Source organism: uncultured Sphingomonas sp. (assembly GCF_913777625.1).
Lineage (GTDB): Bacteria > Pseudomonadota > Alphaproteobacteria > Sphingomonadales > Sphingomonadaceae > Sphingomonas.
Genome location: NZ_CAJYTI010000008.1, coordinates 1 through 57671, shown reverse-complemented (window position 1 = coordinate 57671; position 57671 = coordinate 1). Strand labels below are relative to the sequence as shown.

Genomic DNA, 57671 nt, shown 5'->3' with positions numbered 1-57671 from the left:
GAAATTGAGGTTGCCGCTGGCGCCGATCGTGCCCTGGCTCACCCCGTTATAGCCGGTGAAGGTGCCGACCGTGCCGTTGCTGCCGCCGATGATCGTCCCGATCGAACCGCCGAACCCATTGATGTTGCCGAGAATCAAGCCGCTGTTGGCGACCGTGCCGAAGGTGCCCGCCACGGCGTTGCTCGCGCCGGACATCGTGCCGCTATTGTCCAGCAGGTTGATGACCGCGTTGTTCTGGATCGCGTTGCCCGCACCCGCGATGACGCCACTGTTGGTAATGGTCCCGATCGTGCCGGTGTTCAGGATCGCCCAGCTGCTGTTGGTGATCGTGCCGGTGTTGACGAGCTGGCCGATACTGCCCTGGTTCCACAGCGCCGTGAAATTGGTGTTGGTGATCCGGCCCGAATTGCTCAGCAGCCCGATCGTGCCGCGGTTGTTTACGCCGAACTGCGAGCCGCTCAGCGTGCCGGTGTTGCTGAAGGTTCCGATGCTGCCCGTCGTCGCGACATACAGGCCCGTGTTGGCGCTGGTCAGCGTCCCGGCATTGCTGGCGGAAGCCAGCGTGCCGCCGACATAGTCGTTGTTGACCAATAGCTGCAGCGCCGTGCCGCTCGTGATGGACGACCGGCTCAGGCCGGTGAGATTACCGATCGTGACGTTTGCGCCGGTCAGGTTCAGGCTCGACCCGCCGAGCAGCGTATAGGTGCCTGCCAGATAGTTGCCGGTGCTGACGAAGGTGGACCGGATCGTCCCCCCGCTGGCGGTGACCGCGCCGGTGGCGATTACGCCGCCCAGCGGGTCCACGGTGAGCGTACCGGCGGTCTGCGTATAGGCGCCGACAACGTTGATGATGCTGTTGAGCACCAGGTTCGCACCGCTGTTGCTGACCGTGCGGCCCGTAGCGTTGATATTGTCGTTCAGCACCAGATTGCCCGACGCGAACTCCAGGTTCGCCAGCGTGCTGATGATGCTACCCTTGTTGGTCAGCGTGCTGCCGGTCAGGGTGCCGAACGTAGCGCCGGTACCGCCGCTGATCGTCAGCGCGTTGGCGCTGCGGTTGTTGATCGTGCCGGCGATCACGCCGCTGTTAGTAATGTTGGGCACGGTCACACCCGATGCCAGATACAGCGCGATGGCGCCGCTTACCGTACCGCTGTTGATAAGCGAATTGAACGCGCCAGCACCGATCGAAATGCCATAGCTGCCGCCGCTGATCGTGCCGCTGTTGTCGATCGTGCCGATCGTGCCGCTGGCATGGAAGACTCCGGCCTGGGCGCCGATAATCCGCCCGGTATTGGTGACTTGGGACATCGTCCCCGAATTCCAGAGGCCGCCGGTTGCGCCGCTGATCAGGCCGCTATTGGTGATCTGGCCGATCGAGGACGAGGTCTGGTTGTTGCCGATGCCGCTGCTGGAGCTGCTGATGATCGTACCGGTGTTGATCAGCGTCAGGATCGATCCGCCATTGTTGGCGATGCCGCCCGCGGCACCCGCGGCCCCCGCGGCCACGGTAATCGTGCCGGAATTGTTGAGCGTGCCGATTCTGCCCGTGACGGCATTCTGAATACCGCGGGTCGTGCCTGCAATCACGCCGGTGTTGCTGAGCGATCCGATCGATCCGGAATTGGTGATGGCCGTACGGCCGCTGATCCGCCCGGCGTTAGTCAGTACGCCGATGGTTCCGGCGCTGCCAAGCATAATGCCGGTCCTTGCCGCGGAAATCGTGCCGGTGAGGTTGTTGACGATCTCGGCCACACTGACCGTGCCGATACTGATTGCCGTGCCCGTTGCGAACGTGTCGACCACGCTGCCGCTGTTGGCCAGCGTGCCCAGCGTCGATCCGACGGTGCCGGTGATGGTGATCGCATTGGGATCGGCGGTGTTGATCGTTCCGGCAGACGTGATCGTGAAGTTGCTGCCGGGCGCGGTGACACCGCTCCAAGTGGTCCCGGTAGTAACCGAGTTCGCGATGGTCGTGTCTTGTGCGAGCACCGGCGGTGCAACGAGCGCCACACCCAGCACCAGCATGGAGGAACTTGCCAGGATGGCCCGATCGCGATTCGTACGCATGCCGTCTGCCCCAAAATGCCGCGCGCCGAGATCTTCAGCCATTTGGAATGCTATGGCCAGCCAAGGATTTGCTTTACAAATCGTTAACTTTTTCAGCCCTCCCAAACCAAGCCAGAAGAAAGCCCCGCCGCACAAGTCCCTTCCCAAAAGATATTTTTTATCATAGGCGACCCTGTATTTAGCCTGAGCTTTTCTTCTTTTTGAGTCAACTACCCCTGTATTCTACCGTAGGCCGGTGGATCGGGACGCAGCGGCGGTCTTCAGCGCAGCAAGCGCGGCGGCGACGCGGGCGATCACCTGGTCCCACCGCCCCCATTCGGTCTGGCGGAACAGCCGCACCGATGGATACCAAGGCGAGTCATCGCGGCCCTGCAGCCACCGCCAGTCGGGCAGCAGCGGCAACATCACCCAGGCAGGGCAACCCAGCGCGCCGGCGAGATGAACCGGCGAACTGTCGATAGAGATCAGCAAATCGACTTCGGAGAGGATCGCCGCCGTGTCCTCGAAGTCGTGGATTTCGGGGCTCAGGCTGACCAGGTTCATGCCCGGCGGCGGCTGCAGCGCGTCGCCCTCGGTTGGTCCCTTCTGGATCGAAAAAAAGGTGATCCCCGCCTGCCCCAGCGGCGCCAGCGCCGCCAGCGACATCGATCGGTTCGCGTCGTTCATGTGCGTCGGCCGCCCCGCCCACAGGCATGCGACCTTCAGCCCCGCATATTGCGCCAGCCGCGCCCGCCACGCCGCCCGCCGGTCCAGCAAGGCGCTGATATAGGGCATCGGATCGCCCGGAAGATCGCTGAGCCTGAGCCCCATCACCATCGGCAGGCTCATCATCTCGCAATGAGCGTCGAACGGCGGCGGTAGTTCGCCGCGTAGCGTGACGGCGTCGAAGCCCGGCATCCGCCGCGCGATGCTCGCCATTTCGTGGTTGATCTCCAGCACCACCTTCGCCTGGCTGCGCTGCTTCGCCCAGGCGACCATCCGCAGGAACTGGAACGTGTCGCCATAGCCCTGCTCGTCGTGGATCAGCAGCGTCTGGCCGGGCATCGGGCGTCCGTCCCAGCGCGGGCGCTGCACTTTGCGCTCGATGCGGGTGGTGTGCGCGAGGCTGTAGCGATAGCCATATTCGCGCCAGCCGCGCTCGAAATCGCCGAGCAGCAACAGCGTCTCCGAAAGGTCGAACCGGGTGGGGAGATGCCCCGGCAGCGCATCGACCAGCATCTCCTGAATCGGCCGCGCCTCCGCTACGCGCCCCTGCACCCGATAGGACTGGGCCAGCAGCGCCCACAGCCCCACGGGACCACTGCCGCCGGCCAGGAGCGGCCGCAGCATCGCCTCCACCTCGGCACCGCGTCCGGCGGCCAACAGCGCCTGTGCCTGCGCCTCCAGCGGCTTGGTGTCCGTCATGGCGCAGCTCAATGCGCCGCTACCGGCTTTTGCGCGCGCTTGGCCGAGGCCTTGGCTGCGGATTTCGCCTTTGCGGGGGCGGGTGCGCGTGCGGGGGCGTCCTGCGCGTCTGCCGGATCAATGCCCAGCGCCTCAAGCAGCGGCCCGAGATGCCCGGCATAGTCGCGCCAGCGGCCAATGCTGCTGCTGTACAACGGGCGCCGCACCTGGTTGACGCTGGCCGTGCGGATGGTGCGCGCGGTCGCATGGAAATCGACGCAGGCGGGGTTCCAGTCGAGCCCGCAGAACTCGATCAGCCGCCGCGCCTCCGGCTCGATGTCCGCCACCACATCCTCGTAACGCACCTCGAGGAACCGGTCTGCCGGCAGCACCGCGCGCCAATGCGCCATCAGCCGCTCATAGCTGCGGTAGAAGCGTGCCAGCTCAACCTGATCATAGCTGAACAGCTGCTCGCGGCTGAACAGCTTGGTGTAGCAGGACAGGCAAGTATCCACCGGGTCCCGGCGCACATGCACGATCCGCGCCTCGGGCAGGATGCGGTGGATCAGCCCGGCGAACAGGAAGTTCGACGGCATCTTGTCGACCAGCCGGCGGCGGTTGCCCGCCATCGGCCGAATCGCGTCCAGATAGTGCTGCCCCAGCGCGCTTTCGGTTTCCGCCGTGAGCTGCCGGGCGATCGCCGGATAGCCGCCGCTCTGCTGGACCAGCCCCTGCAACGTCGGGAGCTCACCGGCGCCGGCAATCGCAGGATGCGAGGCCAGGATCTGCTCGATCAGCGTGGTGCCCGATCGTGGCATGCCGAGCACGAACAGGGCAAGGTCGCTGCCTGCGGTCGCCGCGCGTGGCCGGGCGAGCAGCTCGGCCGGAAAGGCGGCGATGATATCCGACACCCATTGGTCGATCGCGTCGGCATCATAGGCGAAGGTCGCCCGCTTCTCCCGATTGCCCGCATCCAGATAGGTGAAGGCGCGCTCGGCATCGCCGACGTCCATCCACGCCTTGCCGATCGCGAACTGCAGCGCGGTACGATCCGACTGCACCTGCACGCCGTCGGGGGCGAGGAGCGCCTCCATCGCCGGGATCGCGGGATCACCGGGTTCGAAGCGTCGCAGGTCGGCGACGTTGAACCAGGCGGCGGCGGAGCGGGGGAATTGGGCCAGCACCTGCTCGAACACCGCCTTCGCCCCGGCGCGGTCGCCCTGCTCCATCAGCAGCACCCCGCGGTTGATGAGCGCCTTTTCGCGACCGAAGCCAGGCAGCTGGGCCGCGCGGTCGAAGGCCGCCAGCGCCTCGTCGATCCGGTCCTGCGCCTGGAGCACCTCGCCCAGGATGTTCTGCGCCTCGCCGTTCTCCGGCGCTGCGGCGACCGCCCGGCGCGCCTCGGCCGCCGCCTCGTCCAAGCGCCCCAGCCGGCGCAGGATCGTCGCCCGCACGCCCAGGCCGCCAACATGCATCGGCACCGAAATCAGCAGCGAATCGATCCAGCGCAGCGCATCCTCGTAACGGTCGCGCGCCACTTCCACCGCAGCGGCGTTGATATAGGCGTCGGACAGGCGGGGATTGGCGTCGATCGCGCGGCGCGCATGCGCCAGCGCCTCGTCCGGCAGCCCCAGGTCGTTGAGCAGATGGCTGAGGTTGCTCAGCGCCTCGGCATAGCCGGGCGCCAGCGCCAAAGCCCGTTCATACTGCGCGCGCGCCTGATCCAGCCGCCCCAGCCGCTTCAGCGTGTTGCCCAGATTGTTATGCGCCTCAGCATAGTCCGGCTGCAGCGCCACCACCCGCTCCAGGCAGGTCAGGCTCTCCTCCAGCTTGCCCGCTTCCTGGAGAACGATGCCCAAATTATTCCAGCCGGCAACCAGGGCGCTGTCCATCGCCACCGCCCGCCGGCCGGCCTGTTCGGCCTCGGCCAGCTGGCCGGCCTGGCGGCACATCTCGGCCAGGTTGCTCAGATAGATGGCCGGCGCGCGCGGCGCCTGGCAGGCGCCGCGGATGTGGTCGATCGCCAGGTCCAGATTGCCATAGGCATGCGCCATCAGCCCCATCAGGTGCAGGGCGTCGGATTGCCCGGGCCACATCGCCAGCACCTGCTGGCACAGCCGTTCGGCCTGATCGGCCTGTCCGGCATTCCAATGGGCGTTGGCCTGGGCCAGCGCCTGCTCGACGGTCAGGTTCTGCGTTGGCGTGTTCATAGGTGCGGCTTCTTCATCCGATGGAGGCGTTGCAGATCAGGTGGGCGGGGCATGGCGCGGTCAGGAGCCGATGGCTGAAAGCATCGCGGTGGTCGATCGTCCCGCCAGCAGTGGGGCGATGACCACCTCCCCGCCGGTATCCCGGACGAAATCGGCGCCGACGATGGTCTCAGCACTATAGTCGCCTCCCTTGACCAGAATGTCCGGCCGGATCGCCCGTATCAGGTCGAGCGGCGTATCTTCCTCGAACGCCACGACATGATCGACCGAGGTCAGTGCGCTCAGTACCTCGGCCCGGTCGGAAAGTCCGTTGACGGGACGCGCCCCGCCTTTCAGCCGCCGCACCGACGCATCGGCATTGAGACCGACAACCAGCAGGTCGCCCCTGCGCCGGGCCAGCTCCAGCAGGCGGACATGGCCAGCATGCAGCATGTCGAAACAGCCATTGGTGAACACGATCCGCGCGCCGCCGGCGCGCGCCTGATCCAGCCGGGAAAGGAGCAGCGGCAGCGACACCAGCTTGCTCGCGCCGTGGCTGCGCCGGTCCAGCCGCTCTTCCAGATCGGCGCGGGTGACGACATAGGTGCCCGGCCGAGAAACGGCGATGCTGGCGGCAAGGTTCGCCTGGTCGATCGCGGCGGCCATCGGCAACCCTTCGGCGATGCCTGCGACGAGTGCGGCGATGATCGTGTCGCCCGCACCGGTTACGTCGAACACCTCCAGCGCCTCGGTCGGGTGCTCGACCACGTCGCCGCTGCGGGACACCATCAGGATGCCCTTCGCGCCGCGGGTGACGACGAGATAATCGAGATCCAGTTCGGCCAGCGCCTGCTGCGCGCGCGCTGCAATTCGTTCCTCGGGGCATGCCCCGAACAGCGTATGAAACTCGCGGGCGTTGGGCTTCAGCAACGAGGCCCCGGCATAGCGGCCGGGATCGGGCGCCTTCGGGTCGACGAAGCTCGGCACGCCGCGGCGCCGGGCAAGGGCGATCAGGGTCGGAAGATCGGCAAGCGTCCCCTTGTCGTAATCCGAGAAGATGACCGCGCAGACGCCGTCCAGGCTCTGTTCGAAGCGGCTTGCGAGTTCGGCCCGCGCCGCCGCGCCCGCGGTGCCGTCCTGGTCGATCCGGGCGATTTGCTGCACGCCGGAGATCAGCCGGGTCTTCTGGGTGGTGCGCTGGCCGGCCTCCACCACCGCATCGAGCGCAACGCCGTGATCGGCCATCAGCCGGACGAGGTCCGCGCCCGCGGCATCGTCGCCGCAGATCGTCAGCAGGCTGCATCGCGGGCCGAGACCGGCAACATTCGCGGCCACATTGGCGGCACCGCCGGCGCGCACCTCCTCGCGGCCGGCCCGCACCACCGGCACCGGCGCCTCGGGCGAGATGCGGTGCGTCTCGCCGATGATGTAGCGGTCGATCATCGCATCACCGACCACCAGCACATGCGGGCGATCGGCCGGGGAAAGGTTAAACGTCATGGTTTCATGGTCCCCCAGCCCGGAATCTGCGCGAGATCGTCGTGCATTGCCAGCAGGGGCCATTGCCCGGCCCAACAGCAGCCATGGTCCTGGCCAGCAACCGTGACGATCGAAACCGGCGCATCCGCTGCCATCTTGCCCGCGAAGGCGCGCGCGATGGCCGGGCCGACATTGCGATCCTCCGCCCCCACGAAATGCACCTGCCGCAGCCGGGACAGGCGCGCCGCGTCGGTGGCGGGATCGACCGAGCGCGACAGCGGCGTCAGGCGATGGGCGGCGGTCCAAGCGCCAAGGTCGAGATTGGCGGCGACCGTCACCAGCCCGACAACGTCGCCGCGCCGCTCGGCCAGCAGCGCCACAAGGGCGCCGCCGCCCGAATAGCCGACCAGGATCAGCCACGAAGCGCCGGCATCGGCCTTGAGCCGGTCGAGCGCGGCACCGGTGCCGTTGATCACTTCCGGGGCGTACCGGGCGACGCTCCAGTAATCGCTGTGGCAGTTGCGAGCGCGCGGGCCGTATTGGCACGGGCGCGCGAGCCAGGCGACGGCGCCGCTGCCCGGATGCCGCAAGGCCAGCCGCAGCGCGACCGGGTCGGTCGGCGTCGGATCCATCGCACGGCGACCGCGCGCGGCATAGGAGAAGCCGTCGCCTTCGACATACACGGTCAGCACGTCCGAGCGCGCGACGCCGGGACGCCGCGCCACGGCGAGATCGAAAGCGCCGGCCGGGATCACCGACCATTGCCAGCCCGCATCGCGCGCCAGGGCAACGGCGGAGACCCGCGCGGCAGCAGCATGGCCGGAACAAGCGGCAAGAAGGAAGACCAATGCCCTCAGGATACGCATTAATACGTAGCCCGCGATCTTTGGATCATCGACATCGTCTCCCCACCGCTTCATTTGCGAAAGCGACATCCTTGTCTAACAGTGACCGGGTGGGTTATTCAACCAAGCAGCTCGCCATGAATTCAAAATGACACCTACCGCACCGCAAGACACACCATCGAAAGACCACGCGCTCGAGCGTGCAGCATTTTTCGATCGGGACGGGGTGTTGATCGTCGACACCGGATATCTTTCGGAACCGGAGGATATCGTCTGGGTCGACGGCGCACAGCGCGCACTGGCCAGGCTTGCCGCATGCGGGTACCGGTTGTTCGTCGTGACCAACCAATCGGGCGTGGCACGGGGCTATTTCGAGGAAGCCGCGGTAGGGCGCGTCCATGCCGCAATGCAAGCCGCCCTCCCCACCGACGCACGGATCGACGATTTCGCCTATTGCCCGCATCATCCAGATGGCCGCGTGGCGGCATATGCGACCGCGTGCGACTGCCGCAAGCCGGCGCCCGGCATGTTGAACCGGCTGATCGCCCGCCATCGCATCGATCGCGCCGGCAGCTTCCTGATCGGCGACCGGGCCAGCGATCTGGCGGCGGCGACCGGGGCGGGGATTGCAGGGTTTCTGTTCCCTGGCGGCGATCTCGACGGGTTCGTGGCCCGGCTTCTGGCCGGCACGTGACCCCCGCAGATCCCGCCTTCTGGACCGACTGGCTGCGCCGACAGGCGCTGCCGCTGTGGAACGATGCGGGCCAGGATGAGAACGGCTTCGTCGAACGCCTTGCGCTGGACGGCAGACCGCAGCCCGACGTGCCGCGCCGGCTGATGGTGCAGGCGCGGCAGATCTATGTGTTCGCGACCGCCGCGCGCCGTGGCTGGTTCCCGAGCGGCGGCGATCTTGCCCGGCGTGCCGGCGAAATCATGATCGCCCGCTACTGGCAGGCCGGTGGGCGGCCGGGCTGGGCATTTTCCTGCACCCGACGCGGCGACGTCGCAGACGATCGTCGCGATCTCTACGCCCATGCCTTCGTCCTGCTGGCATTGGCGGCGCTGATCCAGCTCGACCCTGCACCGCGCCTCATTGCCTTGGTGCATCGGACGCTTGGCTTCATGGATCAGGCGCTGGCGCACCCTATGGGAGGCTATGCCGAGGCCTGGCCGGAAACGATCCTGCCGCGACGACAGAATCCGCATATGCATCTGCTCGAATCGCTGCTGGCGCTGCAAGAAACCGGGGCGTGCGGCGACTTCACCTCCCGCATCGCCGCCATGATCGCCTTGTTCGATGCATGTTTTCTGTCTGCCGACGACGACGTGCTGACCGAAGAATTCGCGGCGGACTGGACCCCTGTGAACCCCGCACGCGCCTTCGAACCGGGACACCACTTCGAATGGATCTGGCTGCTCGAACGCACCGCTGCCATTACCGGCCTCGATACGAACGACAGGAAGACGCGGCTCCTGCGGCAAGCCCTGCGCGGCACTGCCGCCGATGGGCGCATCGTCGACCGGATCGGGCCGGACGGCGTGATCGCGGCAAGTTGCCGGCTATGGCCTGCGATGGAAGCCGCACGGGTATTGCAGAATGCGGCGCGCAACCTGGTTCTGGACGCGACATGGTGCCGCTTCTTTGCCTCAGCGCATCCGGGCGGGTGGATAGATCATGTTGATCCAACGGGCGATCCCTTGGTCACCTACATACCCGCCAGTTCGCTCTACCATATCTGCACGGCGATGGACCACATCGGCTGATCGCCGCCAAATTTCTCGACGTCGGACGCCTCGTTCATGTTGGCGGGCGCGGTGTGTCCGGCGCCGTTCACATGCTGGCGAATAACGCTGCCACCCGCGGTCGATAAAGCCAAAGCTGCCCGGCCAGCGCCGAAGCTGAGGCACTTCCTACCGTGCCTCCGTGGAACAGAGAAAGAGCGCGCGAAGGCCCACATCGACCTTCCCGCCGTGTCCACTGGCCTACAGCAATCGCGCTTCGCATAATCAAACTCTTCGGACGTCAGGATGGGTATCCACTATCAAGTGGTCCTGTTGACGAAAATTTCCCAATGATCTGAGTGCCCAACGCTTTCACCTCGGGTGCGCCAACGGTTTTCCGACATTTTTTCCATGCGGTTGCCGTTAATGATGGGGGCGGATTCTTGTATCGGCAATCACGGAGCAAGCACGACGCGCTAGCTGGCGCTAACTCCGACGATTTCGCCGCGGTCCGATCGAGAGCAGCGAGTCGGGGGCTGAATGGAAACGATTGATGAGATTTGGGGCGGCGACCTTTTCAACAGGCGGGAAGAAGCCGAAGATCTGATTGGCTATCTCGAGAGCGTCACGACGCGCCCTTCCATCCGTGACGAAGGCCATGCGCACGTGCTGGCCGTCGATGCTTCCTACGGTCTTGGGAAATCATACTTCCTCCGTCGCCTCGCTAGGCATATGGCCCTTGAGCATGCCGTCGCTTTCGTAGACGCGTGGGTCGACGATCTCGAAGATCAACCGATGGTTGCCCTGGTCGCAACGCTAGACAAGGCTCTCGAACCTTAGGTGGATCGCAGTCGAGACCTCGCGGAGCGGATGAGCGAATTTCGTGCTCGCGCGGGCCGCGTTGCCAAAATTGTGGGGGGTAGGCCTCGCGAAAAGAGCAGCTAGCTTTGTCATCATGGGCAGTGGCGCGGAAGCTCTTGGCGAAGCTCTTTCGGCCGGCGGCGATGTGGTGCGAGATCTTGCAAAGGACAGCATAAAGGACGGCAGCAACGATGCCGTTGACGCAGTAGCATCTGGCTTCGGAGCGCCCATGGCCACCTCGATGGAGGGGCGGATCGCCCGTTTCCGGGAGGGACAAGCAGCGATTTCCGAGATGAAACAAGGATTATCGCAGATCGTCGAAACCTTGAGTGAAGCTGGGATGAAGCTTCCGATCACAATAGTGATCGATGAGCTAGACCGGTGCAGGCCGACCTACGCCATCAAGGTGCTCGAGGAATTGAAGCACCTATTCGACGTTCCTGGAGTTGCGTTCGTGCTGGGCTTGCACGGGCAACAGCTGGCTCATTCTGTGAGCGCTGCTTACGGCGCCGGCTTCGATTCTCACTCATATCTGCGGAGATTTTTTAACCGTCGCTATGTTCTTAAAGAGACCGCTCTAAAGCCACTCGTTGAAAAACTTTGCGCCGACCTTGGCATCCCAACCGCTCGCCTCACGGCGCCGCCGGTCCTCTACAACGACAACCCGGGTTTTCACCACAATGAAGAGCCGGCAAAACTGATAGCTGATTACATCAAAGCCTACGACTTGAGCGCGAGAGATGCTTTCACCGTCACCGAAATGCTGCAGACGTTTATGGCACTTACAGGTGACGGGCCCATTTTGCTTCCGCTAAGCATGCCCCTGATAATTAGCCAGATCAAGGACGTGAACCCTAATCTCATCGCGCCATCAATCTCGATGAACTGGAATTTTGTGATGGCCGACATCAGGGGAACTACAGAAGAAAAATCCATAGCCAATGTGTTCAATGAAATGCGGCATGCCAGCACCATACCAAAAAACAGCTCATGAACATGACAAACAACAACGGTGCGACCAGGGCGACCGAGCTAGTCGCAGAGATCAGGCTTGGAGGAAACTCTGCGAACAAGCCTAAGATCCATCGACATACTCAGACATTCTTCGAAAGGTGACGAGATTTGTGTCTGATTGACAGGAAAATCACATCCTGACGATCGTCGACGTGCTCCAAACCTTAAGGCAAATACATAGCCTCGATGATCGCCTGCATCACCACATGCTGCGGCACAGGCACGCTAACAGAAGTGTATCCCGGGTTACGGGCTCTAGAACGACCGTAAAGCTCTACCCACTTACGTCCATTCTGCCGCCACGCGCGTTGCAGCGGCGCCGCGGGCAGCAGGAAGCAGACACCGGATGGCGCGTAGGCGTAGGCGATGAAGTCACATGCCAACGGCTTCTGGACCCATCCGGGCGACCGCCGCGCTTCGTCGCTCCACTGCTCGAGCAGAATGTCGGGCCAGTCCTCGGTGCGGATCTTCTCGTCCACCGTGTAGGTGCGGCCGCACTTGAGCGTCAGCACGCGATCGACGCCGCCCCGCTGCGCCCAACCGTCTTCGCGCACGGATACGGCGGACTGCAGCTGTAGCCCGAACGTCGACTTGTTCGTGCCCCCTGCGCCGGTAAACAGCGTCACCTCGCGTTCGGGCAGGAAGGCGACCGGGTGAGCTTCAACAAGGAGGCTCGCCAGCGCTATCTCGCCTTCGCAACCAGCCCGGCGGCGCGCTGGCCGGGCAATTTCCGCGACCTCGCCGCAAGCGTCACCCGCATGGCCACGCTCAGCCCCAAGGAGCGGATCGACACCGATGCCGTCGGGGCGGAAGTCGACCGGCTCGCACGCCTGTGGTCCGGGCAGACGCAGGAGGAAGACGACATTCTGGCAGAAGTGCTGACGGCGGCGGCGCTGGCAGAAATCGACCCCTTCGATCGCGTGCAGCTTGCCGCCGTCGTCCATACCTGCCGCCGGAGCCGTTCGCTTTCAGAAGCCGGGCGAACCTTGTTCGCCGCGTCCCGCACGCGCAGAACATCAGCCAACGATGCCGATCGGCTGCGGAAATATCTGGCCCGGTTCGCACTGGATTGGTCCGCCGTTACCGGAGGCTGAGACCGGCGTGAGATTGGGGCAATTGGCAGGGTGGGTGCGGGTGAAGATCGCTGCCAATTTTCCAATGAGCTGGGTGCCCAGCGCGTTCGCGGGCGCGTCCTAGCGCGCCGCAGCCGAGCGCCGGGTGCGCGGGCACGGAGGCCGCGTGGTGCTCGCGGACCGACCACACCACGCGCCCTCCCTTGCCTTAGAAACGCAGGCGAACGCCGCCGGACAGCGTTTCCTGATGATCGTCGGTGCCGGTCTGCGACGAGCCCGTGGCGAACAGCTCGACGCCGTGCGGCAGGCGATAGCTGACGCCACCCGCCGCGGTCCCGACCACCCGCGCCCGCGCTGCGCTGTAGCCCTGCAGCGCCAGCGCACCGCCCGCATACCCGCCCAGCGCGTCCGAGCGCAGCCCCTCGATCTGATAGCGCAGGCCGAACGACACGAACGGCCGGAACGCTGCGGTCGATTCGTCCGCACGGCCGAAGGACAGCGCGCCGTCCGCGAAACCCGCCACGTTGCGGTCGCGGCGGACGGTCAGCGCGAACGGGCTGCCCCCCCGCTCCGCAAGCCGATCGCGGACGGTGTGGACATAGGTGATGCCGATCTGCGGCCGCACGGCCCAGCCGCCCTGCACCGCGAACGCGCGTGCCAGCGATCCGTCGAACACCCAGCTGTGGAGATCGTAGCGGCCGCTGGTGGTACCGACCGGCAGCGCTCGGCTCGTCGTCGCAACGGTGGCGATGTAGGAGACCGAACCAGCGAGGCTGAGGCCGCCGGCGGTCCGTGCCCGCGCCTGCACCCCGCCCACCACACCATTGGCGCGCGTGTGAGCGCCGAGCGCATCGAGATACTGGTGGTCGTTAAGATAGCCGCCGAACGCCCCCATGCTCCACGCCGCATCGCCGACTCCGATCCCGCCGAGCAGGCCGTAGGTGCGCGAACGCGCCGCCACGCTACCGGTCTTCGCATCGTCGCTCAGCCGGTGCCATTGGCCCAGCGTCGCGCCGAAGGTGAAGGCATGGGGGGTGTCGCCGGTCGCCGCGAAGCCCGAGCCGCGGGTGGCCGTCGCCAGTGCCACCGCGTCATCCACCTGCGTCTGCACCGCCGCCGCATAGGGCTGCGGGGTCAGCCGCGCGAAGGCGTGGGCGTTCGCCGCATCGTCGGCGGTGACGAGCGCGGAGAGCCCGTTGAACAGGACGCTGTCCGCAGGCTGCGCCGCCAGCGTCGCATTGAGATAGGCGATGCTGGCGCTCGTCTGCAGCCCCGCGGTACCCGGGTCGCGGAAGGCGCCGATCAGTTGGATCGCGCCGCCGCGCACCACCACGATGCCGAGCGGATCGCTCGGCTGCTGCACGGTGGTGAAGCTGCCGGTGATGCCGCCGGTCGCGGTGAACAGCGGGGTGAAGCTACCCTGGCGCAGATTGCCGATGCGGACGAGTTGCAGCGTGGCGCCCGGCGCGATCGACAGCGTGCCGTTCACCACCAACCGATCCGACGTGGCCGCGGAGAGTTCGAACAGCGACGTGGAGGTGCCGGCCAGCGCGACATTGCCGTTGACCGTCATCGTGCCCGGCGAAGCACCCGGGCTGAGCGTGCCGGCAACCGCGATATTGCCGTTGACGATGCCTGCCGAACCGAAGGTCGCCCCCTGCCCGACGTTGATCTGCGGCGAGGTGATCACCGAGCCTGCCTGGCCGACCAGGCGGCCGCCGGTCATGTCGATCGCACCGAACACGGCGGTGCCGCCGATGCGGGCAAAACCGCCGGTCTGGGTGAAGCGCTGGAAGTTGCGGATATCGCCGAACAGCGCTGGTGCCGCTTCGGTGCCGCCCGAGACGGTGAAGCTGTTCGTACCCGCGCCGCCGTCGATCAGGCCGCTCACGCTGCCACCGCCATTCTGCACGAAGCTGTCATTGCCGTCGCCCAGCGAAACCGCGCCGACGATCGTACCGGCGTTGACGACCGTGTCGGCGCCGCTGCCGAGGACGATGTCGCCGGTGATCGTGCCGGTGTTGGTCACGCGGTCGTCGGCGGTGTCGCCCCACACGGCGTAGGACAGCGTCTTGCCCTTGGCGCTGATCGTGCCGGCATTGGTGAGGTTCAGCGCGCCGCCGCTGCTGATCGCTACGGCGAAGGCGCGGTCCGCCTCCGCCGTGATCTTGCCGGCCGCCGCGTTGGTGACGGTGCCGGCCATGCCGGTAGCGATGGAAATCGCCGTGGCGCTGCTCGGCGTCGAGGGCGCGCTGCTCGTCGCAGCGGCCGAGATGGTGCCGCTGTTGGCGACCGTCGTCGTCGCATAGTTACCATAGACGGAAAGGGCCGTGGCGCTGCCGAAGCTGGCATCCGATCCTTGCGCGCGGATCGTGCCGCTGTTGGTAACCTGCGCGGCTCCCGACAGTGCCCCGCCCGTCCCGATCGAGAGCGCCGGGTTCCAGCTGCTGCTCGAGATCGTGCCGCTGTTGGTCGCGGTCGTCGATCCGGAAGTCGTGCTGGTGCCGGCATAACCCGCAGTTGCGAGCACGCCTCCGAGGATCGTGCCGCTGTTGGCGAACGCAAGGTCGCTGCCGGCACTCAGGGTGACGGCCGTGGTCGGGTAGTAGGGGTACCACCCGTACCAGTAGTAATAAGGCGGGTAGGCGGAACTCGATTGCGGTAGCGTCACCGTGCCACTGTTGGCGAAGGAGAGTGTCGTATCGCCGTATAGAGACACCGTCGCACCATAGCTGCCCGACGAACTGACGCTGCCGCTGTTGGTGAAGCTGGCCAGCGTTGCGAACACACCGCCATTGATGGCGCCGCTGTTGCCGAAGCTGCCGACCGTCGCCGAGACGCTGCCGCCGATCGTGCCGCCATTGGTGAGCGATGCCAGCACCTGACCCGTGGGCAGCAGCGCGTTGACGGGCGAATAATAACCAAAGGCGTTGGAGATACCGACGATCAGCCCGCCGCTGACATTGGCCTGGTTGGCGATGCTGCCATTGCCCAGCACGTAGAGAGTACCGCTTGCCGCGCCGGTGGTGGTGACCACGGTGTCGGCACCGCTCGCCTGAACGAGCAGATCCTGGAAATTGACGAGCCCCGCCGTGCCGAGTGCGACCGTCTTGCTGCTGCTGAACGCGCGGCCGTAGATGTTCGTCCCTGCACCGCCGTCGATCGTGCCGGACACGCCGGTCGTGTCGCCGGTCTGCAGCAGCAGGTCGTTACCATCGCCGAAGCGCAGGTCGCCGGCGATCGTGCCGCCCGCCGCGACGAACGCGCTGCTGGCATAGGATCGCGTGGCGCTGCCCGCATAATAGGGGTAGCCATAGCCCATATCGACCGTGCCGGTGACCGCGCCGGCATTGACGAATGTGCCCGAATAGAGCCGTACCGCGGTGCCGCCGGTCCCGATGATCGCGCCGCCGGCGAGGTTGCTGATCGCGGCGCTGGTCGAGGAGTCGCTGCCGGAGATTGCGATGCCGCCGCTGCTGGCGATGGTGCCGCTGTTGACGATCCCGTTCTGGTTATAGGCGACGACCGCCGTGCCGCCCACCTGGATGGTGCCGCTGTTGGTCAGGTTGAACGACCCGGAAACGCCGACGGATTGGGCGCCGTTCGCGACCTGGCGGATCGTGCCGCTGTTGACGATCTGCGTCTTGCTGTAGCTGCCGGAGATACCGACGCCGCCGTCGAGCAGGATCGTGCCCGCATTGGTAATGCTGGCACCGCCGCTGATCGCGGTGGCAAAGGCGTTGGTGTTGCGATCGGTAACGGCGATCGTGCCGAGATTGGTGAAGCTGTCACCGGACAAAAGGCTCGCGCCGACCGCACTATTGTAGTTGGTCGTGCCGGTCGCACGCGTCACGGTGATCGTGCCGCGGCTGGTGATCGACAGCGATGGCGTACTGCTGCTGCCGCTACCGGGCATTCCTGGGTAGGTCAGCGCGCCGGACGACTGGATCGCCGAGGTGTCGGTTACCGCGATGTTCGCATTCAGGTCGACGGTGCCCGTGCCGGCGAGTTGCAGGCTGGTAGCCGAGGTCTGCGTAGACGACGCGGTGAGCGTCAGCTTGGCGCCGTTGACCAGCTGATAGCCGACATTGCTGAACGGCCCGACATTGCCCGACGCGAGCGCTACATTGGCGTCGGCGTTGACCGCATAGCGCAGCGCCGAGTATCGATCGGCGGTGACGGTGCCGGTGATGCCGGCAAAGGCGCCGGGGCCCTTGTTGACGATGTCGGTGACCAGCGTTGCGCCGCTGAGGCTCAAATTGCCGTTCAGCGTGCCGCCGCTCAGCGCGAAATAGGTCAGGTTGTTGCCTGAGCCATATCCGTTGAACCGCACGTCGCCGTTGATCGTGCCGGCGTTCGCTACGCCGGCATTGAACGAGTTGACCGTCACCGCACCGCCAGTGCCGCCGTTCACCACGCCGCCCGCGCCGTTGATCAGATAGCCATAGGGCTGCACCTGCACACCCACGCCCGGCGAACTGATCGTGCCCGTGTTCGTGAGGTAGATGTAGGTGCTCACGCCGGCGGTGACACCACGGATCGTGCCGCTGTTCGACGCGGTGTAGCCGACATTGCCGTTGAACATCGCGCCGATGCCGCCGGCGATGATCGTGCCGCTGTTGGTCAGCACGGCGTTGTCCATGTTCACGCCATTGCCGGTGGCGGTGATCGTGCCGGTGTTGACGAGATCATTGTACGACATCGAGACGCCGTTGCCGCCCGTCACCGTCACCGCGCCATTGTTGACGAAGCGCTGGTTCGACAGCGCGATGCCATAGCCAAAGTTGGAGATCGTTGCGGTAATCGCGCCGTCATTGCGGAAGGTGTTGCGATTGAAGGAATAGGTAAGGTCCGTGACGGCCGGGCCGTTGGTCGTGATCCGGCCCTGGTTCACCACGCCGCCGTTGCCGCTCAGGACCAGGCCCAGGTTGCTCGCATAGCCCGACCCCAGGGTCACCGTCGTGCCCGAGACTGGATCGAGCATCAGCCGCTGGAACCCGGCGAGCGGTGCGAAGCTCGCGTTTATCGTCGTGTCTGCGGAGAACTCCACCTGCTCGGTGTTCGTGCCGCCGCCCGCATTGATGCTGCCGGTGATGCCGGTGACAATCGCGCCGCTGGTCGCGTCATAGCGCACGACCAGCGTATCGTCGCCCGATCCGAAGAGCACCGAGCCGTTGATCGTCCCTCCCGAGGAATCGACAATGCTGCCGCTGTTGCCGGTCACGACATTGCCGGTCACCGTGCCGGCGTTCACCAGCCGCAGGTAATTGCTGCTGACAATGGCGGCGCTACCGGCGCTGCTGATCCCCCCGCCGGCCTGGTTCTGGATATCCAGATAGGTGGAATTCAGCGCTGCCCCGGAGCCGCTATTGGCGATCGTCCCGTTGTTTGTCAGGCTGCTGATCGTCGACGAGATGATGGTAGCGGCTGCGCTGTTCGACTGGATGGTGCCGGTGTTCGTCCAGGTGCCGCTCGATATCTGATAGGAGTAGCTGGCCCCCGCCGCGCCGGGCGTGAACGCGCTGTTCGAGCCGCCATCGATCAGGCCTGCATTGGTGACCGTGCCGACGGGCCCGATGACGCTGCCCGAAATAACGCCGCTTGCCCTGTTGGTGAGCGCGCTGAGCCCCGAATAACTGGTGGCATAGCCATAGGGTGCCGCGACGACGTCGCCGCGCACGGCGACCCCAGAGGTGCCGCTCAGCGTGCCGGCATTGTCGATACTCGCGATCAGATAGGCGGAGGTGTTGCCCGCCGTCTGTTGCATCGCGAGCGCGGTCGTCCCGGATACCGAAGCGCCCTGATCGAGCTTGAGCGAAAGCTGCGTCGTGGTGCCGCTATACTGGGAGGCAGCCCCGCTCGTCAGCAGGATGCCGCTTTGCGTATCGCTGGATACGCGGCCGCTTACCGCGATGGTCGCGTAGTTCGAATAATAGGCGCTGTTCGAAACGTCCACGATAACGGCAGGTGCGCCGGTATTGGAGACCACCGCGCCGCCGGCGATGTTCAGCGTCGTGTTGGCCGTGGTAATCCGGATGCCGTTCGTATCGGTGCCGGCGCAGGTCGTCGTGCCGTTGGCAACAGTCGGCTCCGGAGTACATTGTGCCTGCGCCAGTGCCGGAACCATCATACCACACGCAAACGTGCTCGTGCTCAACGCGAGCGACAGACGACGCCGGCGCAACGACGACGCAAACCCTACCATTTTGTAATCCCCCTGACGGCGCAACTGCCGCGCGCGATAGAAGGAATTCGTCGCGCGAAGTCCAGCGGTTTTCTTCTTCGGCGAAACCAAATCGACACGTTGTTTTTGGGCGATCGGCCCGAGATGAGAACGGCATAGGTCTACCCGTGCGGCTTGCCGAAAGAAGCATTGTGCCGATGGGGCAGCGGGCACGAAGCGAGACCCGGCAGCCGATAAAGCGCGTTGAGCTTTCGCGCCCACGCACTATCCTCCCTCCTCGGGAAGCGTTTCGGGGGCGGCGTGGCGATCGATTTGAAGGCGGTGGAACAGCTTGCCACCGACCAGGCCTCGCTCAAGGCCGCAGCGGGCCTGGCGAAGCCCGGAAAATGGTCCGGCCTGGGCGCCAGCCGGGACGCGACGCTGATCTGGGGCGAATGCGCCGGGTCCGGCGCCAACCCGTATAGGGTGATGGCCGATCTGCGCGACCTCGGGAACAAGTGCACCTGCCCCTCGCGCAAATTCCCGTGCAAACATGTCCTGGCGCTGCTCTGGCTGAACGCCGAGGCGATCCTGTCCTTCCCGGCGGCCGAGACGCCGGAATGGGTGGTCGAATGGCTAAGACGTCGCCGGCCGGCTGGCGGCACGCCGAAACCGGCGGTGCCGATGGGCGACAAGGACGTGCACGCTGCCCGCGTCACGGCACCCGAACGGCTCCACGATGCCAAGGCGGACGCGCGACGCGAGGCGGCCAATGCCAGACGCGCGGAAGAAACCGAGCGTGCGATCCTCGACGGGCTCGACGCGCTCGAACAATGGATCGGCGATCAACTCCGCCTCGGGCTCGCCGGGTTCGTCGACGACGTGGTGGCGCGTTGCCGACGCATCGGCGCGCGGCTGGTCGACGGCAAGGCCGCTGCACTGGCGGGCCATGTCGATGAGCTTCCGGCGCGACTGCTTGCACTCCCGGCCGGGGACCGCATGCGCGGCGCGACGGTCGAACTGGCGCGGCTGGTGCTCCTCGCCCGCGCCTTCCGCGCCACCCCACGCGATCCCGAACTGCGCCGCGCCATTGCCTCCGCCGAGAGCCGCGAAAGGCTGCTTGCCGATCCGGCTGCGCTGCGGGTGAACGCTTCCTGGGAAGTGCTGGCGGAACAGGTCCGCACCCGTCGCGACGGGCTGGTTTCCCAGACGACCTGGCTGCTCAACCTTACCGAGGGTCCCCGCTTCGCGATGCTGCTGGACTTCTTCCCCGCCAGCGCGGGGCGGCGGGCCTCGGCGTTCACCCCCGGCGAGCAATTCGTCGCCGAGATGCTGTTCTACCCGGCGCGCGCGCCGCTGCGCGCCTTGCTGCTCGAGCGCGAGGCAGCGCTGGGCGACGGTCCACCGCTGGACTGGCCCCCGGCGAGCACAGCGCTGGAGGACGCGCTGACCGCGCCCTTGCTCGCCGAGCCCTGGGCCGCCGAACGACCGGTCCTGCTGCCGCCGGGCCGGATCGGCTTCGATCGCACGGGGGCGCCGTGGTGGCAGCCGCGCGACGGTACTCCACTACTGCCGGTGGCGAGCGACGCCGAAGGGCTGCTTGCAGGCACCGAACTGACGCGCAGCGTCGCCTTGTGGTCCGGCAGCCGGCTGGAGCTGCTTGCCATGCAGACGCCGTGGGGCCGCCTCCACCATGGCTGACGCCATCCTCGACGCGCTCGGCCCCGTCCTGACGCGCTGGACCATGGGCGGCAGCGCCACTGCCGTCGCCCCCGCTGCGTGGCGCGACGTGCTCGGAGCCGAGGCAGGGGAAGCAGAACTCCGGCTCCTGGCGCTATCCGGTCACGTGCTGGGCGGGCTGACGATCCCCGAGCCGATCGGCGAGGTTCGCCCGCTTGCCGATATCCCGGTGCTGGCGCGTCCGCCATTACCCGATCCGCTTCGCCCCCGGGCGCGGCGCCTGCTCCGGCAACTGCGCGACGCTTCGGCGCGCCGCCCGCTCCTCGACTTTCTCGATTCACGCGGCTGGACGCTGCATCCTGGCGATTGGATGCCCCGCCCCAGCGAGAACGTGCCGGGCGTCTACGCGCCCTGGCAGGATTGGGCGACTGCTTCGGGGCCGCCATCCTCGGCGCCGGACCTGCTGAACGACGAGAATTGGGAGGATTTCGGCCCCGCCGCGCGACATGCCGCCTTCGTCGCACTGCGCCGGCGGGATCCTGCGCAGGCGCACGCGCTGCTCGCCGGGAAGATCGCCGGCGAGACACCCGATCACCGCGTGCGCCTGCTCGAAACCCTGGGCACGGGCCTGTCCGACGCCGATCGCCCGCTGCTCGAACAACTGTCTGGCGACCGCGCGCCGCGCGTGAAGGCGCTCGCAGCAGCGCTGTTGGCGCGCCTGGGACACGGCGCGGGCGGCGACGACGATGCGGCCGAACTCGCCGCATTCTTCGCGGTCCAGACCAAGGGCCTGTTGCGCCGTACCCGCGTGATCGTTCCGCAGGTCCTGAAGACACCCGCGCAGAAACATCGTCGCGCCGCCCTGCTGGAGGCCGTGCCCTTCGATATCTTCGCACAGGCGCTCGGCCTGTCCTCGCCGGAACTGATCCAGGCCTGGCCGTGGGGCAGCGACGCGCCCGCCGATGCCGGATTGGCCGCGATGGTCGCGCGTTCGGGCGCAGATTCCAGTGTCGAAGACGTGCAGGACGCGCTGACCACGAACGCTTCGGTCGATCCGCATGCCGTCGCGCAACTGCTTCCGCGCCTGGCCGCGTCGCAGCGACGTGAGGCTGCGACCCGCCTGCTGCGCCGGGGCGCGAGCTTCGCGACCGGGCTGCTGATCACCGGCGGCGATGGGACGATCGAGGATGCCATGCGCATGCCCGCAGGCCAGGCGCTGCTCGCGGCTGCAAAGGCAGGTGACGTCGGCGACGCAACCACCGAATTGCTGGCACTCGGGCTGCTCGCCTCGCGCGATGCGGCCCGCCAGGCGCTGGACCAACTGGCGGCGGCGGGGGTGATCGCTGCCGATCCGCGCCTCGACATGCTGCGGCTGAACGCCGCCCTCGACAACAGGAGACCGATCGAATGAGCGAAAAGCTGCGCCTGCCCGTCGAGGAGACCTATGCCGGCGAGCTTGCTGCGCTGACTGCGGGCGATGCCGATCGGCGCCCACCGGGCTGGGCGCTGTCGCCGAAGCGGGTCGTCACCTATCTGATGGGCGGCCAGGCGCAAGACGGCACCGCGATCACGCCCAAATATGTCGGCGACCGGCGGCTGATCGAAACGGCCGTGGCGACGCTCGCCACCGATCGCGCGCTGCTGCTGCTCGGCGTTCCGGGTACCGCCAAGTCCTGGGTCTCCGAACATCTCGCCGCCGCGATCACCGGGGATTCGACGATGGTGATCCAGTGCACCGCCGGGACCGACGAGAACCAGGTCCGCTATGGCTGGAACTATGCCCAGCTGCTCGCCCACGGCCCAAGCCGGGCGGCGCTGGTGCCCACCCCGCTGCTGCGGGCGATGGAGACCGGCAAGCTCTGCCGCATGGAGGAGCTGACGCGGATGGGATCGGACGTGCAGGACACGCTGATCACCGTGCTCTCCGAAAAGATGATGCCCATCCCCGAACTCAACGACACCGTCTACGCCCGGCGCGGGTTCAACATCATCGCCACCGCCAACAACCGCGACAAGGGCGTCAACGAGCTGAGCTCGGCGCTCAAGCGACGCTTCAACGTGGTGGTACTGCCGCTGCCGGATAGCGCCGAGGAGGAAGTGGCGATCATCGTCAAGCGCGTCGGCGAGATGGCGCACAGCCTGGATCTCCCCGCGCCCAAGAACGTCGCCGAGGAAGTGGCGCGCGTGGTCGCGATCTTCCGCGAGCTGCGTTCGGGATCGACCGAGGACGGCAAGGTGGCACTCAAGTCTCCCTCGGGCGGCCTGTCGACCGCCGAGGCGATCGGGGTGATGGTCGGCGGGATCAGCCAGGCAACCTTCTTCAACGACGGACAGCTCACCCCCGAGACGCTCGCGGCCACCATGGTCGGCGCGATGGTGAAGGACCCGGTGCAGGACAAGGCGGTGCTCGGCGAATATCTCGAGACCGTGCTCAAGAAGCGGCGCGGGTTCGAACGCTATTACGCCTCGCTCAGCGCGCTGATCTGACCCGATGGCGGCGGAGGTCTCGCTGTTCGGCATCCGCCATCACGGCCCCGGTTCGACGCGCCGGCTGGTGGAGGCGCTCGACGCGCTCCGGCCCGGCACGGTGCTGATCGAGGGGCCGGCGGATGCGTCGCACCTGCTGCCGATGCTCGCCGATCCGGCGATGACGACGCCGGTGGCGCTGTTGACCTATGCCGAGGACGACCCCGCCCGGGCGAGCTTCTTCCCCTTTGCCGACTATTCGCCCGAATATCAGGCCGCGCGCTGGGCCGTTGCCCATGGCGCGGCGCTGCGCTTCATCGACTTGCCGGCCGCCGATCGACTTGGGGAGATCGACGACGAGAGTGCTGCCGCCGAAACAGACCCGGTCGCGCGCGATCCCATCGGCATCCTTGCCGCCGCGGCAGGCTATGACGACGGCGAATCCTGGTGGTCCGATGTGATCGAGGAAAATCCCGCCTCGACGTCCGTATTTGCCGCAGTCGCCGACGCGATGACGGCGCTGCGCAGCGAAGCTGGTCCGCTTTCCCTGCGGGAAGCCGCACGCGAGGCCCATATGCGCATCGAGATCGCGCGTGCCGCCAAGGAAGATGCGGCGCCGATCGCGGTGGTGTGCGGCGCGTGGCATGTGCCTGCGCTGGCGGCGAAGATCAGCCTTGCCGCCGACCGCGCCCTGCTCAAGGGGCGCCCCAAGTCGAAGATCAAGGCCACCTGGGCGCCCTGGACGGCACCGCGGCTGGCCCGCGCCAGCGGCTATGGAGCCGGCGTGGTCGCGCCCGGCTGGTGCACCCATCTGTGGGACACACGCGATTCCGCAGATCGCGATTCGATATGGCTCGCCCGGATCGCTTGCGCGCTGCGCCAGCGCGGCCACTTCGTTTCCACCGCCTCCGTCATCGAGGCGCAGCGGCTCGGGCATGCGCTCGCCGCCCTGCGCGCGCGGCCCCATCCGGGGTTCGAGGAGCTGCGCGACGCCGCGATCGCGTGCCTGTGTCACGGGGAGCGCGCCCGTTGGGACGACGTCGCCGCCGAGCTGCTGATCGGGTCCGGCGTGGGCGTGATCCCCACCGCGACTCCCCTCGCCCCGCTGCTCGAGGATCTCCAGCGGCAGCAAAAGGCGACGCGGCTCAAGCCCGAAGCGCTGGAGCGCGCGCTCACGCTCGACCTGCGCAGCGAGAGCGGGCTCGCCCGGTCGACGCTGCTTCACCGCCTGAACGCGCTGGAGGTGCCGTGGGGGCGCCTGGCCGATGCCGGCCGCAGCCGGGGAACCTTCCGCGAGAATTGGGTGCTGGCCTGGCAGGCCGAATTCGCAGTGCGGCTGGTCGAGAATCTCGTCCACGGCTCGACGATCGCCGATGCTGCGGGCGGCCGGCTCTGCGAAGCGATGGGGCAAGAGAACGATCTCGGCGCGCTGGCCGCGCTGGTGCGCAGCGCGATGGTCGCCGACCTTCCCGGCGCCACCGAGACCGGCATCGCGCTGCTGGAGCGACGCGCCGCGCTCACCAGCGACTGCCAGACACTGCTCGCCGCGCTGCCGCCCATGGCCGACATCCTCCGCTACGGCGAGGCGCGCAGCGGCACGGCCGAGCATCTCGCCGGGCTGATGCCGCGCATCGTGGTGCAGGCGGCGCTCGCCTTCCCCTATGCCGCGCGCAATCTGGACGCAGAGACCGCCGCAGCCCTGCGCAGCGCAATCCTCGCAGCGGAAGGAGCGATTCAGCTGGCACAACTCGACGCGGAGGTCGTCGGCACCTGGCATGCGGCGCTGCACACCCTGTTCGAAGACACCCAGGCGACGCGGCTGGTCGCCGGCGCCGCCGCGCGCCTGCTCTACGAGGCCGACCTGCTCCCTGCCGACGACGCCGCCGCGCTGCTCGGGCGGATGCTCTCCCCCGGTATGCCGGTGGCCGAAGCGGCAGGCTTTTTCGAGGGGTTTCTCGAGGGTGCAGGGCAACGGCTCATCCACGATGCGGCGCTGCGCACGGCGGTCGATGCCTGGCTTGCCGGACTGGAGGAGGACTCCTTCGTTGCCAACCTGCCGCTGTTCCGGCGTGTGTTCGCCGCACTGGACCGTAACGAGCGCCGCCGGTTGATGGATGCGGCGCTCGGCCGCTCCGGCCCGCGCACGGTCGGCTATCGGCTGCTACCGGGCGCCGCCGCGACATGGTCGGTGCACGAAGCTCGAATCGTCGCGTTGATGACGGGAGCAACGCGATGAGCGAGGACGAACGCCGGCGCCGCTGGACCCTCGCGCTGGGCGCGGAGGACGGCGAGGACGCGGCCTCGCCGCTTTCGGACAGCGATCGCCGCATGTCGGAAGCGTTGTCCGCGCTGTACGGCGATGGTGACGAGACCAAGAAGAGCCGCGGCGGGCTCGGCGGATCGGCGCCGCGCGTCGCCAAATGGCTCGGCGACATCCGCGCGTTCTTTCCCGCCCCGATCGTCCAGGTGATCCAGAAAGACGCGTTCGACCGCAAGGGGCTCCGCCAGATGCTGCTGGAGCCCGAGTTTCTGGCCACGGTCGAGGCGGATGTGAATCTGGTCGCCGATCTCGTCGCGCTGCGCGGCGTGATGCCGGAAAAGACCAAGGAAACCGCACGCGCCGTGATCGCGAACGTGGTGGCCGCCCTGATGGCCCAGCTGGAGGCACGCACCGCCGCTGCGATCCGGGGCGCCCTCGATCGATCGCGCAGGACCAGCCGTCCGCGCTTCGCCGACATCGACTGGCCGCGCACGATCCGCGCCAATCTCCGCCAGTACCAGCCCGACCACCGCACCGTGGTGCCGGAGCGGCTGATCGGCTTCCTGCGCCAGCAGCGGCGCCTCGTCGACCTGGACGAGGTGATCCTGTGCGTCGATCAATCCGGATCGATGGCGAGCTCGGTCGTCTACGCCTCGATCTTCGCGGCGGTGATGGCGTCGCTGCCGGTGGTTTCCACCAAGCTGGTCTGCTTCGACACCGCGATCGTCGACCTGACCGATGAACTGGCCGATCCGGTGGAAGTGCTGTTCGGCGTCCAGCTCGGCGGCGGCACCGACATCAACCGCGCTGTCGCATATTGCGAGGGTCGCATCGAGCGCCCCGCCAAGGCCCATCTGGTGCTGATCACCGATCTCTTCGAGGGCGGGGATGCCGCCGCGTTGGTCGACCGTCTAGCGCGGCTGGCGGTGTCGGGCGTCAATGTGATCGTGTTGCTCGCCCTGACCGACACGGGCCGCCCTTCCTACGACCCGGGCCTCGCGGCCGACGTCGCTGCGCTGGGCATCCCCGTGTTCGCCTGCACGCCCGATCAGTTTCCCGACTTGATGGCCACGGCCCTCCGCCGCGAGGACGTGCATCGTTGGGCTGCCGACCGCGACATCCGGCTCGTGCGATCGGACCGCTGAGAACCGCAGGCGCAGAAGGACCGGCGGCAGCACGATGCGCTACCGCCGGTCCATCGCAGGAACGCGTCAGCCAATCGCGGGACGATCGACACCCGCACCCTTCGCAGCGCGCGGGGCCCAGCTCGCCCGCTTGCCGAACACCAGCCGGTTGACGCTCAGCGAAACACCGATGCTGAAGAACAGCGTGATCGCGATCATGTGGATATAGTGGAGCGGCGCCCAGACGAACGTCGCAAAGGCGTAGAAGGCGACGCCCGCCACCAGCCCGCAGATCGCCGCGCGGGCATCGACACCGCGAAACAGCAGGGCGACGACGAACACGGAGAGCACCGGCATGCTGGTGAGACCGTTCAGCTGCTGGACCAGGTTGATGATGCTGGTGGCGCCCGCGTAGATCGGTACGATTGCGATCGCGAGGATCACGAACAGCACGTTGCTGATCAGATTGAGCTTCGCGACATTCGGGTTCGGATCGATATATTTCTCGTGCAGGTCGCATACATAGAGCGTCGCCGACGAATTGAGCAGGCTGGTGAAATGCGCCAGCACCGCCGAGGCGATGGCCGCGGCGAAGATGCCCGACATCCAGTTGGGCAGCACGCTCCACACGATCTTGCCGTACGCCGCGTCGCCCAGATGGCCAAACAGCTTGTAGGAGACGATGCCCGGGATGACGACGATCGCCGGCACCACCAGCAGGCGGATCAGGGTCGCCGCCATCACGCCCTTCTGCGCCTCGCGCAGGTTCGGGGCAGCCATGGCGCGCTGGGTGATCGTCTGGTTGGTCGACCAATAGAACATCTGGATGAAGATGATGCCGGTGAACAAGGTCGGCCACGGGATCGGGGAGTCCGGGCCGCCGAGCATGGTCAGCCGCTCGGGCGGAATACCGGACAAGTCCCAGTGGATCGCGCCCAGCGACAGGAACACCACCAGCATCGCCATGCCGAGCAGCAGCACACCGCTATAGGTATCGGTGATGGCCGCGGCGCGCAGGCCGCCGAAAATCGAGTAGAGCGATCCCGCCACGCCGAAGATCGCCGCCAGCAGCACCACCGGGATGGTCAGGCCGAACATCGACTTCATCATCAGCGCGCCCGAATAGAGCACGATCGGCTGGTAGATCAGGATGTTGCCGAGCAGGAACACCGTGGCGATCGTCGCCCGGATATTCACGTCGCCATATTTCTTCTCGAGCAGCTCGGTGACGGTGGTGCAGTTGTTGCGGTAGTAGATCGGCAGGAAGATGAAGGCGAGCATGGTCAGGCCCGCGACCGCGGCCAGCTCCCACCAGGCGAGCAGCGCCATCTGGTTGCCGTTCATCCCGATCAGCTGGTCGGTCGACAGGTTGGTGATGGTGATCGAGCCGGCGATGTAGAACCACGACAACCCGCCCCCGGCGAGGAAGAATTCGCGGTTGCTGTTCTCGGCCGAGCGCCCCTCGCCGCGGCACTTCCAATAGGTGATGAAGGCGACGAGCGCGGTAAGGGCCGCGGCGATCAGCGCCTGGTTCTGCTGCAAATTCATGGGCGGCCTCCCGGCGCGGCGTGATGGAGTTCGAGGCCGAGCGCCCAGCGGCGCTGGAAGCCAGGCCAATAGCCGCGCGCGCCGGCATCGTCGGGCGCGGCATAGCGGGCGCCGACGCTCTGGCCGGCACCCAGCGGCCAGCTGCCGTCGGCGGCCTTTTCGGTCGGCACGTTCAGGAAGGCGCCGTGCGCGGCGTCGTGCTTGAGCGTGCGGTCGAGGAAGGCAATCACGAAATGGCGGTTGATCGACAGGATGCGATCGCGCCGCCACACCGGCTCCTCCAGCCGCTCGACCCATTCGAAGGTCGGATCGGGGATGCCCGCCACGCCGTCCCCGGCGATATTGTGGTGGGCGTTCTGGTAGACCAGCATCGTGCGATCGGCATGGACTGCGTTCTCGTAGAGCCAGTGCACCCCCTCGCCATAGCCGCTGACGTCGTCCTGGTCGCCGACGATGAACAGCGTGGGCGTGGTGAGGTTGGCGAGCCCCTTGGCGCTCCAGGCGCGCAGCGGTGGCGATCCGCCCCAGGGCGCGAAGGCGACGATCGCCTTGACGCCTGCCGGTGCCTGCGCCTCGAGCGGCGCGCCTTCGGCATAGGGCGCGATGCCGGGCTGCGGCGCCAGCTTGTAGAGCGGCCCCTCTGGGTCGAGGCCCGCACCGCCGGTGATCAGCGCACCGAACCCGCCTATCGAATAGCCGATCAGCGCGATCGAGGCCGGATCATAGCTGTTCGCCAGCGGCCCGGTGCCCGCCCGCCGGGCAAGTTCGGCAATGACGAAGCGCTGGTCGGCGCTGCGGGTGAGCACCACCTGCGCGAAGGAGCGCAGGCGGCTTTCGGAGGTGGTCGGCTCAAGGTCCCGATGGTCGATCGAGGCGACGACATAGCCGTGCGAGGCCAGCCCCTCGGCGAGGTCGCTGAAGCCCGTCGCCCAGTTGCGATAGCCGTGCGAGAAGACGACCAGCGGGAAGCGCTTGCCGGTGAGCGCCGGCACGGCCGCCCGCGCGGTGCCGACATGGCCCCCGGTCGCCGCCGGCCCCGGCGTCTTCATCACATAGTGCGCCGGCGTGCCGCCGCCCTGCCCTGGCGCCGGATACCAGATAGTCAGCGGCAGCGTGCGCTTCTGCGCCGGATCGGTCAGGTCCATGCGGAGCACGCCGACCGGATAGGCGCCGCGCTGGGCAAGCTCCGGCACGTCGGGCAATGCCTGTGCGGCGGCCGGGACGGCGAGCACCGCCACAAGCGCGAGCGCCGCGCCGCGCAGCACCGCGATCATGCATCCCTCCATACCGCGACGTCGCGCGGCCCGATGGTGCGGTCGCCGAGCACGAAGGTCGCGTCCTGCGGCGCCGGGGCCATGGCGGCGGTTTCGGCATAGTTGAAGGCGAAGACGAGACCACCGCGCCGGCAGATCCGCAGATCCTCGGACAGCCGCATCGTCGCCACGCCGACCTCGGCGCAGAGCGCTTCGAGCAGGTCCGTCAGCAGCGTCGCGTCGGTTAGGGTGGCGAGGTACAGCGCCTTGTCCTTGCGGACCAGCGCCGCGCCGCCATCCTCGAACCGTCCGAGCGTCTCGACCGAGGCGTCGAGCGCCAGCTCCTCGCTCCAGCCGCCGCTCGGATAGACGCGGCCGTTCCAGGCGATGGTGCCCTCGCAGCCCGGCCGCAACGTCTCGACCGACCGCACCTGGATCGGCAACACCGTGCTCAGCGCACCCGGCGCCAGCGTCGCAGGCAGGGTCAGATCCTCGGTCTTGGCACCCGAGCGCGCGCCGTACAGCACCACCGCGCCGCCGCTCGCCAGTCGCGCCGCTGTGTCGGCCCGCGCGATCGCCAGCGAAGGCACCACGATCAGCTTGTAATCGGCCGGATCGCCGTCGGGCGCGAGGAAGTCGACATCGACACCCAGTCGACGGAAGGCCTGATAATAGCGGAGCAGAATGCGGGTATAGTCATAGCTGTCGCCCTGCCGCTCGATGTCGCCGAGCCACTGCGCCTCGACATCGACGACCAGCGCCACCTTGGCGCGGCCGCGGGGACGCTCGTCCAGCCCGAGCAGGCCGAGGTCGCGGACCACCGCTTCCACCTCGGGCCAGGCTGCCGCCTCGCTGCTGTCCGGGCGCAGCAGGCCGGCATGCATCTGCTCCTGCGCGAAGGGCGCCTGCCGCCAGCGGAAATAGCTGACCACACCCGCGCCGTGCGCAAACGCCTCCAGCGTCCACAGCCGCACCATGCCGGGGGCGGGGCGCGGATTGTGCATCGCCCAGTTCACCGGCCCCGGCTGCTGCTCCATGATCCAGAAAGCGCCGGGCGCGAGGCCGCGAGTCTGGTCGAAGAAGAAGGCTCCGAAATCGGGGTGGCCGGTCCGCATGTAGCGGCGGAATTCCTCTGCCGGCGCATTTGCCATCCACAGGTCGGTGCGGCCGAGCGGATAATTGTCGTACGCCGCGAAATCGAGGTCGCGGGCGAGCCGGTGGTTGTCGACCCCGGTCTCGTTCATCGGGATGAAGTTGTGGGTGATGAACTTGCCCGGCGACAGGCGCCGCAGGATCGCCACCTGCGCATCGTGATAGCGGGCGACCTGGTCCGAGGAGAAGCGGCGCCACGCCATGCGGTGCGCCGGGCTGGTTTCGGTCACCGCGCCGACCGGCAGCTCGATCTCGTCGAAGCTGCGATATTCCATCGACCAGAAGACATTGCCCCAGGCGGTGTTGAGCGCCTCGATCGATCCGTAGCGCGCCTTGCACCACAGGCGGAACGCGTCGCGCGCCACCGGCGAGGCGCTGAGCGTCGTCAGGTGGCAGCACAGCTCATTGTCGGTCTGCCAGCCGACTACGCCCGGATGCTGGCCATAGCGTTCCGCAAGCGCGGTCACGATCCGCTCGGATTCGCGCAGATAGACGTCGCTGGAAAAGTCGTAATGCCGCCGCGAGCCGAAGCCGCGGGTGCGGCCGGTCTCGGGATCGACCGGCAGGATTTCCGGATAGCGGTCGATCAGCCACTTCGGCGGCGTCGCGGTGGGGGTGCCGAGCACCACTTCCAGGCCCGCGGCCGCCAGTGTCTCGATCGCCTCGTCGAGCCAGGCGAAGTCATAGGTGCCGGGCTCGGGCTCCAGCCGCGACCAGGCGAATTCACCGATGCGGACATAGCGCAGTCCCAGCGCCTTCATGCGGCGGGCATCCTCCGCCCACAGCGCGCGCGACCAATGTTCCGGGTAATAGCAGACGCCAAGCACCTGAGCGCATTCCTCTCCGGGCCGCCGCGTGCATGCGCAGCCGCCCTTGTTGCTAAATCGTTTGTCCCGAGGCGCGCCGCTTGGCAAGATTGCGTCGCGACACGCACCAGCTTGTCGATCATCATATTTATACCATAATAAACCTCGGTCAATAACGACCGTGCCGCGCATGCAAGGTCGCGGCCGCTGTGAGAGGACTGCATAGTGACCGAAGCGTTCGTTCGGCTTGACGGCCGCGCTACCTGCCTGATCGTCGATTGCCGGGGCGAGGCACCGACGATCCTCTACTGGGGCCGCCGACTGCCGGAGGACGTCGATCCCGCGATGCTGGCGCTGCAGGGCGCCCGGCAGGAAGCGCCCTGCTCGCCCGCGACCACGCCGCCGCTGGCGCTTACCCCGCTGATCGGCTCGGGCTTTGCCGGCCGGCCCGGGCTCTCGGCGCATCGCGAGGGTCAGGACTGGGCGACCTGGACTGCGATCACCGCCGTCAACCGGCTCGACCCGGCCACGGTCGAGATAGAATCGGAGGATGCGGCGCACGGTATCGGTCTGATCCATCGCCTGCACCTGGCTGCGGACGTGCTGCGAATGCGTACCACGCTGATCAATCGCGGCGATGCTCCGCTTCGGGTCGATGCCTGCGACGCCCCCGCCCTGCCGGTGCCCGAGGCGGTGACCGACTGGACGCTGTTCGAGGGCCGCTGGTCGGGCGAACTTCAGACCCGCCGCGTGCCCCGCGCGATGGGCGCGGTCTCGCGCGAGAACCGGCGCGGTCGCACCAGTCACGATGCCTTCCCGGCGATCCTTGGCGAGGTCGGTCCGTGCGGCGAGCAGTCGGGCGAAATATTCGGCGTGCAGCTCGCCCGGAGCGGCAACCACCGGCTCTGGGCGGAGACGCTGTCCGACGGTCGCGCCTATGTGCAGCTGGGCGAGCTGTTCCTGCCAGGCGAGTGTGAACTGGCGCCCGGCGCGCGCTACACCAGCCCCGATCTGGTCTGCGCCTGGTCGGATGCCGGCCGCAGCGGTCTGGCCCGCGCCTTCCACGCCTATGTCCGCGCCCGCCCCCAGCACGCGCGGCTGCGCGCCAAGCCGCGGCCGATCCACTACAACACCTGGGAGGCGGTCTATTTCGACCACAGGCCCGACGCGCTGATGGCGCTGGCCGACAAGGCGGCAGCGGTGGGAATCGAGCGGTTCGTGCTCGACGACGGCTGGTTCCTCGGCCGGCGCGACGACACCGCGGGGCTCGGCGACTGGATCGTCGATCCCGCGATCTATCCGCAAGGCCTGGGGCCGCTCGTCGCACATGTTCGCAGCCTCGGCATGGAGTTCGGCCTGTGGGTCGAGCCCGAGATGGTGAACCCGAACAGCGAGCTGTTCCGCGCGCATCCGGAGTGGGTGCTCGGCACGCCCCCTGCCCCGCAGCTGCGCTTCCGCAACCAGCTGGTGCTCGATTTCGGCCAGGCCGCCGTCCGCGAGCATCTGTTCGCGCGGATCGATGCACTGCTGCGCGAGCATGCCATCGCCTATCTGAAGTGGGACATGAACCGCGACATCACCCATCCCGGCGGCGCCGATGGCCGCGCGGGCGCCCATGCCCATGTGCTGGGGCTGTACGAGGTACTGGCGCGGCTGCGCGCGGCGCATCCGTCGGTCGAGATCGAGAGCTGCTCGGCCGGCGGCGGGCGGACCGACTTCGGCATTCTCGACTACACCGATCGCGTCTGGACATCGGACACCAACGACGCGCTCGATCGGCTGACGATCCAGCGCGGCCTTTCCACCTTCGTTCCCGCCGAGCTGATGGGCGCGCATGTCGGCCCGGCCGACTGCCATATCACCGGCCGCCGGGTGAGCATGGCGACGCGCGTCGCCACTGCGCTCTTCGGCCATTTCGGGGTCGAGGCGGACCTGAACGCGATGGACGAAGCCGAGCGGGCGGAACTCGCCGCGGGCATCGCGCTCCACAAGCAGCACCGCGCGCTGATCCATTTCGGCGACCTGTATCGGCTCGACCGGCCGGAAAGCGAGATCGCGTTCGGCATCGTGGCAGCCGACCAGCGGGAGGCGCTGTTCTCCTACACCCAGATCACCGAGCCCCGCGGCTATTTCGCCGCACCCGTGCGGCTGGACGGGCTCGATGCGGCGGCGCGCTACCGGGTGACGCTCGCCTGGCCGGGCGGCGGCTATCCCGTCTCGCCGCTCTTCGCCGCACTGGCGGAAGGCGCGATCTTCTCGGGCGCCGCACTCATGGCTGCCGGCCTCCAACCGCCGCGCTGCAAGCCGCAGGCGGGCTTCCTGCTCCACCTCGTGCGGGTCGACTGACCCGCATCGCACCGGGCACGAAAAAAGGCGGGGCCGCAAAGCCCCGCCTTTCCTTTGTGCGTCCTGCGCGGATCAGAAGCGGGCGCGTACCCCGAAGGCGTAGCGCGGACCGGTCTCGGTGTAGCTCAGGAACTTGTTGACCGTCCCGTCATAGGTCTGGACCACCGCGTTGGTGACGTTGATCGCCTCGGCGACAAGCGACACGCTCTTGGTGACGGCATAGCTCGCCTGCAGGTCCACCTGGCCGGCGCCGCGCGTATACACCGGGTTGCCGCCGACCGAGTTGGACTGGGTCGAGAGGAAGCCGTCGCGGTGATTATAGGCCGCCCGGAACTGGATCGGGCCCTTCTCGTAGAACAGCACCGCATTCTGGCTGTTGCCGAGGCCGACCAGTGCGAACGAGGCGCTGTTGTCGGTGCTGTCCCCCGTGCTCGACTTCACGAAAGTGGCGTTCAACGTCACGCCCAGGCCATCGAGCGGGGCCGGCAGGTACGAGAAATTGTGCTGGAAGCCGACTTCGAGGCCATAGACGGTCGCCGCCCCCACGTTGCGCGGACGGCTGACCGCGAAGGTCGCCTTGCCGCCGGCGAACTCCGGCAGGTTGGCGGCATTGGCGATGCTGATCGTCTCGTTGCCCACCGAGGTGACGATGAAGTCGTCCAGCCGCTTGTAGAAGGCGCCGACGGTGAAGAAGCCGGCGTTCTGATAGTACCACTCATAGCTGAGATCGAGGTTGGTCGACTTGTACGGCTTCAGCGCCGGGTTGCCGCCGCTCGCCTGGAGGTTGCCCGGGCGGGTGACGGTGTAGGTCAGCTGCGGCGCGAGGTCGGTCAGATTCGGGCGCGTCACGGTCTGCGACGCGGCGAAGCGAGCCACCATGTCGCGCGACAGGTCGAGCTTGACGTTCAGGCTGGGCAGGAAGTTGTCGTAGCTGGTCTTGCCCGAGACCGGCACCGCGGTCGCCGACAGCGGCGCCTTGTAGAGCGTGGGGTCGTTCGGCGTCGGCAGCAGGTCGAGCAGCACCTGGTTCACGCCAGTCGACTGCAGCTCGGTGTGCACATAGCGCGCGCCGAGGGCACCGGTCAGCTTCATCCCGCCGATCTCGCCCTTGAAGTCGATCTGCGCATAGGCGCCGGCGACCTTCTCGTGCACGCGGTAGGAGCTCGGCTGCACGGTCGCCGCAAACCCGTTGGTCTTCTGGATCTGCGCATAGGTGGTGCCGACCGGCTGGCCGGTCGCGCGATCCTGCGCATCGGCGGCCGCCTTGCTCTCCAGGAAGCTGAAATAGGTCTCCGGATTGAACGACAGCCAGGCGCGCGGGAAGTTGCCGCCCGCACCGCTCAGAAAATTGCTGGGGGTGAAGGGCTGGAGGATGCCGCTCGCGACCGGGATCGAATAGCCGCAATAGGAGCACCAGGTGTCGCTGCTCGACTGGACCAGCTGGTTGTCCTTGGTGCGATCGGTGTAGATCGCGCCGAAGCGCACCGCCGTCAGGTGCTCATAGTCGGTGCGCAGCGTCACATCGAGGCGGTTCTCATAGACCGTCTCGCCATAGTTGGAGCCCTGGCGCGTGGCGAAATGCGCGCGGCCGACATTCGGATTGGTGAAGCCGTTGGTCGCGGTGATGCTCGGCAGGCCGCTGCCGGTGCTATCGAACTTGATCGGATTGTTGAACCCGATCACGGCGAAGATCTCATTGCCGCCATTGTTGTTGCGGGCTTCCGAATAGGAGCTGTCGAACGCGACGTCGACCATCGTGTTCGGCTTCCACACCGTGTTGAAGCCGACCGACTTCAGCTCGGTCGGGCGGTTGAAGGTGCGCGCGACATAGTCGGTGTGGCCGGTCGCATCCTGGTCGAACGCGACGACCGTGCGATTGCTGTCCAGCTTGACGTTGCTGATGTTGGCCGGCGAATAGAAATGGCCGACTTGGTTGGCCACCGACTGGACGGTGAACTTGTTGTAGATGCCGTCCAGCGTCATCGTCAGCGTGTCGGTCGGGCGCGCCTGGATGGTGGCGGTGAAGGTCCGCCGCTTGCGATCCTCGCTGTCCGAATATTGGTTATAGTCCTGCGGCATGTTGACGTTGTTCAGCACCGGGGTGCCGTTGGCGCCGCCGACGCTGGTCTTGTAATAGCCGTCGACCACCGCGGTATCGATCCGCGCCTTGCGCTGCTCGTACGAGGCGGAGACGAGCACGCCCAGGCGGCCGTCGAGGAAGGTGTTGCTGTAGAGGCCGAACAGGTCCGGCGTGAACTTGTCCGCCAGGCTCTCGTAATTGCCCTTGGCGCTGAGGATCACGCGCTGGCCGGGGGTGTCGAACGGGCGCGGCGTCTTGAGGTTGATCGTCGAGCCGATGCCGCCGTCCTGCAGGTTGGCGTTGGCGGTCTTGTAGACGTCGGCGCCCGAGATCAGATCGGCAGGCAGCAGATCGAAGCTGAACTGGCGGCCGGGATTCTCGGTCGCGAGCGTGCGGCCGTTGAGCAGCAGCTGGTTGAACTGCGGACCGAAGCCGCGGACGGTGACGAACCGGCCTTCACCGCCGCTGCGATCGACCGAGACGCCGGTGATGCGCTGGAGCGATTCGGCGACGTTGGTGTCCGGGAACTTGCCGAGGTCTTCCGACGCGATCGAATCGACGATCGAGCTGGCGTCGCGCTTCACGTCGATCGAGCGGTTGAGGCTGGCGCGCAGCCCGGTGACGACGATTTCGGTTTCCTGTGCTGGCGCGTCGCCTGCCTGGTCTGCGGCGGCGGTCTGGGCGGCTGCCGGGACGGCGAGCGCCATCATCGCGAAGGTTGCACAGGAAGCCAGCGCGCGGCGGCGCACGGAAACAGACACGCGCGAGCGTGCGAAAGTCGCTTTCATAGATCCTCCCCAGGTCACGCAGCGTGGTCGCTCGTGGCAATGGTTTTATGGGCAAACGATTGCTGCCCTTCGGCCAAAAATCATATTAATCAGGTAGCGTCAAGCACGTGCCATGAGGGTCCATGGAATAGGAGCAAGCTGTTGCATCCGCGCAACGTCGATCTCGCACAGCCCAAGGGAACGACAGGGCGTGAGAGGCCATCCTTGTGCGCGACTGCCCGCCCCTCGACCGGGATAGGTCCTGCCATGATCCTGCAGATCGCGAATCGAAAGCCCTTCCCACGCCGCGCGCGTAAACAGCGGCGCGGAAACGCCGTACGTGGCGCGGGGATACCGAGCGATGCCCGGTCGAGGCTTGTCGGCGCTCGCGTCGCCGGGATCACTAGCTGCTCGGTGCGGCGCGCGGTGGCCATTCCGGCGCGAAGGACCGTAGTGCGCAAATGAGGCGGGAGCAGCCCGCGCCCCTGGTTTCAGCCGCAAACGCAAAAAAGGGCGGCGCCGTCGCCGGCACCGCCCCTTCTTTCAAGCCGTGTGCGACGCCTTAGGCGGCGACGACCTTGGTGCTGCGACGACGACGCACCGCCGCACCGGCCATGCCGGCGCCAGCGATCATCATGCCCCAGGTGGCCGGCTCAGGCACGCCCGACGGCGGCGACGCCAGCGTGAAGCTGCCCGAAATGGCCGAACCGGCGCCGCCGGTCTGGTTGAAGGTGAAGGTCAGCGACGCGGCGCCCGGGCTAAACGCGGCGAGCGTGCCGGTCGGCGTGAAGGTGCCGACGGTGTACAGCGAGAGAACGCTGCTCAGCGGGGAGGTCGACGCATTGAACGACGACACCGTACCCGCGAACGAACCGAAGGCGCTGCTGAAGCTGATCGCCGAACCGACCGTCGCGGTGACCGACGAAAGGACGACGCCTGCGCCAGCGGTGATGCTGCTGAAGTCACCGGTGCCGGTGCCCGACACGACTGCCGAGGTGTTGGTGAAGGTACCGCCCGCAGCGAAGCCGCCGGTGTTGCCGACGTTGAACTGCACGACCGGCAGGGTGCCGTTGATCGTGGTTGCCGCCGAAGCGACAGAAGGAGCTGCAACCGCTGCGGTGGCGGCGGCAAGCAGGGTGAGAACACGAGTGCGCATAAAACCCCCAATAAGGTTAACCGCCGACGCGGGGTCGGCGATGCCCTCCTCCACGGAAACGAATTGGACGTCAATCACAATATACGATCTGTTAAGGACAGTTACAGGCGCAAACAAGCCATGTGACCCGTTTTAGGGCACATTTGTCGGCTTTCCCCTGTTCCAGCGTGAATCGATTCAGGATCAATCAGCCACGAGGACGATCGTTTCCTGAGGAGGTGGAGCCGACGGACGAACACAGACAGCGAAAGTTTCATTGCATTTCATCTTGAAACCTAGAGCCGTCTTTGAATGACCATGCAATTTGTCTCAGCATGTAGCCATGGGGACGGCATATTCAATCCCGTGAAGGTGCCGTCAATGGTTAACGTGGACCGCGTTGACGCGGCAGCAACCGCTCCACCGAAGTATAAATTCGCTCTCTTCAAAGAACTGCTTCACAGGTACCGACGGTCCGCGGCAGTCCGTCGCATGTTGCCAGGCCTGCCTCATCACCGCATTTCATAATCACGGCAGGTCAGAGAGGTTTTGGTGTCTCCCACGGGAGGTTGGCAGGAGTTCTGCAAGAGCACCCCCGATGACAATCGCCTGGCTTGATTGGGGAGAGCGAGGTCGCGACCTATTGTGCCAATCGCCCAACGCGTGCTGCATCGTTTCTCGGCGGCCCAGGCGATCCGTCCCAGTCACAGCTCTGCACGCAAGCAACATTTTGGCCGAGCCGGAACAACGTCACGCCACGGAAGACGACGCGTTCGGCAGCACTGTCAGCGCAACGCCAAAGTGACCGCGCCGCGTAGCGTGTGGAGAAAGAGATATGCTTGGGAAGTGGTCGGGGAGACAGGATTCGAACCTGCGACCCTCTGGTCCCAAACCAGATGCGCTACCAGACTGCGCTACTCCCCGACGAACCGCGGCGCTTAGAGGGTCCGGGCGTCGGACACAAGAGCAAGCGCGGCGCTGGTGGGCCCGGCAGGACTCGAACCCGCAACCTAGCCGTTATGAGCGGCCAGCTCTAACCATTGAGCTACAGGCCCCCAGCAGCCACCCGCCCTAGCGGAGGCCACGGCGTCGCCGCAAGCCCCTCGGTGCACCAGTGGCGCGCAACTCCCGTGGCGCGCGCGGCTAGTGCCGCTGCGCCTTCTCTTTCGCTGCGGCCGTCGCCGGCAAGTGCAAGGTCAGGAGATCGGGCGCGATCCTCAGGCTGCCGCCCAGTTCGCGCGCCAGGTTGCGCACCAGCCGCAGGGCGAAGCCGGTGCCGAGCAAGGTGCCGTCCTCATCCTGTTCGTCGTCGATGCCGAGCACCGAATCGCCGGGATATTGGCCCAGCGCCTTCGGCCGATCGATCAGGATCGCAACGCGCTGCTCGCTTTCCAGCGCGAAACGGATCCGCAGGCGCTCCCCCGACGCGGTGGCCGAAACGAGCGTTGCCAGCAGCCGCGCCAACAGCCGCTCGACCGCGCGGTGGTCGCCGGATACGAACAGCACATCGTCCGCCAGATCGATCGCCGAACCGCGAAGCGCCAGCAACTCGCCCAGATCGGCGACGATGCCCGCAAGCAGAGGCTGCAGACCCACCTGCCCTTCGGCCAGGGACAGCGCCGCGCTTTCGATCCGCGCTGCGAGATCGAGATCGTCGATCGCGCCGAGCAACTCGCGCGCCTGCGCCCGTATCGTGGCCGCCCGATCGCGATACGGAGCCGGTACGGGCCCCAGCATTTCGGTCTCGATCATCTCGGCAAAGCCGGCGATCGCGTTCGTCGGCGTGCGAAGTTCATGGACGATCTGGCGCAGCGCATCCGCCTCGACCGGTGCCCGCAACGGCTCGGCCCGCTCGTCCGCGCGCGGACGCCGGCCGCTGCCGCGATAGCCGGTAAAACGTCCGGTCACCGGATCGAAGACCGGTAGCCCCGAGACCAGCCAATCCCCGCCCGCGTCCGATTCGCCTTGGATCGTCAACCGCGCATTGGTGAAGCCGGCGCGGCGGCGGAAGGCGCCGCTCGCCACCCCGTCCAGCCGGCTGCCGCCCGCAAGCCCCTGCAGATCGAGCGAAAGCCCGATCACCGGGGCTCGGCTGACCCCGTCCACCCAGCGCAGAACGCCCGAAGCATCGGTTTCGAAGCGAAAGCTGCGGGCGCGCTCCGTGGCACGAACCCGGTCGCCTGCGTCGCGGTCCTGCCGATAGCGCTCGATCCGTGCCATCAGGTCGGCGACGGCGAATAGCCCGGGAGACGCGTCGCCGAGAGCGGCGGCGGGCGCATCGTCGTCGGTGGCGGCGCCCATGTCCGCGTTCGGCACAGCCTCGGCGAGCGCGGCACTATGGTCCGGCAGGACGAAATCGGCAGGACCGAAACTCTCAAGGGCCCGCGTGACGGCCGGGGACAGATCGCGGCGATTGCGCAGGACATGGCGCGCGCCCGGCGCAAGCGAAGGAAGCAGCGCGATCCAGGCCGCCTCGTCAAGCCGCGCGGTCCGCAACACCGGCAGGGCAACACGCAGATCATCGGCCGCCAGCAACTCGACCAATGGCGCCGGCGGACGCGCACCTTCCAGCGCGCGTGCGCTGGCAATCCGCACGTCGATCGGCACCAGCGGACGGATCTCGCCCAGCACCGCCAGCGCATGGTCATCGGACGGCACGCGGCCGCGGCCGATCAGGTCGACCAACTGCCGCCACGCCAGAGGAGCACCCGTCGCCGACCGAACGTCGCCGCCCAGCACCGTCTCCAGCGTATCGTCAAACCGCAGCGCCAAGTCCGTTCTTCCCCGAAGTACCTATTGTCGAACCTGCCATCCCCATACCGCCATGCAAGCAGCTGTGGAAACAGTCCATTTCGGCACGTCGCAATGTGGGACAATTGCGTTGAAGCGTAATTTTATTATGCTACGAAGCAACCAGAAGAAACGAACCCACGCAGGAGCCCCAGAAAAAAATGCGATTCGACGATATCGACGTCCGGATCCTAGGACTACTCCAGGAAAATGGCCGCATGACCAATGTCGAGCTGGCCGACCGGGTCGGGCTGACCGCACCCCCCTGCCTGCGGCGCGTCCGCGCGCTGGAACAGGAAGGTGCCATCAAGGGATATCATGCCGCGCTGGACCCTGCCGCGCTCGGCTATAACCTGACCGTCTTCGCGATGGTCAGCCTGAAAAGTCAAGCCGAAAGCGACCTGCGCGCGTTCGAACAGCTCGTCGCGGAGATCCCCGAAGTGCGCGAATGCCACATGCTGAACGGCGAGATCGACTTCATCCTGAAGATCGTCGCGCCCGACCTGCAGAGCTTCCAGACCATCCTCACGACGCGGCTGACCACCGCCCCCAATGTCGAGCACGTCAAGACGTCGCTCACCATCCGGACCGCCAAGGCCCTGCCCGGCGTGCCCGTGCCCGACCATCAGGGCTGAACGAAAAAAGGGGCGGTCCCGCAGGACCGCCCCTCTTCCTTTTTCGCGACCGCAGAGGATCAGGAAAGCGCCGGAAGATCCAGCGCAACGGTCCACAGCGCCGCGAGATCGACGGCCGGTGCGCCCTTGACCTGACCAAAGGCCGTGCGCGCATCGTCCTTGCGGCCGAGATTGTAGAGCGCGATGCCGCGGTGCAGGCTCACCTCGTCCGTCGCCACGCTGCCCTTCTGCAGCGCCACATCGTACAGCTCCACCGCCTTGGCATAATCGCCCGAGGCGAGGAACGCGTCACCGGTCTGCGCGGCCATCTTGCCGGTTGCCGCCGCCTGCGACTGCTTGATCAGCGGGGTCAGCGAGCCTTCCGCCTTCGCCTTGGCCTGGGCCGAGGCGTAGACGCGCGCGATATCGGCGTTGCCGGCCGGGATCTTGCCGCTCGCGCGGCCTTCGTCGATCGCTGCAACGGCCTCCCAAGGCAGGCCCGCCGCGTTCACCGACTCAGCGTAATCCACATAGTCGGTCTGGTCGGCCATCACCTTGGTGGTGCGGAGCAGACGGTAGAGATCGATGCGCTGTGCCGAGGTCAGGCGCCCACCGGCCGAATCCGCGCTGCCGCGCATCACCAGCACGCCCCAGCGCCAGTTCTGCTTGGTCGGATAATCGGCGATCATCTTCTTGAGCCAGTCGGCCGTCGCGGCGCGGTTGCCGGTGGCGTACACGCGCGGGATCGCGAACTGGTACCAAGCGACCGGCGGCTTCTGACCGGTGGCCTTCACCGCCTGGATCGCGCGATCGACTTCGGCGACCGACTCGTTCGGCTTGCCGGTCTGCGCATAGGCGTTGGCGAGCGCGATCGAGATATCGAAGTCGTTGTTGCCGGCCTCGCGGGCCTTCAACAGATTGTCGATCCCTTCGGCATATTTCTTCTCGTTGAGCGCCTGGTTGCCGACGATCGTGTAATATTGCCGCTTGTAGATCGGCAGCTCGTTCGCGGGCGTGCGCGGGCTGGCGATCAGGATCGGCAGCGTCTTGGTGAGGCCGGCCATGTCGTTCTGGCCGATCTGCACGCGCGAGCGCAGATAGGCGGCATAATATTTCTCGTCGTCATTCTGCGCGACCTGATCCAGCGCGTCGAGCGCCGGGGCGGCTGCCGCCCAGTTCTTGGCCTGCACCGCTTCCATCGCCGGGGCAGCCGCCTTGCGGAAGGCATCGCCTACCTTCAGCGCGTTGGGGTCTTCCTTGGCAGCGCCCTTCTTGTCCTTCTGGGCGAGCGCCGGCGTCGCCACCAGCGCGGGCGCACCCAGCGCGAGCATAGCGGTCAGCGCAAGCTTCGAAACAAACTTCATGTGAAACTCTCCTCGTCGGCCAGGCGGCGTCGCTCGTCCCTCTAAAGGCGCACGGAACACCATTCAAGCGCGCTTGCCGTGCCGCACCCGCGCTGAATGCGCCTTGAACAATCGCCGTTGCGCACCGGAAACGTACCGAGGCGGACTTGGCTCCCATTGCTCCCCACGCGCGTGCGTACGCGCGGGCGCGGGGTTGGCAGGAGGCATGCGGGCGGCTAGAGCCATATCAGCGTAACAAAAACCCGAAAGTATGCCGCTTTGACCGACGAGACCCTGCTCGCCGACCCTTCTGACATTACTCCGATCTCGATCGTCGACGAGATGAAGACCTCGTACCTCGATTACGCGATGAGCGTGATCGTGGCGCGCGCACTCCCTGACGTTCGTGATGGTCTCAAGCCCGTCCACCGCCGCATCCTCTATGCCGCCCAGGAAGGCGGCTATGTCGCCGGACGGCCCTACCGCAAGTCCGCCCGCCTGGTCGGTGACGTGATGGGTAAGTACCACCCGCACGGCGACAGCTCGATCTACGACGCGATGGCCCGCATGGCGCAGGATTGGGCGATGCGCGTGCCCTTGATCGACGGCCAGGGCAATTTCGGCTCGATGGACCCGGATCCGCCCGCCGCGATGCGCTACACCGAAGCGCGCCTCGCCCGCGTGGCGACGGCACTGCTCGACGATATCGAGAAGGACACGGTCGACTTCGTGCCGAACTATGACGGTTCGGAAAGCGAGCCGTCGGTCCTCCCTGCCCGCTTCCCCAACCTGCTGGTCAACGGCGCGGGCGGCATCGCGGTCGGCATGGCGACCAACATTCCGCCGCACAATCTCGGCGAAGTGATCAACGCCTGCCTTGCGTACATCGATAACGGCGCGGTCACCCTCGAAGAGCTGATGGAGCTGGTGCCGGGGCCGGACTTCCCGACCGGCGCGGTGATCCTCGGCCGCTCGGGCTGCCGTTCGGCCTATCAGACCGGGCGCGGCTCGATCCTCGTCCGCTCGCGCCACGAGTTCGAGCAGCGCGGCGAGCGTCGTTCGATCGTGCTCACCGAGATCCCCTACCAGCAGGGCAAGAACGCGCTGGTCGAGAAGATCGCCGAGGCCGCCAAGGAAAAGCGGATCGAAGGCGTCTCCGACATCCGCGACGAAAGCTCGCGCGAGGGCGTGCGCATCGTCATCGACCTGCGCCGCGACGCGACGCCCGAGGTGGTGCTCAACCAGATCTGGCGGAACACGCCCGCGCAGTCGAGCTTCCCGGCCAACATGCTCGCGATCCGCGGCGGCCGCCCGGAACTGCTCAACCTGCGCGACATCATCGAGGCCTTCGTCAAGTTCCGCGAGGAGGTCATCACCCGCCGCTCGAAGTTCGAGCTGGCCAAGGCGCGCGATCGTGCGCACATCTTGCTCGGCCTGGTGATCGCGGTCACCAATCTGGACGAGATGGTGAAGATCATCCGCGGCTCGTCGAGCCCGGCGGCCGCGCGCGAGGCGCTGCTCGCCCGCGACTGGCCGATCGCCGAGATCGCGCCGTATATCCGCCTGGTCGAGGCGGTGGACACGGAAGTCACCGGCGACACCTATCGCCTGTCCGACACCCAGGTCCGCGCGATCCTCGACCTGCGCCTGCACCGCCTTACCGCGCTGGGCCGCGACGAGATCGGCGACGAGCTCAAGGAACTCGCTGATTCGATCGCCGAGCTGCTCGAGATCCTCGGCAATCGTGCGAAACTGTATGAAGTGCTGCGCGGCGAGCTGGTGCTGATCCGCGATACCTATGCCACCCCGCGCAAGACCGAGATCGCCGCTGCCGCCGACGGCATCGACGACGAGGACCTGATCGAGCGCGAGGACATGGTCGTGACCGTCACGGTCCAGGGCTATATCAAGCGCACCCCGCTCGACGCCTTCCGCGCCCAGGCGCGCGGCGGCAAGGGCCGCGCCGGCATGGCGACCAAGGACGAGGATGCGATCACCGAACTGTTCGTCACCTCGACGCACACGCCGGTGCTGTTCTTCTCCACGCTCGGCCGCGTCTATCGCATGAAGGTGTGGCGCCTGCCCGAGGGCGGCCCCGCCACCCGCGGCCGGCCGATGATCAACCTGCTGCCGCTCGCCAATGGCGAGACCATCTCCACCGTGCTCCCGCTGCCGGAGGACGAGAACGAATGGGCGAACCTCCACGTGATGTTCGCCACCGCCAAGGGCAATGTCCGGCGGAACAGCATGGACCTGTTCACCAACGTGCCCTCGAACGGCAAGATCGCGATGAAGTTCGAAGGCGAAGACGAGGACGATCGCCTGATCGGCGTCGCCCTGCTCAACGAGGGCGACGACGTGCTGCTCGCCACCCGCGCCGGCAAGGCGATCCGCTTCCCCGGCGAGGACGTCCGCGCCTTCCAGAGCCGCGCCTCCACCGGCGTGCGCGGCATGCGGCTCGCGGACGGCGACCAGGTGATGTCGCTGTCGATCCTCCACCGCTCGGGCGCGAGCCAGGAAGAGCGCGATACCTATCTGCGCTTCGCTCCCTGGAAGGGCGAGCGCGAAGGCGAATGCGAGCTTGCGCCGGAGAAGTACGAGGAGATGAAGGCGCGCGAGCAGTTCATCCTCACCGTCTGCGCCAACGGCTATGGCAAGCTCAGCTCGGCCTATGAATATCGCCGCACGGGTCGTGGCGGCCAGGGCATCACCAACATCGACAACATCGCCCGCAACGGGCCGGTGGTGGCGAGCTTCCCGGCGACCAAGGGCCATCAGCTGATGCTGGTAACCGATCAGGCCAAGATGATCCGCATGTCGCTGGGCGACCTGCGCGTGATCGGCCGCAACTCGGCGGGCGTGCGGCTGTTCAACGTCGCAGCGAACGAGCATGTCGTCTCGGCGGCACGCATCGAGGAAAGCGAGGACGAGGCCGAGAGGAACCTGGGCGACGGCGCAGTGGCCGGCGAAGCCACACCGGACGCGGTGCCGGGCGAAGACCTCGCCGACGGCGGCGAGGCCTGAGCCATGGCCGAGATGCCCCTCACCGCCTACAAGATCCTGACCCGGGACCAGATGGACACGCTCGAGCACGCGCGTGTCTTCCTGGGCGCGCCGATCGACCTGGCGGACGGCTATATCCACCTCTCCACCGCCGAACAGGCGGAGGAGACGCTGGAGAAGCATTTCGCCGGCCAGACGGGCCTGTGGCTGGCGGCCGTGGACCTCGCGGCGCTGGGCGACACGGTGCGCTGGGAGCCTTCGCGCGGCGGCCAGCTCTTCCCCCACATTTACGGCCCGCTGCCGCTCGACTCGGTGACGGCGTACAGCGAAGTCGCGTACGAGCCGGACGGCAGTCTGCGCCTGCCGGTGGCGGGCTGAAAAAAGTCTGAAAACATCGCTTGACGGCGCCGGCCCCGGAACGTAATTGGCCGCCTCCGCCAAGCAATGGCCCCTTCGTCTAGCGGTCTAGGACGTCGCCCTCTCACGGCGAAAACACGGGTTCGAGTCCCGTAGGGGTCACCAGCCTTTTCAAAGGCTTAGCTGCTGAATGGCTGCGCGAATATGCAATTTACTGCAAATTTACTGCAAAACCGTAGCTGGAAACCGGCGGACTTTCACGGATTGTTCTAGGGCCCGTGGCGTTCACATTCGTAGCTGCTCGAACGCTGGCGATTGCCTGATTCGCACCCCAAACTCAATCTTCCACCTTCCTTCGGCGCACTCGCCGGCATCATCATTTGGCGGATCGTTCCCGGCAGCTGGCGACCAGCTCCGGTCGCTCAGATCCGCGACATTGAACGGCGGCTCCAGCCGAAAGCGGTCGCTCAAGTTAGCCAAAATGCGGTGGATGCTCTATCCGGTGCAGCAGACGATACAGAGATCGTGGCGGGGAAGTGTGATGCCAGTTTCTAGGGGCCGAAAGCTTAAACGGCCAGGCGCAGTCCGGCCACATCGCAATCCCAACAAAATCGTCTTTCAGAGAATGGATTTCGGTGTTGGGGAACGACACGAGGAATTCAAGCGGGCTATCCTCGAATCCGCGCGCGATGATGTTGAGAAATATCCGGCCCTCCTCGATCAGGTGTTCGGTGTGCTGAAAGAGCGCATGCCAGAAACTGTTGTTTCAAATTTCGCCTTTTACGGCACTCGCGCGGCGATAAACAACAAGGGCGAAACCCGAACGCTAACCAAGGGTGTTGAGCAGCATCATATCGAGCTACTTCAGGCGATGGCTCTCACCTTGCCAGTCGCCCAATGGGGTAAAGCTCCCTCCACGCCCGAAGTGTTGCAGACCGTGTTCGATAGCGTTCCAAAGCTATGCGATACAATTTTCAAGCGCCGCCTCATCGCTGAAGAAGACGAAGTGGATGACGGGCAAAGAGCTCTTATGGCCCTCCAGGAAAAAATCAGGCTGCACACACAGTCGGTCAGAAATTGGGGATATTTTGGCGAAGTCAAACAGATTTGTCGAGAGTTGTACTCACCGCTCGACGTAAAACTGGAAGCGGCGGCGGGATACACCTTCAGTGATATCCTTGATGTATCCGAAAGTGTCCTGACGACAATCGAGCAGCGTGGTAACGACCACCTGTACGCTTTGAGGCGGGTGATCAACGCGCGTGATCGCAAGACTATGGTTGAAGCCTACTTTCGCGAGTTCGCTGGTCTCGTCGGCACTCCAGAGGGCTTGCTAGACGTGATACCACAAGGAACTTCGCGCGAAGGCGTTATGGCCTTCTTGATGTCGCATGCGGACCTGCGGCACTCAGCGGATATGTCCGTCACCGCCGCTGGCGTTGCCGCACTGACCGGGAAGGAGGAAGAACGTGTTGAGCGCGTTTTGCGGATGCTCTCCATAGAGCCAGGAGAGATCGCAGAACTTAAAATCGAACACATGTTTCTCTCCAATCCGGTCTGGGCCCGCCCCGGAATTTATCTGGCTGGCAGCTATATGTTCGTTATGCCGCAGGCAATCTTCAGCCACATCAATGAGATTATGTGGAACGTCGCGAGCGCAGCGAAGATTGAAAACGATTTGGTGGTTCGCCGCGCAACGTATCTTGAAGACAAAACGGAATCGGTGATCCGATCGGTTCTGCCCACGGCAGTGATCACAAAAAACGCGAAATGGATGGCCGGTACTCAACAGTTCGAAACGGACATCATCGCCGTGGTCGACAAAACAGTTTTCCTTGCTGAAGCGAAATCACATCGTTTGACCCCTCAAGGGCTGCGGGGTGCGCCCTATCGGCTTAAGCGCCATTTGAACGACATGGTGGTCGCGCCCTCCGTTCAATCCGAGCGTCTGGCCAAGCACATCTTCGCGGCGAGGGCTGGAGATGCGGACAGCCTCAAGATTACCCAGTCTCTCAGCTTGGATCCTGAAGCCGTCGATCAGATCATTCGAATATCTCTGACGCTCGACGACCTGTCGGTTCTTAGTTCATCGGAAGAGGAGATGTCTAAAGCTGGACTCATTCCCGACGGGCACAATCTTGCTCCAGCGATGCACATCGCTGACCTGTGCTGCATAGCCCATATTCTCGATGAAGAACTTCCGTTCCTTCATTATTTTTCTGAGCGATTTCACTTCCAGAAGCATTTTGACGTTCTCGGGGACGAGCTCGATTTTCTCGGTATCTATCTTTCTACGGGCTTCAACCTCGGAGCAGAGCGAGAAGATTTTCATCGCCTGATGGTATCGGGCATGTCTGGCATCATCGATCGATATTATAACGCACGAGACGCCGGAATCGAACTGAAGAAGCCTGCTCCGACGATCCACCGAATTTACAAAGAGATCGTCGACAAACTGGCGCGGACGAAGCCTAACGGATGGACCACAATGGGCATTTTCATCCTAAGCTCAGCGAGCCCAGAGGAGCAGCCAAAAGTTGAGCGGGGACTGAACAGGCTCAGGCGGTCGGCCACGCGCAAGAAGGCCAAACCGGGTCATGACTGCTTCATGGAGATCGTGCCACCGCTCAGTCGCAAGGCAACGGTGGGCTTCTACGTCCATCAGGCGGCGCATGCCAGCCTGCGGCGCGAGCATATGGAGCATTTCGCGGCGGAAGCGCTGGAACGCGACGATGCTACGAGCTGTGTCGTATTTGCCAAGAATACTGAAAACTGGTCCTCGCCTTACGAAGCTGTCTTTCTCGTCCAGCGACGTGAGAAGATCATGCGGGAATCTCGAATCTGAGGGACCAAAGTGGGTCGGCGAAAATCCCGTCGCTTCCGTGTAGCATCAGGCGGCGTCTCATGACCATTGTATCAAATTGATATAGCGTGGTGGAGCCATCTGCTGAGCCACGTCTGCTTAGTCTGGACTAGTTCTTCAAGGAAAGCAGGACTGCAAGTGGCCCGCCTTTCCGGCCCACTGCCGCTGCTCCTATTTTTCCGACGTCCGTTGTTCGGCTGAAAGTCGCCCTTTAGAAGCTGCCCCCGCTATGACTGCTTCGTCCTACAAACCGTCGGCAGCAGTCGACCAGATATTGCCGTTCACGTCTGATGGCGCGAACGTCCGGGTCTGCAAGGAGCTGCCGATCAAGCATCATGAAGCCGCCGGTCGGCAGGCGCTCAGACATTGTCGTTCGGCGCGTCGCGATGGCTTCTCGAAACAGCCATTCGGGAAGCCGCTACTAAGACGGATAGCGGGTGCTGCACCATGCGCGAACCCTGGTCGCTTCGGCGTCGTCTCCGTAATCGCAATCCCCGCATTCACTGCACACGTTGACCAGGACGACGCATCCGCACCGGCCGGCGCCGTTCCCGTTTTCGCCTATCCCGCGCGGCCCTTTTCGTCTGACGAGGGGCTTTCCACCACCCGAACGGGCCGGAGTTCGGTCGCTATGCGGCCCGACGCGCCAGCCCGGTCTCGATCAGCTGCCTCACACCTGACGAGCCCAGCTTGTTATGCAGGCCATTGTAGGTCTGCCCGCTGCCGTTCCAGACGCTGGCCTTGCCGACCAGCATGAGATCGCCGCGGAGTATCCGGTTCACCAGTCGTGCGGAATCCGGCAGGGGACCCTCGGGGTCATTTGTGAAGCCGCGGTCCCACGCGCCGCGCTCCGCATACTCCCCACCGCCAAGATCGACGAGTTCCTCGTGGTCGCGGATACGTCTCGGCGTGTCATCGTCTTCATCCGTGAGATACACCCCAGACTCCGCCAGTTCCATCTGCTCGATGTAGAGGTAGGATTCCGCCGGCTCAGCCTCGATGCGCTCCAGTCGGAGACGAACGGGCCGCCCAATGTAGACAAGACTATTGGTGACGCGGAATTCGAGACAGCCGGGCTCAGACCGCGAGAGGCGCACACCGGTGAGGTCGTAGCCGCCACCCGCTGGGAAATGGCAATGATTTTGCCCGGATCCCATGAATGCGTCCAGCACGCGCGCCATGTTTGGAAGAGTGTCCCAAGATAGGGAGGCGGAGCCGGAGGCACCCGGCACGCCGTTGATCCTCTCCACCCATTCGGCACGGCTGCGCGCACGGTATGCTTCGCGCTGGCTCATAGGTTGGCTCTGGACTGTCACGGACGGAGCCTTCGCCTGATCGATCGCGTGGTTGGCATGCGCGAAATTCTGGAAGCCTGCCTGCACGGACGCAGCATCGAGCGCAGCGCTTCTGGTCAGCGTCGAGTTGAATTGCAGCCGCTTGGCTAGCCGCTTGATGCCCGCAATGGTTTTTGGGCGCAGTTCTTTGATATCGGACATGTCATTCTCCCGATCCATACTGCCAAGCGTCGCCCGCCCACCACCTAGCAACGGATCCGAAGAGGATCGTCGTTTCATCAGAACAGTGCCGATGACGGCTTCGCTGCTGGCGGGCGGCAGGCTCCTGTAGAGAGCCTAGCGGTCAATATATGCGTCGGGTAGAAAGACGAACACCCCCTTTCATATGACTTACGCGACGACAGCATCTGCTATGCCGGAGACATGGCTCGTGAAGATATGAAATGGAATGCGTGGAGGAGCTTCGGTGCGTTGGCCGCATCGGACGCCACGCTGAGACTCTCCGGCACATCAGGTCGGCTTTCGGGGCTTACACGTCGCCTGAGCCATTGCTCATTTCATGAGCTGGCGACTGCTGTAGGCGGACTTCTCACGGAATCCGAAAACCAGCCGGCGACCTTCAGGCTCGAGATTCTCGCCACGCTCGCTGCCGTGCATGCGGATGGCGCACGCGCGCCATCCGCAGCGCATCTGCGCGAGTGGCTGAACGACGTTCTGCTGCGTGACGACATCGGACAGCTTGAGGATCCGGTCGAGGACGTCTTCGTGTCGAACGTGCCCTCTCCCGAGGGCAATCGGCGCCTTTTCGACGGACTGTGGGGAGACAATGATACTGGTGTGAGGGCGCTGCTGCAGGCAGTGCTACGCTTCGGCGACCGCGAATGGGCAGCGGACGCTCTGGTCTCCTGCCTTGCGCTGCTCAAGCTGAGTGACGTTCTTGCCGAGCGGAGCGGCCTGGAAAGATATGCTCTGTCAGCGGGACGGCCGAAGCAGAAACTGCGGATCGTCAGCAAAGACTTGGAGGAGGCGAAAGCTCGGGTGACCTTCTCGGTCAGCGACCTGCGTGGCCTCGCCATACGCGCACCGTTGCTCCGCCCGTTTGTGCTTCTGGAGGAGCATCGGGCTCAGATCGAAGGCGAGACCCTCGGCAATACGACGTTCGAGAGGCGGCCGCTCATATGGAATGGCAAGGCCATCGTCGTGGCGCTTCCGACCGCCATAGGTGCCGCCATCCGCAGGTACATCATCGAGTGCGCGCGCGAAGCGGGAGATCTGCCCGAGGTGGAGGATCTCGTCGCGAACCTCCATCTGGCTGAACTGGCGGGCCCGGGGCTGGCGGGCCTTCGGATCAAGGGCATCCGGTCACCGCAGCCCCTGATCGAGCGCTGCCGCGACTTCGTGGCTGAATTCGACGATGGCGGCGTGATCCACGTGGTACATGTCCACGAAGACCTATCCGACGCGTTGGACCAAGGGCTTCGCTCCCTTCAGCGTCTTCCCTCTGAACTGACTGCGGCCCTCATCGCGACATCGAGGGAATTGGCCGGCAAGGCGGGCTATCGCCGAGGGATGACGGTTGTCGTTCACGCGGGCATCGGCCGGGGCTTCGCGACTATGCTGCCGGAATCGATAGATGGCTGGCATTTCACGGGCATCGAGCAGTCCGACCTTGCACGCATGTGGTGCGAGCATGACTTCGACGCCCTTCGTCTGTGGAAGATCCTCGACCAGGACAGTCGCCTAGCCTCCCGGGGCTATGGGATCCATAACGTCAATGGCCTCGTCAACCTATACGGGTTCATGCAGGCGCATTCGATGGCAATCGTGCCGGACGAAGTCGCGCCCGGCCCCTTCGAGATCGCGACGAACTTCATCGCCAACGTCCGCCAGCGTCTTCGATCCCTCATCGACGCCCATGTCACGCGAGGACCCGGCGCGGGCCACTGGGTCGAGGTCCAGCGCACTGGGCTCGACGTCTTCTTCGGCGAGGTTGAAAGGCTTCCACTCTATTCGAACGTCGCAGAAGCCGTCGGCGGACGCCTGCTATCCTGTGTGGAGACGGCGTCACGTCCATGGTGGGTAGAACTGGTCGCTACAGCCGTGACGCCGACCGGGAAGTCGGTGGAGTATCAGGTCTGGGACGCGGCGCAGAACTGGCTGGTGCGGGCCGCCCCCCGCTTGGATGCTTTGCTGACCGGGCTCCCGTCCGGCAAGATCAGCATCCGTATCTCCGTCCCTGGTGCGGACGAGATCGGCGGCGCGCCACCTCCACCGGACGCAGCGTTCGGTCCGCCCAAGGTGGATCTCGATGACGGCGCTATCGTGATCGCCTGCGGAGCGGACCATCTCCGAAGTTTTGGTCGGGCCGAGAACATAGGTGAGCGCCTGATTATTGGGGCGATCATCCGCGGAGCCTTCGCTCTGTCAGGCACGGACATCGACCATGATGGGGTCGAGGCCCTGTCCATCGATATTGCCGGGTCGACGCAGGCGCGATTCTTCCACATGCTGCCGCCTCGCACACCAAGCGCGTTGGTTTATGCCGCCGCGGGTCTCGGACGGCCTCGCCTGCTCCAGCAGGAGGATATTTCATGGAGCCGCCTTGGTCTGGCCGGCGTTTCGGGATGGACCGGTGGTAGCGGCACGCTGTCTAAAGACGACGCATCCACCATTCTGAACGCCGCAGTCGAGGCGCTTTGGGCCCGCGTCCGTGCGCTAATGATAACGTTGGATCGGGAGAGGCTGGCCACCTTCACGCTGGACAATCACGATCGTGTCGCATGGGATCGGCAGCAATGGGCGCAGACCGCGTCGGCGCTTCTGGCGCTGTATCGCGACCAGTCGGACATCGTATCGGCGTTCAACCACATGGAGTCCAAGCGCGGCGTGGCATCGCTCGCCAGCCGCGTGATCGCGGAGATGGCGATATGCACATGTCCGGAGGCGGGCGGCATGGATGTCACCCAGGCCGACTTCGATCAAATGCTCGCCGATGTCGCGGTCATCATCGAGTGTGCCAACCAGAGCGACGCGATCCGCTGGGATCTGGTCGCGAGTATGCCCGTGGTCACCCCTAGTGGTGCGTTGACCTTCGACGGCTCGTTCCAGCGGACTCAGCAGCGCCCCTATTACGAGGCCCAGGGGGAGCGCGATTTTCGTGGCTCCGCGAAGGATTACGAGAGCAATTTCAGCTCAGTCCCGGCAGAATCCGCCTTGAAGATCGACATGCAGTGGAAGGCGGCGATCGAAGCCGAATACGCCATCAGCCTTCCGGGGCTGGTCCGGCTTGCGAGCGGATTGGCCAATGAGGCCGCCGCGGCTGGCAGCAACATGCTTCGTCTCACCCGGAGCGAACTGGTCGGGCGGATCGCGGGCCCCGCGGATGACGAGCCCGCGATCGACGCAGACCGCTGCTACGATGCGTTGTCGCTTCGTCCGCGGGCCGCGTGGGACGAGGATGATCCGGCCGGCGCCAAGAAGCGCGACTGGTATCCATGGCGCTTCAATCGAAGGCTTTCAATCCTTCAGCGCCCGTTCCTCCAGGTCGGCGGCGGAGAAGATCCTGTCATTCTGGTCTATCCGACCCTTCTGGACCATTTCGTCCAGCGGCTTCTTGAAACCGGGAAGGGACTGCTGCCGGTCGAGCTGTATTCAACGAAGGAGATGCGCAGCTGGATCGGCACCGCCGTCAACCGTGAAGGGCATGCGTTCAACCGTCGGGTGGCCGATCGGATGGTCGAAATCGGATGGAAGGCCCGCCCGGATGTGAAGCTGACGGAACTCGGCGGCAAGCAGAAGTTGGGAGATGTCGATGTCCTTGCCTGGCACGAGGAATCCGGGCGTGTCCTGGCCATCGAATGCAAGCGCCTTCAGCGTGCCCGCTCGATCGGGGAGATCGGGGAGAGGCTGCAGGAGTATGCGACCCTTGCTCCACCGGGTGGCAAGCGCACGCCCATCCAGAAGCATCTCGACCGGATCACATTCCTGAAGGCCCAACCGGCTGGGTTGGCCAGGCTGACCGGCATCCCGGTCGATCGCCTCCAGCTGGATTCTGCCCTGGTCACGGATCATCTGGTGCCCATGCAGTTCTCCAAGCGGGCCCAGGCCTTGGTGGATCATATCGTCGACTTCCGCAGCATCGCGGCTGATCTCTCGCCTAACCGAAGATAGAGGATTGCCGAACCTTCCGGAGGAAATCGTCGATGAACGTCGGCTCATCGAGCGACCCGACGATCCGGGGGCGCAGGGTTCGAACGACATTCGTCCGAGGGAACCAGGCACCGAAATGCTCGCTCTCGCCCAGTGATTGAAGTGCCAAGGTGATCGCGAACGGACCTTCGACTTCCTGCTTGACGAAGAAGGCCGCAAGCTCGCCCAGATAGCGTTTCACGTCCTCGTTGAACTCGTGCATTCCCAGGCGCCCTTCGCCGCTCAGCTGTCGAATGGCGAAGGCGGCATGGGCGTGCACGAACCAGTCGTCCCGGACGAACAGGCGCTCGACCCCCTGAGGCTTCAGGTCGATGGCGATGATCTCGTGTCCGTCTTCCACGGCCTTGAACCAGGGATCGGAATGCGGGTGGAACACCGGACCCGGATATCGGATCTGATCGCTCTGTTCGAAAGCGCGACGATGATGGTCGAAGTGTTCCTGCGGGAGGATGCCGATCCTGAGCGCCTGCCGCATCGCCAGGCATCCAGCGGCCTGCACTCTGACGTCTTCGCTGGCTGTGAGATCCTCGAGCCGTGCCATCCACGCCGACTCCTCCACGAACCGGCTTCGCAGCATCCCCGGGTCGATCGGAAGGTTCCGAGCGCCCGATCGGATCAGATAGCCTCCGGAGAGACGGTTCATGAATGGCGCGCCGGAATGCTGCGGAATCTGGATATCGAGGATAAAGCCGGCCTCAAGGTGCAGCGGCACAACCTGAACGTCCACTGGAACTGGCGCTATGCTGTCCTGGATGAGCGTTTGGATCCGCAGCGCTGTTTTATCGGCGTCACCGGGAATTGGACGGAAGCTGTCGAACCGGCCACCCTTCTCCTCTACGCCCACCACGATGCGTGCGGGCCCTCGGTTGAGGAAGGCCACGACATCGTCGAGCAGACGGATCTTTCCCTCGACCTTGTCGATGTTCACCTCGCGCTTGAAGTCGAGGGATTGGCTTTCCTGCAGGCCACCGTCGGCGATCTGCGGGATGGTGAGAGGGGCGAGCGTCCTGCGGCGTCGCTCCGGCCTGTCTGGTTCAGTCACGGTCACCTTGATCATGGCATTGCGTCGTCATCCAAGAGGAACTGGACCGGGCGGGCGGATTTAAGATCAACTGCCGACCGAATTTGGCGATAGCTGTCGTATAGCGGACCGTATCGGAATGACGGCTTCGTCCCACGACGCAGCGTTCGGCCTCCGGCAGCAGTCGACCAACTCACGACATTGTCTAGTGGCGAATGAATGTCCGCTTGCGGCAGAAGCTGCTATTGCCCCAGAAATCTGCACCAGTAGTTAAACGCAGCGTTTAGGGGTTCGGTTCAACAGATCGGCTTCAGTGAGATTCCCGGGCCCATTTGTTCCGGGTCAATCGTGACGATTCGGCCATCATCTGCCAAGATAACCTGCAGGTCTCTCGGTGCCTTTTCGGCTGCGGCCCTAGTCAACTGATCCCATGCTGCACAAAGCTTGTTCCGCAAGGCGGGGCTCTTGGCCGCAATAATCCTACCAATTGACGAGAACTGCGTCGTCGCTTTGTAGGGACCCATTCCCTCAATATGCGTGACGAGCAGCGCAGCTGCCTTAGTCTCATCCGCGAGATAATCGATAACTTCTATGCTGGGGCCAAATACGCTCGGCACGTCATATCCATGGCAGCCGAGCACGCCAAAGTTCATCGCTTCCTTGTCCAATTTTTCCCGCTGCTGAACTATCGTATCACTTTTGGTTACATGTGCCAGCAGGACGCCGATCAACGGATCGGCGGCGAGTCGATAATAGACCTTCCAGCTTGATCCATACCCAACAGTGTTTCCACCGCGGCGGGAATTTATATCCACTGTTTCAGCCGTAATCCCGATTTCTTCGAGGAGATCGATATACTCTTTTACTGGCAAATCCATAATAACAATCTAACTTAATTGAATTTTAAATTCGTATTTGTTGATAACAATATTCATTATATCTCACTATAATTCATGACCTTCCGCATTAAATTCTAATGAAAGAACGGACCGCTCATATTGGAGCATTATGGCTTGCCCTCTAAAGTCCGTACCACCTACCCCAGTTTGACGGGAACAATCTTTGCTGGATACCGCTCTCGTATTGAATCCGTGTTTTGAAGAATTCGGATGACAATGTGTGTTCCGATTGGACCATTTCAACATGCTTGATCCAGTCGTTGAAAGCGTGGGGATGGAGTGAATGATAGACATCAATGGATCCGAGGAGACTACCTCCCGAAATGCATTGCTTACAGCCATATTGATACTCAAGTTCTCCCGATCTATTCACTTCCAAGGCCGCTATCGCATCATGAACCTTGGCCCTATTAAGGATATCGAATCCACATTTTTGGCAGGGCAGCGGAGCGTAGGTTTCGGGCGTGACGTTAGACCACTGCGAGAATGAGCCCGGCAGACCATATTTTTGAAGTATGGTACTATCCAGCTGCGGAAGGAGATCGGAGATGGCACTCTTGTCAAAGATCTTGACCTCAAACCCTTCCGTGGCTGGCGAGTTAAGTACGTCTTGAAGCGACGTCGAGATGACTGTGGAGTAAAAGCCGATAAAACCGCCTGCCCGGTGCCGACGCAGCCGATCGCCAATCGATTGCTCGTCGCTAACTCCAACTGCTTTGCCGGCCGCGTGCTTGTGTTTGCAGCTGACGAGGTAAGTGCGGCCATTGCGCGCGACGAGCATATCCCTGCCGCCGTCCGAACCGCGCGCCGGTCCTATCAAAACTTCAAAGCCGAGGCTAAACAGTACGTCGGCGGCGAAAAACTCCCATTCCTCCCAGGTCATTCCCGCGAAAAAATCGTCATACACGTTCATCTGTCATTTCCCGACCATTCGATCCGATTGATAAGCTGGTAATCGGAATCAGTAAGGACACGGTCGGTAACACAGCCGAGGGAATGCGTGAATGACCGCTATCCCCAGTCATGTTCCCATCATCTGCCTCCTTCAATCCACGGGACTTCGCGTTCAAGAAGACAGGAATGCACCGCTCTCCAACGTCGGCTTCTGGCGGCGGCCGACGCTCAAGCTGCCTTACCTGAACGTCGGAAATGTCCCAAATTCAGTCTTACCTCGCGGGTCAGCTTTAGGAATGTTCCATAGCAGAGGCCGGAGCCAAAGCTATGTCAACGAGAGGGCGTAAGGTGGGATGAACGATCCACGCCGGCCCCGTCGTCCCGATCATAGAGCGCAAAAATCATACGCTCTACAATGCCATCTTCAGCTTCCCTGCGCCTCCCCTCGTCCGCCGACGAAAGATCGCGCCAAACCGCCTCTGGGGTCGAGGCAAGGCTCGCCGTCAGAATAGCGTTGGCCAAAAATGGGTGCATCACTTCGGCCAAGGGCGGGCGGGCCTGATCGCACGCAGCCGGACGGTCACGCTGAAGCAGCGCGTCGATGCTGGTCATCGGCACGAGGGTGATCGCCCCCACCTTGATCACCTCGATCTCACCAGCCTTGATCAGCTCGTAGAACTTCGACCGACCGATGCCGGTGATGCGGCAGGCATCAGCAATCCGCAGCGTGATTGGCGACAGATCGGCATTTGGCCGGCTTGGCATAGGACGCATGGCACGCTCCTTCATCTGCCCCTCCCCTGTTCTGGGGATTGACGGTTGGCGATGCGATTGTTCGTGTTGAGGTGGTCCCGGAAAACTGAACAGGTTGCTAAGCTAATCTCGACGTGAGGAACGAACGGGAATGAAGACGACGAGGAAGCGCTACAGCGCGGATTTTAAGGCGAAGGTGGCGCTGGAGGCGATC

At 65.2% G+C, this 57671-nt stretch carries 35 protein-coding genes and 3 tRNA genes (1 of these 38 running past the window's edge); 17 read left to right on the top strand and 21 right to left on the bottom strand.

All coding sequences use genetic code 11. From position 1 onward, the window contains the following. The 5 genes from QZ814_RS04090 to QZ814_RS04070 form a co-directional block, all read right to left on the bottom strand. Positions 1–2070 carry the start of a hypothetical protein gene (locus QZ814_RS04090; RefSeq protein ID WP_294329817.1) on the bottom strand. The gene continues 7758 nt to the left of window position 1, outside the view, so 2070 of the gene's 9828 nt are visible here — the first part of the coding sequence; its start codon is at positions 2068–2070; its stop codon lies beyond the left edge, outside the window. Between the two features lie 222 nt (positions 2071–2292). After that, positions 2293–3474 (bottom strand): glycosyl transferase family 8, encoded by a 1182-nt coding sequence (locus QZ814_RS04085; RefSeq protein WP_294329816.1) that lies wholly within the window; start codon positions 3472–3474, stop codon positions 2293–2295. Positions 3475–3482: 8 nt separating this feature from the next. Beyond that, positions 3483–5663: a sulfotransferase gene (locus QZ814_RS04080; RefSeq protein WP_294329815.1), complete on the bottom strand. Its 2181-nt coding sequence runs from the start codon at positions 5661–5663 to the stop codon at positions 3483–3485. Positions 5664–5723: 60 nt separating this feature from the next. Then, entirely contained in the window at positions 5724–7142 is a 1419-nt protein-coding gene (gene rfaE2 / locus QZ814_RS04075) for a D-glycero-beta-D-manno-heptose 1-phosphate adenylyltransferase (protein ID WP_294329814.1), read from the bottom strand. After that, on the bottom strand, positions 7139–8056 hold the full coding sequence (locus QZ814_RS04070; protein ID WP_294329813.1) for a hypothetical protein: 918 nt from the start codon (positions 8054–8056) through the stop codon (positions 7139–7141). The genes rfaE2 and QZ814_RS04070 overlap by 4 nt, the downstream gene beginning before the upstream one ends. Before the next feature lie 58 nt (positions 8057–8114). Between QZ814_RS04070 and QZ814_RS04065 the strand changes: the two genes are divergently transcribed. The 4 genes from QZ814_RS04065 (at position 8115) to QZ814_RS04050 (ending at position 11543) form a co-directional block, all read left to right on the top strand. Beyond that, positions 8115–8660, top strand: a complete 546-nt coding sequence (locus tag QZ814_RS04065; RefSeq protein ID WP_294329812.1) for an HAD-IIIA family hydrolase — start codon at positions 8115–8117, stop codon at positions 8658–8660. Beyond that, positions 8657–9730, top strand: coding sequence for an AGE family epimerase/isomerase (locus QZ814_RS04060; protein ID WP_294329811.1), 1074 nt, complete (start codon positions 8657–8659; stop codon positions 9728–9730). The genes QZ814_RS04065 and QZ814_RS04060 overlap by 4 nt, the downstream gene beginning before the upstream one ends. Before the next feature lie 498 nt (positions 9731–10228). Continuing rightward, entirely contained in the window at positions 10229–10528 is a 300-nt protein-coding gene (locus QZ814_RS04055; protein WP_294329810.1) for a P-loop NTPase fold protein, read from the top strand. Between the two features lie 43 nt (positions 10529–10571). Continuing rightward, entirely contained in the window at positions 10572–11543 is a 972-nt protein-coding gene (locus QZ814_RS04050; protein ID WP_294329809.1) for a P-loop NTPase fold protein, read from the top strand. 184 nt (positions 11544–11727) lie between these two features. Here QZ814_RS04050 and QZ814_RS04045 read toward each other — a convergent pair whose 3' ends face one another. Beyond that, on the bottom strand, positions 11728–12189 hold the full coding sequence (locus tag QZ814_RS04045; RefSeq protein WP_294329808.1) for a hypothetical protein: 462 nt from the start codon (positions 12187–12189) through the stop codon (positions 11728–11730). Positions 12190–12216: 27 nt separating this feature from the next. Between QZ814_RS04045 and QZ814_RS04040 the strand changes: the two genes are divergently transcribed. Further along, entirely contained in the window at positions 12217–12657 is a 441-nt protein-coding gene (locus QZ814_RS04040) for a hypothetical protein (RefSeq protein ID WP_294329807.1), read from the top strand. A gap of 187 nt (positions 12658–12844) precedes the next feature. Here QZ814_RS04040 and QZ814_RS04035 read toward each other — a convergent pair whose 3' ends face one another. Beyond that, the gene (locus QZ814_RS04035; protein ID WP_294329806.1) at positions 12845–18766 is read right to left on the bottom strand and encodes a hypothetical protein; all 5922 of its coding nucleotides are present in this window, start codon (positions 18764–18766) and stop codon (positions 12845–12847) included. A 354-nt stretch (positions 18767–19120) separates the two neighbouring features. Here QZ814_RS04035 and QZ814_RS04030 point away from each other — a divergent pair, with 354 nt between their 5' ends. From QZ814_RS04030 to QZ814_RS04010, 5 genes are read left to right on the top strand one after another with little or no spacing between them, the layout of a single operon-like run. Beyond that, on the top strand, positions 19121–20500 hold the full coding sequence (locus tag QZ814_RS04030) for an SWIM zinc finger family protein (protein ID WP_294329805.1): 1380 nt from the start codon (positions 19121–19123) through the stop codon (positions 20498–20500). Continuing rightward, on the top strand, positions 20493–21890 hold the full coding sequence (locus QZ814_RS04025) for a DUF5691 domain-containing protein (protein ID WP_294329804.1): 1398 nt from the start codon (positions 20493–20495) through the stop codon (positions 21888–21890). The genes QZ814_RS04030 and QZ814_RS04025 overlap by 8 nt, the downstream gene beginning before the upstream one ends. Further along, a complete protein-coding gene (locus QZ814_RS04020) occupies positions 21887–22966 on the top strand; it encodes an AAA family ATPase (protein ID WP_294329803.1) in 1080 nt (359 codons plus the stop codon). Before QZ814_RS04025 ends, QZ814_RS04020 begins: the two co-directional genes overlap by 4 nt. A gap of 4 nt (positions 22967–22970) precedes the next feature. After that, complete coding sequence (locus QZ814_RS04015) at positions 22971–25181, top strand: DUF5682 family protein (protein WP_294329802.1); 2211 nt, start codon at positions 22971–22973, stop codon at positions 25179–25181. Further along, complete coding sequence (locus tag QZ814_RS04010) at positions 25178–26350, top strand: VWA domain-containing protein (RefSeq protein WP_294329801.1); 1173 nt, start codon at positions 25178–25180, stop codon at positions 26348–26350. Before QZ814_RS04015 ends, QZ814_RS04010 begins: the two co-directional genes overlap by 4 nt. A 66-nt stretch (positions 26351–26416) precedes the next feature. Here the strand turns inward: QZ814_RS04010 and QZ814_RS04005 are convergent, their stop codons facing one another. The 3 genes from QZ814_RS04005 to QZ814_RS03995 are packed head-to-tail and all read right to left on the bottom strand — an operon-like array spanning position 26417 to position 31109. Continuing rightward, the gene (locus QZ814_RS04005) at positions 26417–27877 is read right to left on the bottom strand and encodes an SLC5 family protein (RefSeq protein WP_294329800.1); all 1461 of its coding nucleotides are present in this window, start codon (positions 27875–27877) and stop codon (positions 26417–26419) included. After that, positions 27874–29151: a dienelactone hydrolase gene (locus QZ814_RS04000; protein WP_294329799.1), complete on the bottom strand. Its 1278-nt coding sequence runs from the start codon at positions 29149–29151 to the stop codon at positions 27874–27876. The genes QZ814_RS04005 and QZ814_RS04000 overlap by 4 nt, the downstream gene beginning before the upstream one ends. Further along, on the bottom strand, positions 29148–31109 hold the full coding sequence (locus QZ814_RS03995) for a beta-galactosidase (RefSeq protein WP_294329798.1): 1962 nt from the start codon (positions 31107–31109) through the stop codon (positions 29148–29150). Before QZ814_RS03995 ends, QZ814_RS04000 begins: the two co-directional genes overlap by 4 nt. Before the next feature lie 204 nt (positions 31110–31313). Here QZ814_RS03995 and QZ814_RS03990 point away from each other — a divergent pair, with 204 nt between their 5' ends. Next, entirely contained in the window at positions 31314–33434 is a 2121-nt protein-coding gene (locus QZ814_RS03990) for an alpha-galactosidase (RefSeq protein ID WP_294329797.1), read from the top strand. 72 nt (positions 33435–33506) lie between these two features. Here the strand turns inward: QZ814_RS03990 and QZ814_RS03985 are convergent, their stop codons facing one another. From QZ814_RS03985 to QZ814_RS03965, 5 genes are all read right to left on the bottom strand, one after another. Next, positions 33507–36302, bottom strand: coding sequence for a TonB-dependent receptor (locus QZ814_RS03985; protein ID WP_294329796.1), 2796 nt, complete (start codon positions 36300–36302; stop codon positions 33507–33509). A 541-nt stretch (positions 36303–36843) separates the two neighbouring features. Continuing rightward, complete coding sequence (locus QZ814_RS03980) at positions 36844–37437, bottom strand: PEPxxWA-CTERM sorting domain-containing protein (protein WP_294329795.1); 594 nt, start codon at positions 37435–37437, stop codon at positions 36844–36846. A gap of 826 nt (positions 37438–38263) precedes the next feature. Next, positions 38264–38340, bottom strand: a tRNA-Pro gene (locus QZ814_RS03975). A gap of 55 nt (positions 38341–38395) precedes the next feature. Beyond that, positions 38396–38471: transfer RNA gene (locus QZ814_RS03970), tRNA-Ile, on the bottom strand. An 88-nt stretch (positions 38472–38559) separates the two neighbouring features. Continuing rightward, positions 38560–40188, bottom strand: coding sequence for a histidine kinase dimerization/phospho-acceptor domain-containing protein (locus QZ814_RS03965; RefSeq protein ID WP_294329794.1), 1629 nt, complete (start codon positions 40186–40188; stop codon positions 38560–38562). A gap of 179 nt (positions 40189–40367) precedes the next feature. Between QZ814_RS03965 and QZ814_RS03960 the strand changes: the two genes are divergently transcribed. Further along, a complete protein-coding gene (locus QZ814_RS03960; RefSeq protein WP_294329793.1) occupies positions 40368–40841 on the top strand; it encodes an Lrp/AsnC family transcriptional regulator in 474 nt (157 codons plus the stop codon). Between the two features lie 59 nt (positions 40842–40900). On the opposite strand, the gene QZ814_RS03955 is transcribed toward QZ814_RS03960, so the two are convergent. Then, entirely contained in the window at positions 40901–42184 is a 1284-nt protein-coding gene (locus tag QZ814_RS03955; protein ID WP_294329792.1) for a hypothetical protein, read from the bottom strand. A 258-nt stretch (positions 42185–42442) separates the two neighbouring features. Between QZ814_RS03955 and gyrA the strand changes: the two genes are divergently transcribed. The 4 genes from gyrA to QZ814_RS03935 all read left to right on the top strand — a co-directional run bounded on the left by gyrA (position 42443) and on the right by QZ814_RS03935 (position 48368). Continuing rightward, positions 42443–45187 carry a DNA gyrase subunit A gene (gyrA, locus tag QZ814_RS03950; RefSeq protein ID WP_294329791.1) on the top strand — a complete coding sequence of 915 codons (2745 nt, stop codon included), beginning with the start codon at positions 42443–42445 and terminating at the stop codon, positions 45185–45187. A gap of 3 nt (positions 45188–45190) precedes the next feature. Continuing rightward, positions 45191–45544: a DUF952 domain-containing protein gene (locus QZ814_RS03945; RefSeq protein WP_294329790.1), complete on the top strand. Its 354-nt coding sequence runs from the start codon at positions 45191–45193 to the stop codon at positions 45542–45544. 68 nt (positions 45545–45612) lie between these two features. Beyond that, positions 45613–45688 (top strand) — tRNA-Glu (locus QZ814_RS03940). Between the two features lie 460 nt (positions 45689–46148). Next, a complete protein-coding gene (locus QZ814_RS03935) occupies positions 46149–48368 on the top strand; it encodes a hypothetical protein (protein ID WP_294329789.1) in 2220 nt (739 codons plus the stop codon). 647 nt (positions 48369–49015) lie between these two features. Here QZ814_RS03935 and QZ814_RS03930 read toward each other — a convergent pair. Next, entirely contained in the window at positions 49016–49882 is an 867-nt protein-coding gene (locus QZ814_RS03930) for a hypothetical protein (RefSeq protein WP_294329788.1), read from the bottom strand. Between the two features lie 222 nt (positions 49883–50104). On the opposite strand from QZ814_RS03930, the gene QZ814_RS03925 reads away from it, so the two are divergent. Next, a complete protein-coding gene (locus QZ814_RS03925; RefSeq protein WP_294329787.1) occupies positions 50105–53851 on the top strand; it encodes a hypothetical protein in 3747 nt (1248 codons plus the stop codon). Here QZ814_RS03925 and QZ814_RS03920 read toward each other — a convergent pair. The 4 genes from QZ814_RS03920 to QZ814_RS19180 all read right to left on the bottom strand — a co-directional run bounded on the left by QZ814_RS03920 (position 53838) and on the right by QZ814_RS19180 (position 57493). Continuing rightward, positions 53838–54947: an ATP-binding protein gene (locus tag QZ814_RS03920; protein WP_294329786.1), complete on the bottom strand. Its 1110-nt coding sequence runs from the start codon at positions 54945–54947 to the stop codon at positions 53838–53840. The genes QZ814_RS03925 and QZ814_RS03920 overlap by 14 nt on opposite strands. A 260-nt stretch (positions 54948–55207) precedes the next feature. After that, the gene (locus QZ814_RS03915; protein WP_294329785.1) at positions 55208–55789 is read right to left on the bottom strand and encodes a hypothetical protein; all 582 of its coding nucleotides are present in this window, start codon (positions 55787–55789) and stop codon (positions 55208–55210) included. A gap of 142 nt (positions 55790–55931) precedes the next feature. Further along, positions 55932–56723: a restriction endonuclease gene (locus QZ814_RS03910; RefSeq protein ID WP_294329784.1), complete on the bottom strand. Its 792-nt coding sequence runs from the start codon at positions 56721–56723 to the stop codon at positions 55932–55934. 311 nt (positions 56724–57034) lie between these two features. Next, positions 57035–57493, bottom strand: coding sequence for a helix-turn-helix domain-containing protein (locus tag QZ814_RS19180; protein WP_365898069.1), 459 nt, complete (start codon positions 57491–57493; stop codon positions 57035–57037). Positions 57494–57671: the final 178 nt, after the last annotated feature.

Bases quoted from the DNA above. Each gene is read 5' to 3' on its own strand.
- QZ814_RS03980 (WP_294329795.1), bottom strand. From the start codon at position 37,437: ATGCGCACTCGTGTTCTCACCCTGCTTGCCGCCGCCACCGCAGCGGTT.
- QZ814_RS03935 (WP_294329789.1), top strand. From the start codon at position 46,149: ATGGATTTCGGTGTTGGGGAACGACACGAGGAATTCAAGCGGGCTATC.
- QZ814_RS03955 (WP_294329792.1), bottom strand. From the start codon at position 42,184: ATGAAGTTTGTTTCGAAGCTTGCGCTGACCGCTATGCTCGCGCTGGGT.
- QZ814_RS04025 (WP_294329804.1), top strand. From the start codon at position 20,493: ATGGCTGACGCCATCCTCGACGCGCTCGGCCCCGTCCTGACGCGCTGG.
- rfaE2 (WP_294329814.1), bottom strand. From the start codon at position 7,142: ATGACGTTTAACCTTTCCCCGGCCGATCGCCCGCATGTGCTGGTGGTC.
- QZ814_RS03920 (WP_294329786.1), bottom strand. From the start codon at position 54,947: ATGATCAAGGTGACCGTGACTGAACCAGACAGGCCGGAGCGACGCCGC.
- QZ814_RS03985 (WP_294329796.1), bottom strand. From the start codon at position 36,302: ATGAAAGCGACTTTCGCACGCTCGCGCGTGTCTGTTTCCGTGCGCCGC.
- QZ814_RS04000 (WP_294329799.1), bottom strand. From the start codon at position 29,151: ATGATCGCGGTGCTGCGCGGCGCGGCGCTCGCGCTTGTGGCGGTGCTC.
- QZ814_RS04070 (WP_294329813.1), bottom strand. From the start codon at position 8,056: ATGTCGCTTTCGCAAATGAAGCGGTGGGGAGACGATGTCGATGATCCA.
- QZ814_RS03960 (WP_294329793.1), top strand. From the start codon at position 40,368: ATGCGATTCGACGATATCGACGTCCGGATCCTAGGACTACTCCAGGAA.
- QZ814_RS03925 (WP_294329787.1), top strand. From the start codon at position 50,105: ATGGCTCGTGAAGATATGAAATGGAATGCGTGGAGGAGCTTCGGTGCG.
- QZ814_RS04065 (WP_294329812.1), top strand. From the start codon at position 8,115: ATGACACCTACCGCACCGCAAGACACACCATCGAAAGACCACGCGCTC.
- QZ814_RS19180 (WP_365898069.1), bottom strand. From the start codon at position 57,493: ATGAAGGAGCGTGCCATGCGTCCTATGCCAAGCCGGCCAAATGCCGAT.
- QZ814_RS04085 (WP_294329816.1), bottom strand. From the start codon at position 3,474: ATGACGGACACCAAGCCGCTGGAGGCGCAGGCACAGGCGCTGTTGGCC.
- QZ814_RS03910 (WP_294329784.1), bottom strand. From the start codon at position 56,723: ATGAACGTGTATGACGATTTTTTCGCGGGAATGACCTGGGAGGAATGG.
- QZ814_RS04055 (WP_294329810.1), top strand. From the start codon at position 10,229: ATGGAAACGATTGATGAGATTTGGGGCGGCGACCTTTTCAACAGGCGG.
- QZ814_RS03945 (WP_294329790.1), top strand. From the start codon at position 45,191: ATGGCCGAGATGCCCCTCACCGCCTACAAGATCCTGACCCGGGACCAG.
- QZ814_RS04020 (WP_294329803.1), top strand. From the start codon at position 21,887: ATGAGCGAAAAGCTGCGCCTGCCCGTCGAGGAGACCTATGCCGGCGAG.
- QZ814_RS04080 (WP_294329815.1), bottom strand. From the start codon at position 5,663: ATGAACACGCCAACGCAGAACCTGACCGTCGAGCAGGCGCTGGCCCAG.
- QZ814_RS04035 (WP_294329806.1), bottom strand. From the start codon at position 18,766: ATGATGGTTCCGGCACTGGCGCAGGCACAATGTACTCCGGAGCCGACT.
- QZ814_RS04010 (WP_294329801.1), top strand. From the start codon at position 25,178: ATGAGCGAGGACGAACGCCGGCGCCGCTGGACCCTCGCGCTGGGCGCG.
- QZ814_RS04005 (WP_294329800.1), bottom strand. From the start codon at position 27,877: ATGAATTTGCAGCAGAACCAGGCGCTGATCGCCGCGGCCCTTACCGCG.
- QZ814_RS04015 (WP_294329802.1), top strand. From the start codon at position 22,971: ATGGCGGCGGAGGTCTCGCTGTTCGGCATCCGCCATCACGGCCCCGGT.
- QZ814_RS03915 (WP_294329785.1), bottom strand. From the start codon at position 55,789: ATGGATTTGCCAGTAAAAGAGTATATCGATCTCCTCGAAGAAATCGGG.
- QZ814_RS03930 (WP_294329788.1), bottom strand. From the start codon at position 49,882: ATGTCCGATATCAAAGAACTGCGCCCAAAAACCATTGCGGGCATCAAG.